Origin of the sequence: Burkholderia sp. AU16741 (assembly GCF_002223345.1) — a bacterium.
Lineage (GTDB): Bacteria > Pseudomonadota > Gammaproteobacteria > Burkholderiales > Burkholderiaceae > Burkholderia > Burkholderia sola.
In genome coordinates this window covers 56,320-113,021 of record NZ_NKEZ01000009.1, presented here as the reverse complement: position 1 = coordinate 113,021, position 56,702 = coordinate 56,320, and the positions used below count along the sequence as shown (strand labels likewise).

General features: G+C 66.8%; 49 protein-coding genes and 6 pseudogenes (1 of these 55 running past the window's edge). 34 read left to right on the top strand and 21 right to left on the bottom strand.

Annotated features, from left to right (window positions below):
- Positions 1-19 precede the first annotated feature (19 nt).
- Complete coding sequence (locus CFB89_RS27720) at positions 20-697, bottom strand: TetR family transcriptional regulator (protein ID WP_089470729.1); 678 nt, start codon at positions 695-697, stop codon at positions 20-22.
- Positions 698-745: 48 nt separating this feature from the next.
- Here CFB89_RS27720 and CFB89_RS27715 point away from each other — a divergent pair, with 48 nt between their 5' ends.
- Positions 746-1,411 carry an O-methyltransferase gene (locus tag CFB89_RS27715; protein WP_089470728.1) on the top strand — a complete coding sequence of 222 codons (666 nt, stop codon included), beginning with the start codon at positions 746-748 and terminating at the stop codon, positions 1,409-1,411.
- Between the two features lie 122 nt (positions 1,412-1,533).
- On the opposite strand, the gene CFB89_RS27710 is transcribed toward CFB89_RS27715, so the two are convergent.
- The 6 genes from CFB89_RS27710 to CFB89_RS27685 form a co-directional block, all read right to left on the bottom strand.
- The gene (locus tag CFB89_RS27710) at positions 1,534-2,052 is read right to left on the bottom strand and encodes a DUF3455 domain-containing protein (protein ID WP_089470727.1); all 519 of its coding nucleotides are present in this window, start codon (positions 2,050-2,052) and stop codon (positions 1,534-1,536) included.
- A 219-nt stretch (positions 2,053-2,271) separates the two neighbouring features.
- Positions 2,272-3,387 (bottom strand): alkene reductase, encoded by a 1,116-nt coding sequence (locus CFB89_RS27705; RefSeq protein ID WP_089470726.1) that lies wholly within the window; start codon positions 3,385-3,387, stop codon positions 2,272-2,274.
- A 62-nt stretch (positions 3,388-3,449) separates the two neighbouring features.
- Entirely contained in the window at positions 3,450-4,256 is an 807-nt protein-coding gene (dkgB, locus tag CFB89_RS27700) for a 2,5-didehydrogluconate reductase DkgB (protein ID WP_089470927.1), read from the bottom strand.
- Between the two features lie 148 nt (positions 4,257-4,404).
- A complete protein-coding gene (locus tag CFB89_RS27695) occupies positions 4,405-5,355 on the bottom strand; it encodes an LLM class oxidoreductase (protein ID WP_089470725.1) in 951 nt (316 codons plus the stop codon).
- 13 nt (positions 5,356-5,368) lie between these two features.
- A complete protein-coding gene (locus tag CFB89_RS27690; protein ID WP_089470724.1) occupies positions 5,369-5,692 on the bottom strand; it encodes an adenylate cyclase in 324 nt (107 codons plus the stop codon).
- Between the two features lie 28 nt (positions 5,693-5,720).
- Positions 5,721-6,923, bottom strand: a complete 1,203-nt coding sequence (locus CFB89_RS27685; protein WP_089470723.1) for an MFS transporter — start codon at positions 6,921-6,923, stop codon at positions 5,721-5,723.
- A gap of 101 nt (positions 6,924-7,024) precedes the next feature.
- On the opposite strand from CFB89_RS27685, the gene CFB89_RS27680 reads away from it, so the two are divergent.
- On the top strand, positions 7,025-7,966 hold the full coding sequence (locus CFB89_RS27680) for a LysR family transcriptional regulator (protein WP_089470722.1): 942 nt from the start codon (positions 7,025-7,027) through the stop codon (positions 7,964-7,966).
- A 70-nt stretch (positions 7,967-8,036) separates the two neighbouring features.
- Here the strand turns inward: CFB89_RS27680 and zwf are convergent, their stop codons facing one another.
- Positions 8,037-9,512 (bottom strand): glucose-6-phosphate dehydrogenase, encoded by a 1,476-nt coding sequence (gene zwf, locus CFB89_RS27675; protein ID WP_089470721.1) that lies wholly within the window; start codon positions 9,510-9,512, stop codon positions 8,037-8,039.
- Between the two features lie 202 nt (positions 9,513-9,714).
- Between zwf and CFB89_RS27670 the strand changes: the two genes are divergently transcribed.
- The 5 genes and pseudogenes from CFB89_RS27670 (at position 9,715) to CFB89_RS27650 (ending at position 14,910) form a co-directional block, all read left to right on the top strand.
- Entirely contained in the window at positions 9,715-10,293 is a 579-nt protein-coding gene (locus CFB89_RS27670) for a TetR/AcrR family transcriptional regulator (RefSeq protein WP_089470720.1), read from the top strand.
- A gap of 165 nt (positions 10,294-10,458) precedes the next feature.
- Positions 10,459-11,334: pseudogene (locus CFB89_RS27665) on the top strand (SDR family NAD(P)-dependent oxidoreductase).
- Between the two features lie 259 nt (positions 11,335-11,593).
- Positions 11,594-12,211, top strand: a complete 618-nt coding sequence (locus CFB89_RS27660; protein ID WP_089470719.1) for a glutathione S-transferase family protein — start codon at positions 11,594-11,596, stop codon at positions 12,209-12,211.
- A gap of 99 nt (positions 12,212-12,310) precedes the next feature.
- Positions 12,311-14,380 carry a pyridoxamine 5'-phosphate oxidase family protein gene (locus CFB89_RS27655; RefSeq protein WP_089470718.1) on the top strand — a complete coding sequence of 690 codons (2,070 nt, stop codon included), beginning with the start codon at positions 12,311-12,313 and terminating at the stop codon, positions 14,378-14,380.
- Between the two features lie 50 nt (positions 14,381-14,430).
- On the top strand, positions 14,431-14,910 hold the full coding sequence (locus CFB89_RS27650; protein WP_089470717.1) for a nuclear transport factor 2 family protein: 480 nt from the start codon (positions 14,431-14,433) through the stop codon (positions 14,908-14,910).
- Between the two features lie 95 nt (positions 14,911-15,005).
- On the opposite strand, the gene CFB89_RS27645 is transcribed toward CFB89_RS27650, so the two are convergent.
- Positions 15,006-15,911 carry a LysR family transcriptional regulator gene (locus CFB89_RS27645; protein ID WP_089470716.1) on the bottom strand — a complete coding sequence of 302 codons (906 nt, stop codon included), beginning with the start codon at positions 15,909-15,911 and terminating at the stop codon, positions 15,006-15,008.
- A 290-nt stretch (positions 15,912-16,201) separates the two neighbouring features.
- Entirely contained in the window at positions 16,202-17,239 is a 1,038-nt protein-coding gene (locus CFB89_RS27640; RefSeq protein WP_089470715.1) for an AraC family transcriptional regulator, read from the bottom strand.
- Between the two features lie 65 nt (positions 17,240-17,304).
- Between CFB89_RS27640 and CFB89_RS27635 the strand changes: the two genes are divergently transcribed.
- Positions 17,305-17,841 carry a carboxymuconolactone decarboxylase family protein gene (locus CFB89_RS27635; protein WP_089470714.1) on the top strand — a complete coding sequence of 179 codons (537 nt, stop codon included), beginning with the start codon at positions 17,305-17,307 and terminating at the stop codon, positions 17,839-17,841.
- Between the two features lie 35 nt (positions 17,842-17,876).
- A pseudogene (locus tag CFB89_RS27630) lies at positions 17,877-18,350 on the top strand (MFS transporter); the annotation flags it as partial.
- A 72-nt stretch (positions 18,351-18,422) separates the two neighbouring features.
- Here CFB89_RS27630 and CFB89_RS27625 read toward each other — a convergent pair.
- Positions 18,423-19,133, bottom strand: a complete 711-nt coding sequence (locus CFB89_RS27625) for an IclR family transcriptional regulator (protein ID WP_089470713.1) — start codon at positions 19,131-19,133, stop codon at positions 18,423-18,425.
- Between the two features lie 165 nt (positions 19,134-19,298).
- Here CFB89_RS27625 and CFB89_RS27620 point away from each other — a divergent pair, with 165 nt between their 5' ends.
- From CFB89_RS27620 to CFB89_RS27575, 10 genes are all read left to right on the top strand, one after another.
- Positions 19,299-19,997 carry a methyltransferase gene (locus CFB89_RS27620; RefSeq protein ID WP_089470712.1) on the top strand — a complete coding sequence of 233 codons (699 nt, stop codon included), beginning with the start codon at positions 19,299-19,301 and terminating at the stop codon, positions 19,995-19,997.
- Positions 19,997-20,944, top strand: coding sequence for an NAD(P)-dependent oxidoreductase (locus tag CFB89_RS27615; RefSeq protein ID WP_089470711.1), 948 nt, complete (start codon positions 19,997-19,999; stop codon positions 20,942-20,944). The genes CFB89_RS27620 and CFB89_RS27615 overlap by 1 nt, the downstream gene beginning before the upstream one ends.
- Before the next feature lie 21 nt (positions 20,945-20,965).
- A complete protein-coding gene (locus CFB89_RS27610) occupies positions 20,966-21,895 on the top strand; it encodes an SMP-30/gluconolactonase/LRE family protein (protein ID WP_089470710.1) in 930 nt (309 codons plus the stop codon).
- A gap of 86 nt (positions 21,896-21,981) precedes the next feature.
- Positions 21,982-23,361: an MFS transporter gene (locus CFB89_RS27605; RefSeq protein WP_089470709.1), complete on the top strand. Its 1,380-nt coding sequence runs from the start codon at positions 21,982-21,984 to the stop codon at positions 23,359-23,361.
- Between the two features lie 46 nt (positions 23,362-23,407).
- Entirely contained in the window at positions 23,408-24,559 is a 1,152-nt protein-coding gene (locus tag CFB89_RS27600) for a porin (RefSeq protein WP_089470708.1), read from the top strand.
- 11 nt (positions 24,560-24,570) lie between these two features.
- Positions 24,571-25,617 (top strand): amidohydrolase, encoded by a 1,047-nt coding sequence (locus CFB89_RS27595; protein ID WP_089470707.1) that lies wholly within the window; start codon positions 24,571-24,573, stop codon positions 25,615-25,617.
- Entirely contained in the window at positions 25,614-26,894 is a 1,281-nt protein-coding gene (locus CFB89_RS27590; protein ID WP_089470706.1) for an MFS transporter, read from the top strand. Before CFB89_RS27595 ends, CFB89_RS27590 begins: the two co-directional genes overlap by 4 nt.
- Entirely contained in the window at positions 26,891-28,129 is a 1,239-nt protein-coding gene (locus CFB89_RS27585; protein WP_089470705.1) for an MFS transporter, read from the top strand. Before CFB89_RS27590 ends, CFB89_RS27585 begins: the two co-directional genes overlap by 4 nt.
- A gap of 11 nt (positions 28,130-28,140) precedes the next feature.
- Positions 28,141-29,463, top strand: a complete 1,323-nt coding sequence (locus CFB89_RS27580) for an MFS transporter (protein WP_089470704.1) — start codon at positions 28,141-28,143, stop codon at positions 29,461-29,463.
- Between the two features lie 2 nt (positions 29,464-29,465).
- Positions 29,466-30,398: an amidohydrolase gene (locus CFB89_RS27575; RefSeq protein WP_089470703.1), complete on the top strand. Its 933-nt coding sequence runs from the start codon at positions 29,466-29,468 to the stop codon at positions 30,396-30,398.
- A gap of 48 nt (positions 30,399-30,446) precedes the next feature.
- On the opposite strand, the gene CFB89_RS27570 is transcribed toward CFB89_RS27575, so the two are convergent.
- Positions 30,447-31,367, bottom strand: coding sequence for a LysR family transcriptional regulator (locus tag CFB89_RS27570; RefSeq protein ID WP_089470926.1), 921 nt, complete (start codon positions 31,365-31,367; stop codon positions 30,447-30,449).
- Between the two features lie 109 nt (positions 31,368-31,476).
- Between CFB89_RS27570 and CFB89_RS27565 the strand changes: the two genes are divergently transcribed.
- From CFB89_RS27565 to CFB89_RS27550, 4 genes are all read left to right on the top strand, one after another.
- Positions 31,477-32,214 carry an SDR family oxidoreductase gene (locus tag CFB89_RS27565; RefSeq protein WP_089470702.1) on the top strand — a complete coding sequence of 246 codons (738 nt, stop codon included), beginning with the start codon at positions 31,477-31,479 and terminating at the stop codon, positions 32,212-32,214.
- A 56-nt stretch (positions 32,215-32,270) separates the two neighbouring features.
- On the top strand, positions 32,271-33,353 hold the full coding sequence (locus CFB89_RS27560; protein WP_089470701.1) for an alkene reductase: 1,083 nt from the start codon (positions 32,271-32,273) through the stop codon (positions 33,351-33,353).
- 159 nt (positions 33,354-33,512) lie between these two features.
- A complete protein-coding gene (locus tag CFB89_RS27555; RefSeq protein ID WP_089470700.1) occupies positions 33,513-34,349 on the top strand; it encodes an alpha/beta fold hydrolase in 837 nt (278 codons plus the stop codon).
- Between the two features lie 77 nt (positions 34,350-34,426).
- The gene (locus CFB89_RS27550; RefSeq protein WP_089470699.1) at positions 34,427-34,816 is read left to right on the top strand and encodes a limonene-1,2-epoxide hydrolase family protein; all 390 of its coding nucleotides are present in this window, start codon (positions 34,427-34,429) and stop codon (positions 34,814-34,816) included.
- A 42-nt stretch (positions 34,817-34,858) separates the two neighbouring features.
- Here the strand turns inward: CFB89_RS27550 and CFB89_RS27545 are convergent.
- Positions 34,859-35,188 (bottom strand): annotated as a pseudogene (locus tag CFB89_RS27545) (DUF3331 domain-containing protein); the annotation flags it as partial.
- A 464-nt stretch (positions 35,189-35,652) separates the two neighbouring features.
- Between CFB89_RS27545 and CFB89_RS27540 the strand changes: the two are divergent.
- Both CFB89_RS27540 and CFB89_RS27535 read left to right on the top strand, forming a co-directional pair.
- On the top strand, positions 35,653-36,843 hold the full coding sequence (locus tag CFB89_RS27540) for a M20 aminoacylase family protein (RefSeq protein WP_089470698.1): 1,191 nt from the start codon (positions 35,653-35,655) through the stop codon (positions 36,841-36,843).
- Between the two features lie 56 nt (positions 36,844-36,899).
- Positions 36,900-38,231 carry an MFS transporter gene (locus CFB89_RS27535; protein WP_089470697.1) on the top strand — a complete coding sequence of 444 codons (1,332 nt, stop codon included), beginning with the start codon at positions 36,900-36,902 and terminating at the stop codon, positions 38,229-38,231.
- Between the two features lie 46 nt (positions 38,232-38,277).
- On the opposite strand, the pseudogene CFB89_RS27530 reads toward CFB89_RS27535, so the two are convergent.
- Both CFB89_RS27530 and CFB89_RS27525 read right to left on the bottom strand, forming a co-directional pair.
- Positions 38,278-39,036: pseudogene (locus tag CFB89_RS27530) on the bottom strand (LysR family transcriptional regulator); the annotation flags it as partial.
- Between the two features lie 309 nt (positions 39,037-39,345).
- Positions 39,346-40,134 (bottom strand): IclR family transcriptional regulator, encoded by a 789-nt coding sequence (locus CFB89_RS27525; protein ID WP_179233545.1) that lies wholly within the window; start codon positions 40,132-40,134, stop codon positions 39,346-39,348.
- Between the two features lie 227 nt (positions 40,135-40,361).
- On the opposite strand from CFB89_RS27525, the pseudogene pcaF reads away from it, so the two are divergent.
- A pseudogene (pcaF, locus tag CFB89_RS27520) lies at positions 40,362-41,562 on the top strand (3-oxoadipyl-CoA thiolase).
- A gap of 152 nt (positions 41,563-41,714) precedes the next feature.
- Here the strand turns inward: pcaF and CFB89_RS27515 are convergent.
- Positions 41,715-41,867 (bottom strand): hypothetical protein, encoded by a 153-nt coding sequence (locus CFB89_RS27515; RefSeq protein WP_256979776.1) that lies wholly within the window; start codon positions 41,865-41,867, stop codon positions 41,715-41,717.
- Positions 41,868-42,397: 530 nt separating this feature from the next.
- Here CFB89_RS27515 and CFB89_RS27510 point away from each other — a divergent pair.
- Both CFB89_RS27510 and CFB89_RS27505 read left to right on the top strand, forming a co-directional pair.
- Positions 42,398-43,942 (top strand): PAS domain-containing methyl-accepting chemotaxis protein, encoded by a 1,545-nt coding sequence (locus tag CFB89_RS27510; protein WP_089470695.1) that lies wholly within the window; start codon positions 42,398-42,400, stop codon positions 43,940-43,942.
- A 405-nt stretch (positions 43,943-44,347) separates the two neighbouring features.
- Positions 44,348-45,892, top strand: a complete 1,545-nt coding sequence (locus CFB89_RS27505; RefSeq protein ID WP_089470925.1) for a PAS domain-containing methyl-accepting chemotaxis protein — start codon at positions 44,348-44,350, stop codon at positions 45,890-45,892.
- A 113-nt stretch (positions 45,893-46,005) separates the two neighbouring features.
- On the opposite strand, the gene gabD is transcribed toward CFB89_RS27505, so the two are convergent.
- Positions 46,006-47,475, bottom strand: a complete 1,470-nt coding sequence (gabD, locus tag CFB89_RS27500) for an NADP-dependent succinate-semialdehyde dehydrogenase (RefSeq protein ID WP_089470694.1) — start codon at positions 47,473-47,475, stop codon at positions 46,006-46,008.
- Between the two features lie 90 nt (positions 47,476-47,565).
- A complete protein-coding gene (locus CFB89_RS27495) occupies positions 47,566-48,849 on the bottom strand; it encodes a 4-aminobutyrate--2-oxoglutarate transaminase (RefSeq protein WP_089470924.1) in 1,284 nt (427 codons plus the stop codon).
- A 126-nt stretch (positions 48,850-48,975) separates the two neighbouring features.
- On the opposite strand from CFB89_RS27495, the gene CFB89_RS27490 reads away from it, so the two are divergent.
- The 4 genes and pseudogenes from CFB89_RS27490 (at position 48,976) to CFB89_RS27475 (ending at position 53,349) form a co-directional block, all read left to right on the top strand.
- Positions 48,976-50,484: a PLP-dependent aminotransferase family protein gene (locus tag CFB89_RS27490; RefSeq protein WP_089470693.1), complete on the top strand. Its 1,509-nt coding sequence runs from the start codon at positions 48,976-48,978 to the stop codon at positions 50,482-50,484.
- Positions 50,485-50,626: 142 nt separating this feature from the next.
- Positions 50,627-51,691: a selenide, water dikinase SelD gene (gene selD / locus CFB89_RS27485; RefSeq protein WP_089470923.1), complete on the top strand. Its 1,065-nt coding sequence runs from the start codon at positions 50,627-50,629 to the stop codon at positions 51,689-51,691.
- A gap of 81 nt (positions 51,692-51,772) precedes the next feature.
- A pseudogene (locus CFB89_RS27480) lies at positions 51,773-51,943 on the top strand (lysine transporter LysE); the annotation flags it as partial.
- A 326-nt stretch (positions 51,944-52,269) separates the two neighbouring features.
- On the top strand, positions 52,270-53,349 hold the full coding sequence (locus CFB89_RS27475; RefSeq protein WP_089470692.1) for a purine nucleoside permease: 1,080 nt from the start codon (positions 52,270-52,272) through the stop codon (positions 53,347-53,349).
- Positions 53,350-53,579: 230 nt separating this feature from the next.
- Here CFB89_RS27475 and CFB89_RS27470 read toward each other — a convergent pair whose 3' ends face one another.
- Positions 53,580-53,873: a DUF4148 domain-containing protein gene (locus CFB89_RS27470; RefSeq protein WP_089470691.1), complete on the bottom strand. Its 294-nt coding sequence runs from the start codon at positions 53,871-53,873 to the stop codon at positions 53,580-53,582.
- Positions 53,874-54,257: 384 nt separating this feature from the next.
- Complete coding sequence (locus tag CFB89_RS27465; RefSeq protein ID WP_089470690.1) at positions 54,258-54,944, bottom strand: response regulator transcription factor; 687 nt, start codon at positions 54,942-54,944, stop codon at positions 54,258-54,260.
- 328 nt (positions 54,945-55,272) lie between these two features.
- Here CFB89_RS27465 and CFB89_RS27460 point away from each other — a divergent pair, with 328 nt between their 5' ends.
- Both CFB89_RS27460 and CFB89_RS27455 read left to right on the top strand, forming a co-directional pair.
- Positions 55,273-55,590 (top strand): H-NS family nucleoid-associated regulatory protein, encoded by a 318-nt coding sequence (locus CFB89_RS27460; RefSeq protein WP_089470689.1) that lies wholly within the window; start codon positions 55,273-55,275, stop codon positions 55,588-55,590.
- 283 nt (positions 55,591-55,873) lie between these two features.
- Positions 55,874-56,581, top strand: coding sequence for a hypothetical protein (locus tag CFB89_RS27455; protein ID WP_144030167.1), 708 nt, complete (start codon positions 55,874-55,876; stop codon positions 56,579-56,581).
- A 16-nt stretch (positions 56,582-56,597) separates the two neighbouring features.
- Here CFB89_RS27455 and ceoR read toward each other — a convergent pair whose 3' ends face one another.
- Positions 56,598-56,702, bottom strand: the 3' end of a protein-coding gene (gene ceoR / locus CFB89_RS27450) for a putative multidrug efflux transcriptional regulator CeoR (protein ID WP_089470687.1). The gene runs 900 nt beyond the window's last position; the window shows 105 of its 1,005 coding nt (coding positions 901-1,005); its start codon lies off the right edge, out of view; its stop codon occupies positions 56,598-56,600.

Here is a 56,702-nt window from a genome sequence, read left to right as displayed (position 1 = left end):
GTACGGCACGGCGCGGCGCTCAATCGCGCGCGAGATGCGCGAGATACGCGCAGAACATGTCGGCCATCGCGTCCGAGTACGCGTCGATTTCCGCGGGCGTGCGCGCGGTTTCCGAGAACGCCTTGCCGCCCGTCGTGAGCGTCGTCAGGATCAGCTCGCACGCGAGCGCATGCGTGGCGTCGGGCACGTCGGGCAGCGCTTCGCGCATGAACGCGCGGAACGCCCGGGTGCCCTCGGCCTTCACTTCCCGCGCCTCGGGCGCGTCGCGATAGAGCGGGGCGGCATCGTCGAGGGCGATTCGCATCGGCGCTTCGTCGCATTCCGAGCGGATGAACGCATGCACGGCGGTGCGCAGCCGCTCGGGCGGCGCCTTCGTCGTGTCCTGCAGCATCCCGCACAGCATGTCGTGCGTCTGCCGCCACTCGTCGTGCTGGAGCCGGAACAGCACGGACGCCTTGTTCGGGAAGTACTGGTACAGCGAGCCGACGCTCACGCCGGCCCGCTCGGCGACGCGCGCCATCGTGAAGCGCTGCGCGCCTTCGCTCGCCAAAACCTGAATAGCCGCCTGGAGGACATCCTCGACGAGACGGGTCGAGCGTGCCTGTCGAGGCTGCTTGCGCGTGGCGATCGGGGCGTTTCGGCGGTCGGTCATGAGCGGTCTGCCAATGCGAATAGTAAAACCTGAATAGTTCGTCATATTCTAGTCGGGTGCAACGACGCACTCAACCCGATACCGGAGATTCGCATGACTACCCTGATGCTCGACCCGCTGGCTTCGCTGCTGGCGCGCCTGTTCGATGAAGCCGACGCGTCGTCCCCGGCGACGAGCCCCGCCTTCGCGAACGTGTCGCGCGACGAGCAAGCGCGACTGATGCGCAGCAAGACGGACTACGCCGATCTGTATGCGCGCCTGAAGGACTATCCGCTTCCCGTGTCGCGCGAGACGGGCACGCTGCTGTACATGCTCGCGCGCAGCGGCGGAGCCAGGACGATCGTCGAATTCGGCACGTCGTTCGGCATTTCGACGCTGCATCTCGCGGCCGCGCTGCGCGACAACGGCGGTGGCCGGCTGATCACGAGCGAGTTCGAGCCGTCGAAGGTCGCACGCGCGCAGGCCAACCTGGCAGCAGGCGGATTGGCCGATCTCGTGGAGATTCGCGAAGGCGATGCGCTGCGCACGCTGGCCGCCGATCTTCCGGATGCGGTCGACCTGCTGCTGCTCGACGGGGCGAAGGCGCTGTATCCGGAGATTCTCGCGCTGGTCGAGCCGCGGCTCAGGGCGGGCGCGTTCGTCGTGGCCGACAACGCGGAATACAGCCCCGACTACCTCGCTTACGTGCGCGCGCCGGAAAACGGCTATCTGTCGGTGCCGTTCGGCGGCGACGTCGAATTGTCGATGCGGCTGCGCTGACGAGACGGAACGAGGGTGCCGGCGATTTCACGCTTCCCTGCATCAAATATAGGAAAACTGATTGAATGGAAGCGTGGCGCAAGGCGACGGGATGGTGCCCGTCGTTTGCGGCGTCGTGCGCGTTACTTCAGGAACACGTAGCGCGCGAAGTACGGAAAGCGGCCGACCGCGTGCTCGGTCGTGCACGTCGTGGCCGGCGGCGTGCCGCCCGCCGTGTCGAGCCGCTGCACGAAGCGCACGCCGGCGAGCGTGCCGATTGCGGCCGGCGTCGCCGCGAGCAGCAGTTGCGGAATGCTGGCCGGGCTTGCGCTTGGCGCTTCCGCGCGCTTCTTGCCGGTAATGCGGCTGCCGTCGAGCGCTTCCCACGACGGCCCTGCGCCGTGCCGGACGACGAGCGTGCCGCCGGCATCGAACAGCAGCGCTTCGGGGTGCTGGAATGTCCACGCGAGCCGGTGTTCGGCATCGTATTCGCACGTGTAGACCTGCAAGCCGCTCGCGGTGGTCGACAGCACCGGCGTGGCCGGCTCGGGCGGCGCGAGACCGGCAGCGTCGTCGGCATGCGCGGGCGCGGTGAATGCCGCGAAGGAAAGACCGGCCGCAACGGCCAGCAGCATGTCGCGTGTCGGGGAGCGGCTTGGCATGGTGCGGCGTCCTTTCAGGTCAGGTGACGGTCGTGTGGAGTCGGTCCTGTCAACACTAGACGCCGATCGCGTGGGCCGCAACCCGGAAATGACAATCGCGGCGATAGTCGCCGCGATTGCCGAAGGGATAAGGCGCGATCAGCGGATCGCGGCCGGGTTGATGTTGACCTGCGTGGAGCCGACGTACGGCGGCTGGCCGGGCACGAACAGGAGAATCGTTCAGGCCGCGGCTTGCGCGAGCGTCGGGTAGTCGGTCAGGCCGTGTGCGCCGCCGCCGAACAGCGTGTTGCGATCGTGCGGCGCGAGCGCGGCGCCGGTTCGCAGCCGCTCGGGCAGGTCGGGGTTCGCGACGAACGGGCGGCCGAATGCGACGAGATCGGCCCAGCCGGCGGCGATCGCTTCGCGGGCGCGCTCGGCGGTGTACGCGCCGGCATAGATCAGCACGCCCGGGAACGCGGCGCGCAATTGCTGCTTGAAGGCGACCGGCATCAGCGGCGCGTCGTCCCAGTCGGCTTCGGCGATGTGCAGGTAGCCGACGCCGAGTTCGCCGAGCAGCTTCGCGGCGGCGAGGTAGGTCGTTTCCGGATCGTCGTCGACGCAGCCGTTCAGCGTGGTCAGCGGCGCGAGGCGGATGCCCACGCGCGATGCGTCGCCGGTCCCTTCGATCAGCGCCTGCGCGACTTCGCGCAGGAAGCGCAGACGGTTCTCGAGCGAGCCGCCGTATGCGTCGGTGCGCGTGTTCGCGTTCGAATCGATGAACTGGTTCACGAGGTAGCCGTTCGCGCCGTGCAGCTCGACGCCGTCGAAGCCGGCTTCGATCGCGTGACGCGCGGCGGCGCGATATTGATCGACGGTCTCGCGGATCTCGTCGATCGACAGCGCGCGCGGCTCAGACGCCTGCACGAAGCCCGGCGTGCTGCCGTCCTCGCCGGCGATGAACACGTTCACGCCCTTCGCCTGGAGCGGCGACGACGACACCGGTTGCGCGCCGCCGAGCAGGCTCGTGTGGCTCAGCCGGCCGACGTGCCACAGCTGCGCGAAGATGCGGCCGTGCGCGGCATGCACGGCGTCCGTCACCTTGCGCCAGCCGGCGACCTGTGACGGCGTGTGAATGCCGGGCGTCCATGCATAGCCCTTGCCGAGCGGCGCGATGTAGGTACCTTCGCTGACGATCAGGCCCGCACTCGCGCGCTGCGCGTAATACGCGGCCATCAGTTCGTTGGCTTCGTCGCCGGGCTGGCTCGCGCGCGAGCGCGTCATCGGCGGCATCACGATGCGGTTCGGCAGCGTCAGCGCGCCGAGTCGCAGCGGTTGGAAAAGCGGGTCCTGGGTCATGGTGGTGTCCTCTCAGTGTCCGCGGCCGGCTGGCCGCGGGCGGTCGATCAAGAAAGCGGCGTTCAGTCCCACTTCGGCGCGAGGCCGGCCGGGTCGACTTCGCGGCCGTTGCGTTCGAGCGCGGCGATCTGCGCCATGTCGTCGTCGGTCAGGCGCAGCGTCTGCGCGAGCAGGTTGCTTGCGAGGTTCTCGCGCTTGGTCGACGACGGGATCACCGAGTAGCCGAGTTGCAGCGCCCACGCGAGCGCGACCTGCGCCGGCGTCGCGTCGTGACGCTGCGCGATCGCGCCGATTACCGGGTCGCCGAGCACCTTGCCGTAGCCGAGCGTCATGTACGACGTCACGTGAATGCCTTCGGCGCTCAGGAACTCGACCAGCTTGCGGTTCTGCAGGTACGGGCTCAGTTCGATCTGGTTCGTCGCGATCGCGTCCTTGCCGACGGCCGCGATCGCTTCCTTCGTCAGTTCGATGTTGAAGTTCGAGATGCCGATCTGGCGCGTGAGGCCCTTCGCCTTCGCGTCCGCCAGCGCGGTCATGAACGCGTCGATCGACACGCCGTTGCCCGGCGCCGGCCAGTGAATCAGCGTCAGGTCGACGACGTCGGTGCGCAGCTTGCGCAGGCTTTCCTCGAGGCTGGCCGCCAGTTTTTCCGGCGCGTAGTTGTCGACCCAGATCTTCGTCGTGAGGAACAGGTCTTCGCGGCGCACGCCCGACGCGGCGATCGCTTCGCCGACTTCGGCTTCGTTGCCGTAGATCTGCGCGGTGTCGATCGCGCGGTAGCCGACTTCGAGGCCGTTGCGGACCGAGTCGATGACGACCTGGCCTTGCAGGCGGAACGTACCGAGGCCGAATGCGGGAATCTTGCTCATCATGTGCTCCTGAAAGAGGGGAAACGATTGCGGTATGGACGTCATTCTGGCGCGTGAGACTGATGAGATAAACGCCTTCATAAGCCAAAAATATTTGATTTAAAGTCAAATATTGGTTGCGCCGCGGGCGTCCGGACCGTGGTCGCCCTTATGCGACGCGCGTCTGCGGCGTCGTGTTCGGGTGGAACGCGGGCAGCACGTCCGCCGCGATTTCGGCCATCGTCTCGTCGAGCGGCCGGCGGTTGCGGCGGAAATGCAGGCCGATGTGCTGCACGCCCGCGTCGCGCATCGCCGCGAGTTCTTCCGTCAGCGCGAGGCGCCCCGCGCGGGCGCCGAAGCGGTGCCGCTGAAGCGGTTCGTGCGGATCTTCCGCGAGGTCGAGGTGGATGAAGCTCACGTACGGCTTGTCGCCGGCCACCGCGTGCCAGTTCGCGGCGCGCTGCAGGTGATCGGCCGGCGTGCCCGGATACGCGAGACAGCCGTCCATGTGCTCGCCGATCCACTCGGGCGTTTGCTGCGCGAGACCCGCGACGAGCAGCGGCACCGGCGAACGGGCGGCTGGCAGCACTTCCAGGCCGGGCGGCAGATGCTCGCGCGCGCCGTCGCGCAGCAGCGCGATCTGGTCGCGGAAGTTCGCGCCGCGCGTGGCGAAGTCGCGGCCGAACAGCGGATATTCGACCGGCCGGTCGCCGCTCGCGACGCCGAGCAGCAGGCGCCCGCCGCTCAGTTCCTGGATCGTCGCGGCCGATTTCAGCGTCAGCAGCGGCTCGCGCAGCGGCAGCACGACGGCCGCGGTGCCGAGCAGGATGTCGCGCGTGATCCCGGCGAGGTAGCCGAGATACGAGAACGTTTCGAACACCTGCGCGGCGTCGCCGAACGACGGGTCGTACACCGGCACGTCGCGCACCCAGAGCGCGCGAAAGCCGAGCGTGTCGGCCAGTTGCGCGAGCTCCGCGTGGATGTCGAGGCTGGGCACGCCGGGGTGGCGGCCGTCGTGCCGGCGTTTCGCGTTGCCGGACGGGGTCCAGTCGTTGTCGAGCGGCAGTTCGACGCCGATGCTGAAGCCGCCGGCGGCGAGCGAGTCGAGTGAAGTGGACATGGTCGGGCTCCGTTCAGACCGCGCGCAGGCTGCCGTCGAGCCGGTGGAAATCGAGCGACGGCGCGGTGAAGAACGAGCGCGACGTGCCCGCGGCGAAATCGTCGATATGCACGACGGTCGCGCGATCGGCTTCTTGCCACGAGATCGCGTAGGTGTCGCCGGCGATCGGCTGCCACGTGTATTCGACTTCGCCGGTGGCGCCCGCGTACGGGCCTTCGGTGATCGCGTAGCGCATGTGGAGGCCGTCTTCGTCGTACGCGTTGAGCGCGGTGAGGCCGTCGTAGCGGACTTCGAAAGTCTTGCCGGCGAACGGCGGACGTTGGGTCGATGCGTTCATGCTGAGGGCTCCTGCGAAAGGATGACGTTCAATGGGCGAGTTCGACGGGTTCGGCCGTGCGTTCCGGCAGGCCCTGACGGCTGTCGAGACGGCCGCTCAGCGCGGTGAGCGCAAACGCGCCGAGCGTGACGACGGCGGCGATCCACGGCGTGTGGCCCAGGCCGACGTTCGCGACGATCAGGCCGCCGAGCGACGACCCGCCCGCCACGCCGAGGTTGAAGGCGGCGATGTTGAAGCCCGATGCGACGTCGGTGGCGTCCGGCGCGAAGTGGCGCGCCTGCTTGACGACGTACACCTGCAGCCCCGGCACGTTGCCGAACGCCACGGCGCCCCACGCGAGCATCGTCAGCACCGCGAGCCATTTCACGTGGATCGTGAAGGTCAGCGCGAGCAGCACGATCGCGAGCAGCAGGAAGATCCGCTTGAGCGCCTTCACGGGGCCGACGGCGTCCGCGAGCTTGCCGCCCCACACGTTGCCGACCGCCACCGACACGCCGTAGCCGACGAGCACGAGGCTGACTTGCGACGGCGTGAAGCCGGCGATCTGTTCGAGCAGCGGCGCCATGTACGTGAACGCGATCAGCGAGCCGCCGTAACCGACCGCCGTCATCGCATAGACGAGCAGCAGGCGCGGCTGGGCGAGCACGCGCAACTGGCGGGCGAGCGGGGCGGGCGGCGTCTGCGGCAGCCCGCGCGACACGAAGGCAACCGCGCCGAGGAACGCGACGAGGCCGAACAGCGCGACGATCAGGAACGTCGCGCGCCAGCCGAAGTGCTGGCCGATGAAGGTGCCGAGCGGAATGCCGGCGACGAACGCGACGGTCATCCCGCTGAACATCGTCGCGATCGCGCTGGCGGCCTTGTCCTTCGGCACGAGCGTGGTCGCGATGATCGAGCCGACCGAGAAGAACACGCCGTGCGCGAGGCCGGTGAGCACGCGCGCGACGATCAGCGATTCGTAGCCCGGCGCCTGCCATGCGACGAGGTTGCCGACGGTGAAGAGCGCCATCAGCCCGGCGAGCAGCGCCTTGCGCGGCACGCGGCCGGTGAGCGCGGTGAGAAGCGGCGCGCCGATGGCTACGCTGAGCGCATACAGGCTGACGAGCAGGCCGGCGGACGGCAGGCTGACGCCGAGGTCGGCGCCGATCGTCGGGATCAGCCCGACGATCACGAATTCGGTGGTGCCGATGGCAAAGGCGCTGATGGTCAGCGCAAGCAACGCGAGTGGCATGACGGGATCCGGGTTTCAGTAGGAACGGATCGCAGTGTGCCGGCTTTACTTTTGCGGAAAAACTGGTCTATAAACCAAATTGTTTTGATTTCAAATCAACAATGAAGATCACCCTAGACGAACTCCAGGCCTTTGCCGCCGTGGTCGACACCGGTTCGATCACCGCCGCCGCCCAGCAGCTCGACCTCACCGTGTCGGCGACGAGCCGCACGCTCGCGCGGCTCGAGGAAAAGCTGAAGACCACGCTGCTGCGCCGGACCACGCGCCGGCTCGAACTGACGGAGGAAGGGCGCGCGTTCCTGCAGGACGCGCGCGCGATCATCGAATCGGTCGAGAACGCGGAAGAGCAGATGCTCGCGCGGCGCGAGATGCCGTCCGGGCGCCTGCGCGTCGACGCCGCGACGCCGTTCATGCTGCACGTGATCGTGCCGCTCGTGCGCGGCTACCGCGAGCGCTTTCCGAAGGTCGAGCTGGAGCTGAACAGCAACGAGGGCATCATCGACCTGCTGGAGCGGCGCACCGACGTCGCGATCCGGATCGGCCGGCTGAAGGATTCGACGCTGCACAGCCGGCGCATCGGCAACAGCCGGGTGCGCATCCTCGCCAGCCCCGACTACGTCGAAGCGCACGGGCAGCCGCGCAAGGTCGACGATCTGCCGAAGCACACGCTGCTCGGTTTCACGCAGCCCGAATCGTTGAACGTATGGCCGATCCTCGGCACGGACGGCGAGCCCTGCCGCATCGAGCCCGACGTCTGGTCGTCGAGCGGCGAGACGCTGCGGCAGCTCGCGCTGGCGGGCACGGGGGTCGTGTGCCTGTCGGATTTCGTGACCGCGCAGGATCGCGAGGCCGGGCGGCTCGTGCAGGTGCTCGCGCGCCAGACGCTCGACGTCCAGCAGCCGATTCACGCGGTGTACTACCGCAATACCGCGATCTCGTCGCGGATCGCGTCGTTCGTCGACTACCTGATCGAGGTGCTGGGCGGCGGCAGCGGCGGCGATGCGCCGGCGCGGCGCAAGGCCGCGTGGATGGAGCCGCAGTAGCGGCGCGGCGCAGGCGGCGCTGCCCTGCGGAATCCGGCGTGCCGCGCGGCGGCACGCCGTCGTGCGGCGATTACGCCTCTTCGGCCCACGACATCCCGTCGCGCGCGAGCAGCGCCGACGAAGCCGCGGGCCCGAACGTGCCGGCCGTGTACAGGCGCGGCCGGTCGCCGAGCTGCTTCCAGCCGTCGAGGATCGGCTCGACCCACGACCACGCGGCTTCGAGTTCGTCGCGGCGCATGAAGTGCGTGAGGCGGCCGCGGATCACGTCGATCAGCAGCCGTTCGTACGCTTCCGCGCGCCGTTCCGGAATCGCCTGCTGCAGGTCGAGGTTCAGGCTGACCGGCACCATGTTCATTCCGCTGCCCGGCTCCTTCGCGAGCATCTGCAGCTGGATCGACTCTTCCGGCTGGAGCTGGATCACGAGACGGTTGCCGTAATTGCGGGGGCCGGTCGGGATGATCGAGAACGGCATGTCCGCGAATTCGATCACGATTTCCGACTGGCGGCGCTGCAGCCGCTTGCCGGTGCGCAGGAAGAACGGCACGTTCGCCCAGCGCCAGTTGTTGATGTGCGCGCGCAGCGCGACGAAGGTTTCCGCGCGGCTGTCCGCCGGCACGTTGTCTTCCTCGAGATAGCCCTTCACCGGCTGGCCGTCGACCGCGCCGGCCGTGTACTGGCCGCGCACGGTGTCGCGCGCGACGTCCGACAGCGACATCGGCCGCAGCGAGCGCAGCACCTTCAGCTTTTCGTCGCGCACCGCGTCCGGGTCGAGCGACACGGGCGGCTCCATCGCGACGATGCACAGCAGCTGCAGCAGGTGGTTCTGCACCATGTCGCGCAGCGCGCCGGTATGGTCGTAGAAGCCCGCGCGGCTGCCGACGCCGACCGTTTCCGCGACCGTGATCTGCACGCTGCGGATATTCGGCGCCTGCCACAGCGGCCCGAAGATCGGGTTGCCGAAGCGCAGCACCATCAGGTTCTGCACGGTTTCCTTGCCGAGATAGTGGTCGATCCGGTAGATCTGCGATTCCTCGAAGTGCTTGCCGACCGCGTCGTTGATCGCCTTCGCGGACGCGAGATCGTGGCCCAGCGGCTTTTCGAGGACGACGCGCGAGTGCGCGTCGACGAGGTGCGCGGCCGACAGGTTGTCGCAGATCGTCGTGAACAGCTCCGGCGACGTCGACAGGTAGAACACGCGCACCGCGTCGCCACGCGCCGCTTCGGCGAGGCGCAGGTAGTCGTCCGGCACGTTGACGTCGATCAGCACGTACTTGAACAGGTCGAGGAAGCGGCTCCACGCGTCGGCGTCGAACGCCTTCTCGTCGATGAACGGGCGCGACTGCTCGTCCATGAACTTGCGATAGCCGTCGATGCCCCAGTCGCGGCGGCCGACGGCGATGATGCGCGTCTCGGGCGGAAGATTGCAGTGCAGGTGCGCCATGTATAGCGCGGGCAACAGCTTGCGGGCGGCGAGGTCGCCGCCGCCGCCGAAGATGATCATGTCGACGGGCCGGTCGGCCGCCGTCTGGGAAGGCTGATTCGTCATGGGAGGTTCGCGGTTTGAAACGGTGAACGTGAAACGAACGTCGAGGGCAATGCGGCGCCGGATGCGCGGGCGCCGGTACGGCAAAACGCAATAGTGCACCGTTTTGATGGATTGCGTATGCGTTCCCGCGGATGTAACAGGGCTTGCGTTCCCGGCGAGGGCTTGATTATGATTGAGTGCTCACTCATTAAAGGAATCGAACGTGGCCCGTCCGCGCAGTCCCGACAAGCACGAAGCCATCCTCGCCGCGGCCGCGCGCGCGCTCGCCGAGGACGGCGCGACCGCGACCACCGCGCGCATCGCACGGCTCGCCGGCGTGGCGGAAGGCACGGTGTTCACCTATTTCGAAACCAAGGATGCGTTGTTGAACGCGCTGTACGTGAGCCTGAAGGCCGACATGCGCGAAGCGATGATGACCGGGTTTCCGGAACGCGCGCCGGCCGAACAGGCGGTGCGGCATGCGTGGAACGGCTATGTGTCGTGGGGCGTCGCGAATCCGGACGGCCGGCGTGCGCTGCAGCAGCTCGGCGTGAGCGGTCGCATCGACGACGCGCATCGCGCGGCCGGCACCGAGGGCTTCGGCGCGATCCGCGCGTTGCTGCGCGAACAGGTCGCCGCGTCGGGCGGGCTGAACCGCGACGAAGCGCATGCGTTCTGCTCGGCGTTGTTTACGTCGATCGCGGAAACCGCGATGGAATCGATCGCGCGCGATCCTGCGCGGGCCGATGCCTACCGGGAAGCGGGGTTTCGCGCGATATGGGCCGTGTTGCAGACGGTGTGAGGGGAGCGGGGAAGTCATGGCGACGCGTGCGGTGGCTCGCATCTCCATGGCGCGCAGCGAGGTGTCAGGCAGGGCGATGCGGTCAGGAAGGATCGGTTCATCGTCCATATTAATGAGTGAGTAATCATTCATTTTCATCGTTTCACCATGGTCAAGGAGTGGAAAATGTCGAAAGTCTGGTTGGTAACGGGGGCCGCACGCGGCCTGGGGCGCGCGATTTCGGAAGCCGTGCTGGCGGCGGGCGACCGGCTGGTGGCCGGCGCGCGCGATCCGGCGCGGCTGGCCGATCTGGCCGAACGGTATGGCGACCGATTGCTGCCGGTCGCGCTCGACGTCACCGACGAAGCGGCGGCGGCGCAGGCCGTTTCGGCGGCCCGCGCCGCGTTCGGCCGCATCGACGTGCTGGTGAACAACGCGGGCTACGGCCATACGGCGCCGTTCGAGTAGATGGGCGCCGACGTGTTCCGCGACCAGATCGAAACGAACCTGTTCGGCGTGATCAACCTCACGCGCGCGGTGCTGCCGACGATGCGCGCGCAGCGCGCGGGGCACATCTTCCAGGTGTCGTCGGTCGGCGGGCGGACGTCGACGCCGGGGCTGTCCGCGTATCAGGCCGCGAAGTGGGCGGTCGGCGGGTTCAGCGACGTGCTCGCGAAGGAAGTCGCGCCGTTCGGCGTGCGCGTGTGCACGCTCGAGCCGGGCGGGATGCGGACCGAATGGGCCGCGCAGGCGAAGCGCGGCGTCGACGATCTGCTGCCCGACTATCAGCCGTCGGTCGGAAAGATCCTCGACCTGCTCGGCGCGTATGGCGGCCGCGAGATTGGCGATCCCGCACGGATCGCGGCGCTGATCGTCGATCTGTCGCGCCGCGACGACGTGCCGCTGCGCCTGCTGCTCGGCGGCGATGCGCTGTTCGTCTGCGAGCAGGCGGAACGGCAGCGCGCGGAAGAGGCGGCGCGGTGGCGGGACGCGACGCTGTCCACGCAGTTTCCGGACGCGACGCTGCCGGACGGGCTGGATGCGTTGAAGGCGTTCGAGTAAGGGCGGCCGTCGTCGCGGGCGGCGCGTCGAGCGCGCCGCTCGCGCAAGCCCGGTCGCGCGCCGGCGCGATCGACTTCATCAGCGGTCCGGCGCGCAACACGCCGCGTTGGTCCGCATCGCAACGCCGGCTTTCGCCCGACCATTCGCGAAACGAGAACGATCAATTCTCGTCAGCGGGGATTCTGCCGCAACCGTCGAGTTTCTAGACTTGCTCCAAGCGATGAGACCTGCTTGTCGCACCTTCCCAAAGGAAACAGTCATGAAGCTCTACGTTCACCCGCTTTCCGGTCATTCGCACCGCGCCCGCCTGCTCATCTCGCTGCTCGGCATCGAGCACGAACTGATCGAAGTCGACCTGGCCGCCGGCGCGCACAAGTCGCCTGAATTTCTGGCGCTGAACCGCTTCGGTCAAGTGCCGGTGCTGGTCGACGGGGAGACCGTGATCGCCGATTCGAATGCCATTCTCGTGTATCTCGCCCGCACGTCGGGCAACCGCGACTATCTCCCGCAATCGCCCGCGCAGGAAGCCGCCGTGCAGCGCTGGCTGTCCGTCGCGGCCGGCGAGATCGCATTCGGCCCGGCCGCCGCGCGGCTCATCACGGTCTTCGGGGCGAAGTTCAACGCCGACGAAGTGATCGCCCGTGCGCATCGCATCCTCGCGCTCATCGACGCCGAACTCGCGGGGCGCGACTTCATCGTCGGGCCGAAGCCGACCATCGCCGACGTCGCGTTGTATGGCTACGTTGCGCGCGCGCCCGAAGGCAATGTGGACCTGTCCGGCTATTCGAACGTCGCGGCGTGGCTGCGCCGCATCGAAGCGTTGCCGGGCTTCGTCGAGTTCGTGAAGATGCCGGTCGGGCTCGCGGCCGCTGCGTGACCGAGGTCGGCCCGTTGCCCGTGCGGTGACGGAGGGCGACGCCGACGCGTCAAGGCGCGCCGAATGCGTCATGTGCGGATTCCGTCGAGGAGACACATCGTGAGCACGGTATCGAATGAAGCGAACTCGCCGTGGCATCGGGGCGAACTCGAGCTGCAGGAAAAGACAGGCGTGATGCAGAAGATGGACAGCGTGGGACGACGCTTCGTCAGGAACCACATGCCCGACCAACATCGCGCGTTCTTCGCGCAGTTGCCTTTCGTCGTCGTCGGTGCGGTGGCCGACGACGGCGATGCGTGGGCGACGTTCGCATTCGGCCAGCCCGGCTTCATGCAGTCGCCGAACGACAAACGCCTGCGCATCGACACCGTGTTCGATCCGAACGATCCGGCTGCCGGCGGCACGCGCGACGGCGCGGCGATCGGCCTGCTCGGCATCGAACTGCATACGCGGCGTCGCAATCGCCTGAACGGCATGATCCGTCGCGGCGAGACGCGCGCATTCGATCTCGACGTCGTGCAGAGCTTCGGCAACTGCCCGCAATACATCCAGTTGCGCGATTTCGCGTTCGTTCGCGAACCCGATACGTTCTCCGCGATCGCACCGGAGGAAAGCGATCGTCTCGACGACCGCGCCCGCGCGATCATCGCGGCTGCCGACACGCTGTTCGTGGCGTCTTACGTCGGCGACGGCGCCGAGCGCCAGGTCGACGTTTCGCATCGCGGCGGCAAGGCGGGGTTCGTGCGCATCGGCGACGACGGCGTGCTGACGATCCCGGATTTTGCCGGCAACCTGTTTTTCGCGACGCTCGGCAACTTCCTGGTCAATCCGCGCGCGGGCATCGTGTTCGCCGACTTCGAAACCGGCGACGTGTTGCAGATGACCGGCGAAGCCGAAGTCGACCTCGATTCGCCGGAGATCGCCGCCTTTCAGGGCGCGGAGCGACTGTGGCGCTTCAAGCCGCGCCGCGTCGTTTATCGTGCCGGCGCATTGCCGTTGCGCTGGACGTTCCGGGCGGAAGGCTGGTCGCCCAACTCGCTGATGACAGGGAGCTGGGACGAGGCCGCGAGTCGCTTGAGCGCCGCCGAACTGGCACGGGCGTGGCGTCCGTTCAGGGTCGCGAAAATCACCGACGAGAGCACGCTGATTCGCTCGTTCCAGCTCGAACCCGAGGACGGCGCCGGATTGGTGCCGCACCTGGCGGGTCAGCACGTGCCGATTCGCGTGCACCTGTCGGAAGGCGGCGATCCGCTCATCCGCACCTATACGTTGTCGAGCGCGCCGTCGGACCGCGTGTATCGCATCAGCGTCAAGCGGGAAGGGCGCGTGTCGTCGCATCTGCATGACGGGGTGCGGGTCGGCGACCGCATCGACGTCCGGGCACCCGCCGGGCAATTCACGATCGATGCGCTCGAGCGCCGGCCTGCCGTGTTGCTGGCGGCCGGTGTCGGGGTGACGCCGATGCTGGCGATGTTGCGTCACATCGTCTACGAAGGCGCGCGCAAGCGCGGCACGCGCAAGACCTGGTTCTTTCACGCCGCACGCTCCGTGAAGGAGCGCGCGTTCGGCGACGAGATCGGCCAGCTCGCGTCGGCCGCGAACGGCGCGGTGAACGTGGTGCGCGTCCTGTCGGACGCGACCGGCGCGCGCGAAGGCGACGAGTTCGACGTCGCGGGCCGCATCGATGCGAACCTGCTGCGCGCCACGCTGCCGTTCGACGACTACGACTTCTATCTGTGCGGACCGTCGGGCTTCATGCAAGCGGTCTATGACGGGCTCCGCGACCTGAACGTGGCGGACCACCGAATCCACGCGGAGTCGTTCGGCCCTTCCGGGCTCAGGCGTCGAACCGATGCGGGCGCGAGTACCCCGCTGCGTGCGCCGGCGGATACGCCGACACCTGTCGCGTTCGTCAAGTCGGGCAAGGAAGCGCGCTGGCAACCGGGCAGCGGCTCGCTGCTGGACCTGGCCGAGGCGCGCGGCCTGACGCCCGAATACGGGTGCCGCGGAGGCAGTTGCGGCACCTGCCGCACCCGGATCGTCGAAGGTGCGGTGACGTATCCGGTCGCGCCGGAATTCAAGGTAGCGGACGACGAAGCGCTGATCTGCTGCGCGGTGCCCGCGCATCGCGAATCGGGCGGCGGCGACCGTCTGCTGCTCGACGTGTAATTCAGAACCCTCGTCGCCCGGCGACGATTCCCAACGAAAGGAGTTTGATCATGAAAGACGTCAACGTTGTTCGCCCGCCGCTTCCGCCGTTCTCGCTGGAGACGGCGATCGAAAAAGTGCGGCTCGCCGAAGACGGGTGGAACACGCGCAATCCGGAGCAGGTTTCGCTCGCGTACAGCGTCGACAGCGTGTGGCGCAACCGCGCCGAATTCGCGACCGGCCGTCCGGCGATCGTCGCGCTGCTCACACGCAAGTGGCAGCGCGAACTCGACTACCGGCTCATCAAGGAGTTGTGGGCATACGGCGGCAACCGGATCGCCGTGCGCTTCGCCTACGAGTGGCGCGACGACGCGCAGAACTGGTATCGGTCGTACGGCAACGAGAACTGGGAATTCGGTGACGATGGCCTCATGCATCACCGCCATGCGTGCATCAACGATCTGCCGATCGCCGAGGCCGACCGGAAGTTCTTCTGGCCGCTCGGGCGCAGGCCCGACGATCATCCCGGCCTGAGCGATCTCGGCCTGTAGGAGCGGCTTGCCTGCCTACCGAACGCGATGCCTGATACGCGTGCCGGTCGGGACGGTTCCGTCGCGCGCGCGCCGCGCCGACTCGCCGGTGCCTGCTATGCAGACCACATCGGCGCCTGGGCTCTCAGCTTTTCGACGCAGAGATCGATGAACGCGCGCGCTTTCCGGTTCGCGTGCCTGCCCTCGCGATGCACGACGTGAACCGGAAGCGGGGCAAGTTCGTGCTCGGCCAGCAGCACGCGCAGCGCGCCTTGCGCGAGTTCGTCGACCACCTGATAGGACAGCAGGCGCACGATCCCGAGACCGGCCGTTGCCGCGGCGATCGCGGAATCGTTCGTCGTGGTCAGCAGGCGTGGCTGGATAGGGACGGCGAGCGTCTTGTCCCGCGCGCGGAAGCGCCATTCGGGCGCCGGCGTGATGCCCGTCGCCTGAATCGTGACGTGAGCCGCGAGATCGTCCGGATGCCGCGGCGTGCCGTGCGCGTCCAGATAAGCGGGAGACGCGCACAGCACGCGGCGTACCTTGCCCACCGAGATCGCCTGCAGCGACGAGTTCGGCAGCTCGCCGATGCGCACGGCCACGTCGGCGCCTTCATCGACGAGATTCACGACACGGTCCAGAAACCAGCAGTTGAGATTGACGAAAGGATGCTGCTCCAGATACTCGAGCGCGATCGGCGTCACGTAGCTCTTGCCGAACAGCACGGGCGCCGTGACGGTGAGCTGGCCGCGTGGCGCATTGCCGGTGCCGGTGGCGGAAAGCTCGGCCGCGTCGATGTCCGCCAGAATGCGCCGGCAGTCTTCGTAAAACGACGCGCCCGCATCGGTGATGCGGACCACGCGCGTCGTCCGCGTCAACAGCCGCACGCCGAGATATTCCTCGAGTTCCGTCATCACGCGGCTGATCACCGACGGCGATACGTTCAGCTTGCGCGCCGCCGATGCGAATCCTTCCGTCTCGACCACCGTGACGAAGGTGGTCATGGCCTGGAGCCTGTCCATGTATGAAAGATATCCGGGTGAAGTGAACGTGGCCTTACGCGCATCGTGCGCATCCATGTCGCCGCATGGCGGCGGCCAGCATAGCAAAGTTTCGAACCCGTTCCGCCTGTGGGGCCGGTGCGGGGGACGATCGTTGTTCGTGCAGGCAACATGCATCGTCGACGGATGCGCGGTCGTGGGCCGGCCGCGATGCATGCGGCAACATCGCGAATCCGGTCCCCATGCAGGCGATCGCGCGAACGTCGGTCCCGGACGGAGTCGACGGGCGAACGCGGCGCAAGCATCGTGCGTCAGGATGAACGCACTTCCGGCTCCGCGATTCGCGACGATCGCATGCGCCACTTCGCCGGCGTCATGCCTACCTGCCGTTTGAACACCCGTTGGAACGCGGCTTCGGATCGATAGCCGACCGATTCGCCGATCTCGGCGACGGACATCGTCGTTTGCGCCAGCTTGCGCCCGGCCAGCGCCATGCGGATTTCCGTCAGGACGTCGCTTGCCGAGCGGCTGATCGCCTCGTCGAAGTGGCGTGCGAACGTCGCGCGCGACATGTGGCAGCGCTCGGCCAGCTGTGCCAGCGTCCAGGGTTTTTCGGGCTCGTCGAACATGGCTGCGAGCGCCGGTTGCAGCCGATGACGTTGTGCCAGTGCAAGCAGCCCGCGCGGCGCGTGGCCTGCCTCGGACGCACTGCGCAGGGTCAACGCGAACAGCGCGCCGGACAGATGATCCACGACCGCGGCACTGCCGGCGCGTTGCTCCAGTACTTCCTCGCGCATCAATTCGATGACCCGCGCGAGTCGCGTGGCTGCAAACGCGGCGTCGCGCGTCTGTCCATCGACCGCGGTTACGCTGCTCACGATCAGACGTCGCGGCAGATGGTCGCGCAGCAACTGCTGCGGGACGGCAGGCAGCACGAAGCGCCCGCACAGCACGTCGGTGTTCGCATCGGCGCTGCCGTTCGTCGCAACGGTCAGGCCGTTCCTGTGCCGCTCGCGCGCCGCGCGCGGCGCCTCGCCGCTGCCGTCGTGCAGGCGATGGGCGCTGCCGGACGGAAACACCACGATGTCGCCCGCCTTCATCCGGAGCGTCGGTTCGTCTTCTCCGCCCGTCTCGCACTCGACGACAGCCTCGCCGCGCAACAGGATGTGATAGGGGAGTTCCCACTCGCTCGACTTGGGATGGTCGATGCGCCACGGCGCGCCGAAGTGGCACCGCACGTCAAGCCGCCCGGTGACCGGCATCATCGACAGCAATCGGTCGAGCATTTCCATATGAGACGTTTGAGCATGAAGTTGCGGCAGTATGGCATTAAAGAAATCGTCGCGCATCCCTACACTGACTCCCATGCCATACGACATGGCTAACCGTTCAACCACGAAGCAAGGAGTCGATCATGTCCCGTCTCACCACCATTCGCCCTGAAGAGGCAACCGGCGCGGCCGCCGAAGTGTTCGCGAAGATCAAGAAGGCTGTCGGCAAGGTGCCCAACGCATACGCAACCGTCGGCACGCAAAGCCCCGAAGCGCTCGGCGCGGTGCTGGCGTTCGATGCCGCGGTCGCGGCGAGCACGCTCGGCAAGGCCGATATCGAAGTGATCAAGCTGGCGGTCAGCGAATACGCGGGGTGTGATTACTGCGTCGCCGCTCACACGCTGATGGGCAAACTGGCAGGCCTGACGAGCGATCAGATGAAGCAGGTGCGCGCGGGCGCGGCCACCGGCGACGCCGCGCGCGACGCGTTGGTCGCGTATGTCCGTACGCTCGTCGGCACGCGCGGCACGGTTCCCGTTGCGGCCGTCGATGCGGTGCGCGCGGCTGGCTATACGGAACGCCAGCTCATCGAGATCAATCTGGCCATCGCATCGATCACGTTCACGAACCTCGTCAATCGCGTGAACGATACGACGCTCGATTTTCCGGCCGTGGCGTAACGGCGCGGCGGATCGAGGCCGGCTTCCGACACTGCGTCGTTGCGCAATTCGCCGCGCACGTGTCGGACCGGGTCGGACGGCGCCCGGTGCTGATCGCCGGCTTGCTCGGTGCGGCGGTCGCCGGTTGTTCGTTGTTCACGTTGTCGCCGGGCAGCGATTATGCGCATCCGCAACTCGCGCTGATCGCGTGCCTGGCCTGCCACGGCATCATTCTCGGACCGATGGCCGAATTGTTTCCGACGCGGGTGCGCTTTACCGCCCTGTCGACCCGCTATCAGCTCGCATCGGTGCTCGGCGGGTCGATCGCCCCGATCGTCGGCACGCTGCTCGTCAGCTATGCGGGCTCGGCGATCTTCGTCGCGGGTTACGCGATGCTGATGGCGCTCCCCGCGTTCGTCGCGGTGATCGCGTCGCGCGAATCGCGCGGCGAGGACTTCGGGTCACGGTCGATGTCCGCCGGCCATGCGGTTGTGCGGACGACCGACCGGCCGCGCCCGACGCATGCATAAGGAACGACCGCACGCGTCATGCGGGCGACGAACGGCTCGCCGAGTTGAACCCTGCCTTCGCCGAAGCGGCAATCAGGTGCCGTAGACGTTCTCGCAGAGCGCGACACTCGCCCCCAGCTTCCGGGACAGATCGGCGGCCGCATCCAGTTGCGGTCGATCCAGCTCGCCCGACGCGTGCGCGACGCTGAGGCGGGAGGCAGGGCCGGAAAGCGTCAGCGCCGCCATGAACTTGTCGCCGGCGCCGAAAATCGGCACCGCGAACGCCGCCGTGTGCACGTCGCGTGCACCCGCGGTGAAGAGGGGCAGTGCGGGCGGCTTGTCGTAGATCGGTTCGCCAAGCCCCCAGAAACGGATCACCTGGCTGATGGCCGTGTCGTCGAGCGGCAGCATCGTCCCCGCGAGCCGCGTTTCACGCAAGCCTTCGGACGGTTCGACCCGAAACAGGCAAAGCCGCTGCCCGTTGTCGTGCACGTAGTAGGATGCGCTTTCTTTCGTCAGCGCGGCCAGCGCATGCAGCGCCGGTTCGACCACCGTGGACAGGTGGAACGACTGCTCGTACAGCTTGCCGAGGTACAGCACGCGATGTCCGAGCGAATAATTGCCGGACTGCGCGCGCACGACATAGCCCATTCGCTCCAGCGAGTTCATCAGCCGATAGACCGTCGTCTTGTGCATGCCGGACGCCTGCGACAGCGTCGCGAGCGATTGCGATTCGGCGCCGGGCTTGAAGCAGTCCAGCAGCGAAAGCGCCTTTTCCACGGCAACGACCCCGTCGTTTCCCATTCCTTCTCTCCCGTCGACATTTACCCGAAATTGTACAGAGTAAAACGCTGGTTTACCACGTAAAAGGGTAAACGCCAGTGCCATGACGCGCCTCGCTTGGCTATAGTGATTTCACCATGTACACCAGTGTTGTACAGCGTACAACACACAACCCGAGGTCGAATCATGAGCAAGACATCCGCCGGCACTTCTTCGATCAATCGCGACATCGAACGCGTTTCGCCGGAACTCGTTCAGGCGGCCGCGCGCTACCAGGCCGCGATCCTGGCCGACGTCGCGGGCCGCCGCGGCACGGTGCATGGCCGCGTGCGGCCGTTGTCGCCGAAGATGAAGGTCGCCGGCCCGGCGGTCACGGTCGAAGTTCGCGCCGGCGACAACCTGGCGATCCATGCGGCGCTCGCCGTCGCGAAGCCGGGCGACGTCGTCGTGGTCGACGGCAAGGGCGATATCTCGTGCGCGCTGCTCGGCGAAATCATGGCGGCGCAGGCAAAGGCGAGCGGCATCGCCGGCATCGTCATCGACGGCGCGGTTCGCGACGCGCACGAACTGGCCAACGGCGACTACCCGATCTTCGCGGCCGGCCTCAATCCGTGCGGCCCGACCAAAAGCGTCGCGGGGCGCGTGAATGCGCCGATCTCGCTGGGCGGCACGGCGGTCAATCCGGGCGACCTGGTGGTCGGCGACGCCGACGGCGTCGTCGTCATTGCGCGCACCGACGTCGCGCGCATCGTCGATCTCGCGCAGAAAAAGCTCGACTTCGAAACCGCGCGTATCGCGGCGATCCACAAGGGCGACCTTCGTCCGGGCTGGATCGAGAAGGAGCTGCGCGCAGCCGGCATGCTGGCCGAAGGCGAGGCACTGTGATGCAGATCGCTTCGCACAAGCCCGTGGTCCTCGTGACCGCCGCCGACCTGGCGCCGCAAGCGCTCGAGATGCTTGCGCAGTTCGACGTCGTGTTCGCCGGCAAGCAACCGACCGAGGACGACATCGTGGCGCTCTGCACCCGGCACAAGCCGGTCGCGATCATCGTCCGGTACGGCAAGGTCAACGCCCGCATCATGGACGCCGCCGAAAACCTGCAGGTAATTTCGAAGCACGGCAGCGGCATCGACGTGATCGATCAGGCCGCCGCCGCCGCGCGCGGCATCGCGGTGCGCGCCGCGGTCGGCGCGAATGCGGCCGCCGTCGCCGAGCACGCGTGGGCGCTGCTGCTCGCGTGTGCGAAGTCGGTTCCGCAGCTCGATATCCGCATGCGTGAAGGCCATTGGGACAAGTCGACGCACAAGTCCGTCGAACTCGACGGGCGCACGCTCGGCCTCGTCGGCCTCGGCGCGATCGGCCGGCGCGTGGCCGCGATCGGCGCCGCGTTCGGCATGAAGGTGCTCGCGTTCGATCCGTTCGCGAAGGAAGCGCCGGCCGGCGTGAAGCTCGTGCCGCTCGACACGCTGTACGCGGAATCGGACGTCGTGTCGCTGCATTGTCCGTTGACGGCCGACAACCGCCGCATGCTCGACCGCGACACGCTCGCGCGTTTCAAGCGCGGGGCGATTGTCGTCAATACCGCACGCGGCGGCCTGATCGACGAAGCCGCGCTTGCCGACGCGTTGGCGAGCGGCCACTTGCGCGCGGCCGGGCTCGACAGCTTCGACGTCGAGCCGATGACGGTGCCGCACCCGTTTCAGCAAATCCCCAACGTGATTCTGTCTCCGCATATCGGCGGCGTGAGCGATGCCGCGTACGTGAACATGGGCAAGGGCGCGGCCGCCAACGTTCTCGCGGTGCTGGACGAACGCGCGCACAGCGCGGCTTGAACCCCGAACATCGAGGTACGCATGTTTTATCTGACGAGTCCCGACGTGCGCGAAGCCGACGTGTTCACGCGCATGCCGGAGAAGTTTCGCAAGCCGGACGTTCGCACGGAATGGGCGCGCGCGAATCGCGGCGGCATGGTCACGGATTCCTTTCTCGAAGGGCCGGTGTGGGATCCGGACGGCTATCTGTTCGTGACCGACATTCCGCACGGGCGCATCTTCCGCATTTCGCCGTCGGGCGACTGGGATCTGGTCGTCGAATACGACGGCGAGCCCAACGGGATGAAGCGCTTCGACGCATCGCACCTGATCATCACCGACTACCGGAACGGCCTGATGCTGCTCGATATCGAGCGCGGTGAAATTCGCCCGTATCTCGAGCGCCGCAACACCGAGCGCTTCAAGGGCGTGAACGACCTGACGTTCGACTCGGCCGGCAACCTTTATTTCACCGATCAAGGGCAGACCGGGCTGCATGATCCGACGGGCCGCGTGTATCGGCTGTCGCCCGACGGCAAGCTCGACATGCTGCTCGGCACCTGCCCGAGCCCGAACGGGCTCGTCCTGTCGCGTGACGAGAAAGTGCTGTTCGTCGCGATGACGCGCGGCAATGCCGTGTGGCGCATGCCGCTGCAGGCCGACGGATCGGTCACCAAGGTCAGCCCGTTCTTCACGTCCCACGGACCGAGCGGCCCCGACGGCCTCACCGTCGATCTCGAAGGCCGCCTGTTCGTCGCGAATCCGGGGCTCGGCCGCGTGTGGGTGCTCAACCACTGCGCGGAGCCCGTCGAGATCCTGACCGGGCCGAAAGGAGCGTCGCTCACGAGCGTGTGCTTCGGCGGCCCGGACATGAAGACGCTCTTCATCACCGAATCGACGTCCGGTTCCGTGCTGAAAGCGGACATGAGTATTGCCGGCCCGCTGCCGAAGCAGGCCGCGAAGCAGGGCTGAGACCCAAGAGCCGGGAAGCCGCGCGTCGGCTTCTCGCCCGTATGCCGAAAGATCGCGCCGCCAGCCGCGCGACGAAGGAGACAAGCATGACCGTTTCGCACGCGCTGCATGCCGGCGACGACGCCCCGCGCGCCGACGCGCCATCCGCGGAGCGCCTCGCCGGCGACGATTACGCGGCCAGCGAGCGCACGCTCGCGAAGGCGTTCCGGCGCATTCTGCCGTTCATCTTCGTCTGCTACGTGATCAGCTATCTCGACAGGACCAACGTCGGTTTTGCCGCGCTCACGATGAACAAGGATCTCGGTCTCACGGCCGAGCAGTTCGGTTTCGGTGCCGGCCTGTTCTTCATCGGCTATTTCCTGTTCGAGATTCCGAGCAACCTGATCATGCAGAAGGTCGGGGCGCGTGTATGGATCGCGAGAATCATGATCACGTGGGGCGTGTTCTCGATGGCGACGGCGTTCGTCGTCGGACCGAAGAGCTTTGCGGCCGCGCGCTTTCTGCTCGGGCTCGCCGAGGCGGGATTTACGCCCGGCATCTACCTGTATTTCACGCACTGGTTTCCCGGCAAGTGGCGCGCGAAGGTGACGGCCGCCTTCCTCGTCGGCATCCCCGTCGCGAACATGATCGGCTCGCCGATTTCCGGTGCGCTACTCGAACTCGGCGGCCTGCACGGGCTGCGCAGCTGGCAGTGGCTGCTGCTGATCGAAGGCGTACCGGCGGTGATCCTCGGCATCGCGTGCCTGTTCGTGCTGGCCGACCGTCCCGAGAAAGCCGCGTGGCTCAGTGACGAAGAGAAGGCGTCGCTCGCGAAGCGCCTGGCGTTCGAGCAACGCGACATCGGCGCGAAGCACGGCAGCAAGCTGCGCGACGCGATGACGAACTGGCGCGTGTTCGTGCTCGCGTTCGTCAACTTCTGCGGGATCGTCGGCTCGCTCGGCGTCGGCTTGTGGATGCCGCAGATCATCAAGCAGTTCGGCGTCGAACACGCGGTGGTCGGCTGGCTGACGGCCATTCCGTATGCGATCGGCGCCGGTGCGATGCTCTGGTGGGCGCGTGTCGCCAATCGTGCGGCCAACCGCATTCCGTATGTCGCCGGTGCACTGGCACTCGCCGCGGCGGCGTTGTGTGCGAGCGCCTTCATTCATGCGCCGGCTTTCAAGCTGATCGCACTGTGCGTCACGGTGAGCGGGATCCTCGCGTTCCAGGCGACCTACTGGGCCATTCCGTCGGGATTCCTCACCGGCCGGGCCGCCGCGGGCGGACTCGCGCTGATCGTGTCGGTCGGCAATCTCGGCGGCTTCGTCGGGCCGTCGCTGATCGGCGCGCTCAAGCAATTCTCCGGCGGCTTCACAGCGCCGCTCATCGCCGTGTCGGGTGTGCTGCTGCTCGGCGCGCTGACCATCGCGTGGCTCGGCGATCCGGGCTCGGGCGCCGGCGAAGCGCCTATCGCCCGCGAGCCGTGAATTTTCCTTCGTCGGACCCACCCATAAAAAACAGTTTGGAGACTCCATGTTGTCGAATCAGGCCAGCCGGAATACCCGCCCGACCTCCCGCTTCGTGCTCGGCGCCCTCACCGTCGCGAGCGCGACCTCGTGGTGCGGCGCCGCCCATGCGGAAAGCAGCGTCACGCTGTACGGCATTGCCGACGTCGGTATCGAGCACATCAACAACGCGAGCACCGGCGGCGCGCAGACGCGCGAAGCGTCGGGCAATCTGTCCGGTTCGCGCTGGGGGCTGAAGGGCGTCGAGGATCTCGGCGGCGGCATGAAGGCCCTTTTCCAGCTGGAAAACGGCTTCAACATCAATGACGGCACGACCGCGCAGTCGACGAAAGGCCTCGGTTCGAATGCCGCCACGACGTCGCGGATTTTCGGCCGGCAGGCGTGGGTCGGGCTGGCGTACCGGGGCCAGCAACTGACGTTCGGCCGCCAGAACTCGCTCTTCTACGAACAGGCCGTGGCCTTCGACCCGATGGGCGCGTCGTCGCGATACTCGGTGCTGTCGGTCGATTACGCGGCCGCCGCGCGTATCGACAATTCGGCGAAGTACACCGGTGTGTTCGGCCCGCTGACGGCGCAGGCCATGTACAGCACCCGCTACGACACCGGGTACGGCGCCGAGGTGCCGGGCGCGCAACTCACCGGCCGCTTCTTCAGCGGGGCGCTGACTTTCGCGCAAGGGCCGCTCGCCGCGAGCGTGTCGTACGAGCAGCGCAACAGCAACACCGTCGCGACCAACACGGGCATCGAGCGTCGTGCGACGGCCGCCGCGTCGTATGCGATCGGACCGGTGAAGGGATTCGCCGGTTATCGCTATCTTCAGGCGTCGAACGCGTTCCTGCCGGCGAACCCGATCCGTGTCGCGAACGGTTCCGACGCCAGCGCGGCGAACCTGTACTGGGCCGGCGCGCAATACGCGGTGTCGCCGGCGTTCGTGGTCACGGCAACGGCCTATTACCAGGACGTGCATTCGACGAGTGCCGACCCGTGGCTTGCCGTGCTCAGTGCGGACTACCTGCTGTCGAAGCGCACCGACATCTATGCGACGGCGGGTTTCGCGCGCAACAAGGGCGGCTCCGCGCTCGGCGTGAACGGCTACGGCACGGTCGCACCCGATCACAACCAGACGGGCGTGGTGATCGGCATGCGCCAGAAGTTCTGACGGCGAGCGCGATGCAGACCGTTCATGCGCCCCATCTGCCCGTCCGGCCCGCGTGGCTCGCCTTGCGCGACGAGCCGGTGCTCGAACCCGAGCTTGCCATCGTCGATGCCCATCACCACCTGTGGGACCGCCAGACCGGACGCTATCTCGCGGACGAGTTCGGCGCGGACGTGCGCAGCGGGCATCGGGTCGTGTCGACGGTGTACGTGCAGTGTCGATCGATGTTGCGCGCAAGCGGCCCGGACGCATTCAAGCCGGTTGGCGAAGTGGAATTCGCGAATGGCATCGCCGCGATGTTCGACAGCGGCGCATACGGTCCCGCGCGGTGCTGCGAGGCCATCGTCGGCGGCGCCGATCTGTCGCTCGGCGCGGAACTCGAGGCGGTGCTCGACACGATGGCGCAGGTGTCCGGCGGGCGACTGCGCGGGATCCGCAATCCGCTCGCGTGGCATGCGAGCCCCGACGTGCGATCGAGCCCGGTGACGCCGCCGCGCGACCGGATGTCGGACCCGGCTTTCCGGCAGGGCGTGACGACGCTCGGCCGCTACGGGCTGTCGCTGGATGCGTGGGTCTATCACACGCAGCTCGACGACCTGTACGAACTCGCGCGCGCATGCGAGCACGTCACCGTCGTCATCGACCATTTCGGCGGTCCGCTCGGCGTGGGGCCGCATGCCGGCCGGCGCGCGGAAGTCCATGCGCAATGGAAACGGCCACTCGCGCGTCTCGCCGCGCTGCCGAACACGCGCATGAAGCTCGGCGGCGCGGGCATGACCGTGTTCGGTTTCGACTTCGCCGCGCGCGACCTGCCGCCGTCTTCGCAGGAGCTGGCCGCGGCATGGCGGCCGTATTTCGACACCTGCATCGAATGCTTTGGCGTCGATCGCTGCATGTTCGAAAGCAACTTCCCCGTCGACAAGGGGATGTTCGGCTATCGCGTGCTGTGGAATGCCTTCAAACGACTCGCGTCCGCGATGTCGGCCGATGAAAGGGCCGCGCTGTTCAGCCGGACGGCCGCATCGACGTATCGCATCGCGCTTCCCGGAGACAACCCATGAAGACGAATGCAATCGTGACGACGCAGGAGATGGAAGCCGCAGCCGCGGAAAAAGGGCTCACGCGCATGACCGGTATCGAATGGCGTTCGCTGTCGCTCGCCGGGCTCGGCTGGACGTTCGAGAGCTACGACTCGTTCCTGCTGTCGCTCCTGCTGCCGACGCTCGCGCTGCAGTTCGGGTTGAGCAAGGCGCAGCTCGGCATGTTCACGAGCGTCACGGCGGCCGGACAGATCGTCGGCGGCATTCTGTTCGGCTTCGTGTCGGACCGGATCGGACGCGTGCGCACCGCGCTGCTCTGCGTCGGCATCTACTCGCTGTTTTCCGGCCTGATCGCATTCGCGCCCGACGCGCACACGTTCGCCGCGTTGCGCTTTTTCGGCGCGCTCGGCATGGGCGGAACCTGGACCGCCGGCGCGGCGCTCGTCGCGGAAACCTGGCACCCGAGCCGGCGCGGCAAGGGCGGCGCGCTGATGCAGATGGGCTTGCCGATCGGCGCGATTCTCGCGATCGCAATCTCGGGCATCGTCGGCGCCGCGCATGGCGGGTTGGGTGGCGACAGCTGGCGTCTGCTGTTCCTGATCGGCGCGTCGCCGTTCTTCATTCTGTTCTGGGTCGCGCGCAAGACGCCGGAATCGCCGATCTGGCTCGAACGCCGGCACGCGAAGTCGCAGGCCCGCAAGCTCGACACCGCGAGTCGCGAGAAGCTGAACGTGCGCGGCCTGCTTACCGCGTTCTGCTTCATCTTCTTTCTGCAATACCTGTACTGGGGCGTATTCACGTGGACGCCGACGTTCCTCGTCACGGTGAAGCACCTCGACTTCGTGCATAGCCTGAAGTTCGTGCTGGCGCTGCAGTTCGGCGCGATCACCGGATTCCTGCTGTTCTCGGCATGGGTGGACCGCATCGGCCGGCGTCCGATGTTCCTGGCCTACCTGCTGGTCGGTGCGCTGGCCGTCGGCGTGTACATCGTGTCGGCGAATCCGTTGCTGCTGATGACCGCGATCTTCCTGACCGGCTTCAGCGTGAACGGCATCTTCGCGGGTGCCGGCCCGTTCCTCGCGGAGATCATCGGCAACACGGCATCGCGCGGCTTCTTCATGGGCCTCGCATACAACGGCGGCCGGCTCGGCGGCTTCATCGCGCCGTTGATCATCGGTGCGCTGGCGTCGACGTCGGGCGGCTTCGTGCTCGGGCTCGCGACGACGATCGTCGCGTTCGTCGCCGCGGCCGCGGTCGTGCTGTTCGCGCCCGAAACGCGCGGGAAGACGCTGTCATGAACGTGGCCACGCAAGCGGGGTGGGTGAGCCGGCTGTTTCCCGCGCTGACCGAGGCATCGCTGCGGCGCTATCTGAGCGGGCAGGTCGCGTCGGTGCTCGGCAGCTGGACGCAGAATGTCACGCTGAATCTGCTGATCTATCACCTGTCCGGCTCGGCGGCGATCCTCGCGCTGCTCAATTTCCTGCTGTACGGGCCGCAGTTGATCGTCGCGCCGGTGGCGGGCTCCCGCATCGGCTCGGCCAATGCGCGCCGCGTGACGCTATGCGTGCTGACGGCGTCGCTGCTGCTGACGGGCAGCCTCTTCACGCTGTCGCTGCTCGGCCTGCTCGGCGTGAAGCTGATCCTCGCGCATGCGCTGGCGATCGGCGTGTCGAGCGCGGTGGAAACGCCGGCGCGGCAGGTGCTGCTGCTGACGAGCCTGCAGGATGCGACGCACACCTCCAACGCGGTCGCGATGAACACGATGGTCTACAACGTCGGACGCATGGTCGGCCCGACCATCGCCGGATTCGTCTATCCGACGCTCGGGCCCCGCACGTCGTTTGCGATCTATGCGCTCGCGCTGTGCTTCATGGCGGCATGCGTGCGGTCGATCCGGGTTGAGTCGGTGGACCGCCCGTCGCGCGCGGAAAGCGGCCTGCGCGACGCGGTCGGCTATGTGCTGTCCGATGCGTTCTCGGCCCGCTATCTGCCGATTCTCGCGTGCATCGGCCTGTTCGCCGGCAGCTACCAGACGCTCGTGCCGCTGCTCGCGGACCAGGGCTTTCACGACGCGGCGCGCTTTACCGGCGTGTTCTTCGCGTGCGCCGGCGCCGGTTCGTTGAGCGCGGCGGTGCTGTTGTCGTCGGCGTTCGGGCCGCGCGCGTCGCGCCGGTTCATCGCGTATGCGCCGTGGACGGCGGTCGGCGCACTGGCCGTGCTGGCCGCGACGACCGATGCGGCGGGATCGATTCCCGCGTTCTATGCGCTCGGCTTCAGCCTCACGTTCGCGGCCACGTCGACGAACGCGACGATTCAGCGGCAGTGTCCGGAACACGTGCGCGGCGGGCTCGTCGGGATGTACGGCATGGCCTACAACGGCACGATGCCGTTCGGTTATCTGCTCGTCGGCAGCGCATCGGAGGCGCTCGGCGTGCGACACACCTTCGCCGCCATGGCCACCGTGCTCGCGTGCGGCGTCGTGGCGATCATCGCGTGGCAACGGTTTACAGGAACGCGCTCAGGCGCACAATAAACGGAGACAACATGCAAACCGCTTTCATGGACGCGTCCGCGATCGAGCGCCGGACCATACGAAAGGTCGTCTGGCGACTCATTCCCTTTTTGATGATCTGCTACCTGCTTGCCTTCATCGACCGGGGCAACGTGGGGATGGCGTCGCTGCAGATGAACCACGACCTCGGGATGTCGGCGCAGGTGTTCGGTTTCGGCAGCAGCCTGTTCTTCATTTCATACTTCTTCTTCGAAGTGCCGAGCAACCTCGCGCTGCAGAAATACGGCGCGCGGATCTGGATCGCGCGGATCATGATCACGTGGGGCATCGTGTCGGCGGCGACCGCGCTCGTGCATAACGCGACGACGTTCTACGTGCTGCGTTTCCTGCTGGGCGCGGCCGAGGCCGGCTTCTTCCCGGGCGTGCTGCTTTATCTGTCGTACTGGATTCCGACGCAGTACCGTGCGCGGATCGTCGCGACGTTCATGGTCGCGATTCCGGCCGCGAGCTTCATCGGCTCGCCGGTCTCCGCGCTGCTGTTGCAGATGGACGGTGTCTGGGGCCTGCGTGGATGGCACTGGCTGTTCATCCTCGAAGGCATTCCGACCGTGCTGCTCGGCGTCGCCTGCCTGTTCATACTGCCGAACAAGCCGGAGAACGCGAGGTGGCTCGACGACGACGAGCGCGCATGGCTCTCGGCCACGCTGGCCGCCGGCCACAAGACACGCAAGAAGGTGCCGTCGCTGCCGCTCGCGCAACTGTTCCGCAACCGCTACGTGCTGTGCCTCGCGCTCGTCGACACGTGCGCTTCCGCGGCAGGCAGCACGCTGTCGGTGTGGCAGCCGCAGCTGCTGAAGTCGTTCGGCCTGACCGTCATGGAGACCGGCCTGCTGAATTCGGTGCCGTACGCAGTGGCCTCCGTCCTGATGGTGTACTGGGGCCGTCGCTCGGACCGCGTCGGCGAACGGCGCTGGCACACGGTCGTGCCGATGCTGCTGATCGGCGTGGGCCTGTTCGCGACGTCGCTGAGCGGATCGCTGCTGCCGACGGTCTGCATGCTCTGCGCGGTGCTGGTCGGCGCGTATTCGTTCAAGGGCCCGTTCTGGGCGCTCGCCACCGACATGCTGTCCAACAGCACCGTGGCGGCCGGGCTCGCGACGGTCAATGCGATCGCGAACCTGCTCGGCGGCGGGCTGATGGTGAACGTGTACGGGTGGGTGAAGGCGGCGACGGGCAGCTACGCGCTCGCGTTGATGCCGCTCGCGATCCTCACGCTCGTGAGCGTCGCGACGCTGCTGCTGCTCACGCGCAATCATGCGGCCGGCAAGCTGGTCGGCAAGACGGGGACGATCTGATCATGGCGCGCATCGCGAGACGCGAATTCCTCAGGATCGCCGGCGCGACGCTGGCTTCGGCTGCATTGCCGAGGCTGGCCGCTGCCGACGAAACGTGGTCGAGCGGCACCGAGCGGCCGGTGTTCCAATTGCCCGAAGGGGCGATCGACTGTCACATGCACATCTACGACGACCGGTTTCCGGTCGCGCCGGGCACGACGCTGCGCCCGCCGAATGCGACCGTCGCGCAATACCGGCGCGTGCAGGCGCGGATCGGCGTGAAGCGCAACGTGGTCGTGACGCCGTCGACGTACGGGACGGACAATCGCTGCACGCTGGCGGCGCTTGCGCAGTTCGGCGACGACGCGCGCGGCGTGGCCGTCGTCGACGGCACCGTGAGCGACGACGAACTTCGGGCGCTCGATCGCGGCGGCATCCGTGCGATCCGGTTCAACCTGAGCTATCCGGGCGCGACGACGCTCGACATGCTGGCGCCGCTCGCCGCGCGTATCGCGAACCTCGGCTGGCATATCGAACTGGTGGTGCAGGGCGCGCGGCTGCCGGAACTCGAGCGTCATCTTGCGGTGCTGCCTTGTCCGCTCGTCATCGACCATATCGCGCATGTGCCGCAGCCCGGCGGGCTGTCGTCGGCCGCGTTTCGCACCGCGCAACGCCTCGTCGAAAAGGGCCATACGTGGATCACGTTGTCGGGGCCGTACGTCGACAGCAAGACGGGGGCGCCCGCCTACGACGACGTCGCGCCGGTCGCGAAGGCGCTGATCGACATGGCGCCGGAACGCATGCTGTGGGGCACCGACTGGCCGCACCCGACGCAGAAGACGGACAAGCCGGACGACGCAAGCCTGCTGGACGTGATCGCCGGGTGGATCGGGCGTCCGGACTGGCAGCAGCGGATATTCGTCACGAACCCGGCGAAGCTGTACGGATTTGCATAGCGCAATGCGGTGGGCCGGCATCGGTGCGCCCCGACAGCGGGTACGTCGTCAATGGCCTGCCGCATACGAAGCAAAGACTTTCTTCAGGTATGCCAGGAATACTTTGACGGCCGGGCTACTCCGGCGGCTCTCGGGCCAGAGCGCGGTGATAGTGGAGCGCGGTTCGACGAACTCGGTGAGGACCGGCACGAGCTCCCCGCGCCGAACGTACGATGCAGCGACATACGTCGGTGAAATGCCCACGCCTCCACCTGCCGCCATGACGGCAGCTACCGCATCGCTGGTATCGACAACGATGCCCGCATCCGGCGTGAGGCTGAGCGACGCTTCGCCCGTGGCAAAGGTCCAGCGAAGAACTTGCCCCGAACTTTGAAAGCGAAAGTTCACGCAATCGTGATCCACGAGGTCGTCGGGATGTCTTGGCACACCGCGTTTGGCAAGGTAGTCCGGAGACGCGTAGGCGCCGATGTAGTGAGGGGAAAGCGCTCGCGAGACCAAACGAGAGCCCGCGAGGTCCCCCACGCGAACAGCCACGTCGATACCTTCACCGACGAGGTCGACGAAATGATCGCCCAGGCGCAGGTCGAGCGACAGTTTTGGAAAGCGCTGACGAAACGCGGGTAGGGCGGGCGCGATCAGATGGACCCCGATCGGGAGCGGCGCGGTCACTTTCAGGATGCCCGCAGGCTCGGATCGCGCCGAGGCAGCAGCCTGTTCGATCGCTTCCATTTCCGACAGCAGGCGCAGCGTGCGTTCATGCAGGTCGCGCCCCTCGTAAGTCAGCGTCAATGACCGTGTCGTGCGGTTGAACAGTTTGATCTCGAAGTGACGCTCCAGGCGCTGGATACTTTTGCTCACAGCGGAAAGCGTTACGCCAAGCGCGCGCGCTGCAGCCGAATAGCTTCCTAACGATGCCGCGCGGCTAAATGCGATGAGACCGGTGAGGCGGTCCAGGCTGATTTGTTCCATGGCGGAAATATAGAAGCGAATGCGGCGCTGATTATCAATGTCCGCTGCCAAGTATAGAGTGCTCTGCACGGCGCCGTCTTGAGTTGCGCCGGCTGACAGGGCCCACTTCATGAACTCCGATTTCGATTCGCATTCACTCGAGAGCAAGTCCGTCCTCATCTTCGGCGGAACGTCCGGAATCGGCCTTTCCGCGGCCAAACAGGCCAAGGCCGCCGGTGCAAGCGTCACGGTTGTCGGGTTCAACCCGGAGGGCGCCGAACAGGTCGCGATCGAGAATGGATTCGCGGGTTGGCGAAGCGCCGACGTGACCAAGCCGGAGACCATCGTCGCGGCATTGGCGGACATCGCTCACGTCGACCATCTCGTTCTCCTCGCGGGAACCTTCGTGGCAGGCAAGGTACTCGAGGCGGACGTCGACTATCTACGGCGGGCGTTCGACGAGCGCGTTTGGGCAGCCGTCCATACCTTGCGCGCATTGGGTGACCGTCTGGCGGCCGATGCCTCCGTCACGTTCATTTCCGGCGTGTTGGCCGATCGACCCAACGCCTATGGCACAGCCATTCTTGCGTCCGCGTCGGCCGCGATGGAGGCGCTGGCCAGGGGGCTGGTTCTCGAACTTGCGCCTCGCCGTGTCAACACCGTTTCGCCCGGCACCACCGATACACCGTTGCTGGCTCGCACGCTCGGTGAAGGTCGTGACGCGTACGTCAACGCATTGAAGGACAAATTGCCGCTGCACCGTTTGGGAACCGCCGAAGAAGTGGGCGCTGCCGTGGTGTTCCTCATGAGCAATGGATCCATGAACGGCGAGACGATTCATGTCGACGGCGGCGCTCGCCTTGTCTGAGTCCGATAAAGAGTTGCCGGCATTTCCACGTTGGCAAAAACGAGAAGGAGGTTCGGGTGCCTACGCTGTTCGATCCGTTGCGACTCGGTGCGATTGAAGCGCCCAACCGTATCTTCATGGCGCCGATGACGCGTGCGCGGGGAACGCGCGAACACGTACCGACCGCGATGATGGCGGACTATTACAGTCAGCGTGCGTCCGCGGGGCTCATCATCTCGGAGGCGATCGGCATCTCCCGGCAGGGCCTGGGATGGCCTTACGCCACCGGGCTGTGGGCAACTGCGCAAATTGCCGGCTGGCGTACGGTGACCGATGCCGTGCACGAAGCGGGTGGTCGCATCATCGCTCAGCTTTGGCATATGGGGCGAGTCGTGCATCCGAGCTTTCTGAATGGCGCACCGCCTGTCTCCTCGTCCGGGACGACGGCGCCCGGCCATGCTCACACCTACTCGGGCAAGCAGCCCTACACGCAGGCACGCGCACTCGAGACAAACGAAATTCCCGCGGTTGTCGAGCAGTTCGCCGCCGCAGCGCGGAATGCGCTGCAGGCCGGCTTCGACGGCGTACAGCTGCATGCGTCGAACGGTTATCTGATCGATCAATTCCTGCGAGACAGTGCCAACTTCCGCAGCGACGCGTATGGCGGATCGATCTCGAATCGGCTCAGGCTTCTCATCGAGGCAACCCGGGCTGTCGCGGATGTAGCGGGTCCCGGCCGTACCAGCGTTCGTCTGTCTCCCAACGGCGAAACCCAGGGCGTGCGTGACAGCGATCCCTTGCCGTTGTTTGTCGCGGCCGCCGAGGCGCTATCCGCGGTAGGGATCGGATTCCTGGAACTGCGTGAGCCTCCGCTGAACGGCAGTTTCGGCGTCGGCTACCTCGATCCGCTCGCTGCGAAAATTCGACCGGCTTTCAAAGGACCGTTGGTGCTCAACTCGGATTTCGACGCCATTCGCGCTCAGGCGGAACTCGATGCGGGCGTTGGCGACGCCGTTACGTTCGGGCGCCCGTTCATCTCCAATCCGGATTTCCCCCGGCGTCTGGCCGAAGCGATTCCGCTCGCGTCGGACGACCCGGCAACGTGGTTCACGCAAGACGCGGAGGGCTACATCGATTACCCGTTCGCGGCGTCGACGTAACTCTGCCTTCCTGAAGCGGGCTCAAGATCGGGCGGCACCCGTGTACGTCCCTTTCGCCTGCCGGCCGCATTCGGGCGACAACCACCCGAGATCGCGCTTGCCACGACGACTTCCGCAGCAACCGTTACTTCCCTGCAACCGTACGAAAGGAACACGATCATGTCATTCATTACCACGCGAGACGGCGTCGACATTTTCTACAAGGACTGGGGGCCCAGGGATGCTCAGCCGATCGTGTTCCATCACGGCTGGCCACTCTCCGCGGATGACTGGGATGCCCAGATGCTCTTCTTCCTGTCGAACGGGTATCGCGTCATTGCGCACGACCGGCGCGGACACGGGCGCTCGTCGCAGGTCGCCGAAGGTCACGACATGGATCATTACGCAGCGGACGTGTTTGCGCTCGTCGAGACGCTGGACGTCAGGAATGCCGTGCATATCGGCCATTCCACCGGTGGCGGCGAAGTCGCGCGCTATGTTGCAAGGCACGGCGGGCCGGCGGGGCGTGTCGCCAAGGCAATTCTTGTGAGCGCCGTGACGCCGCTGATGCTGAAGACGCCATCGAATCCCGAAGGCCTGCCGCAGGATGTCTTCGACGGGCTACGCAAGGGGCTCGCCGAAAATCGCGCGCAGTTCTTCGTAGACGTGCCCGCGGGTCCGTTCTACGGGTTCAACCGTCCGGATGCGACCGTTCATCCGGGCGTTATCCAGAACTGGTGGCGCCAGGGAATGATGGGTAGCGCGAAGGCCCACTACGACGGTATCGAGGCGTTTTCGGAAACGGACCAGACCGAAGATCTCCAGTTGATCGACGTGCCGACGCTGGTGCTTCACGGCGAAGACGACCAGATCGTCCCGTACAAAGACGCGGCGCTCAAGACAATCAAGCTGTTGAAGAACGGCACGCTGAAGACGTTCCCGGGCTTCTCTCATGGGATGTTGACCGTCAACGCAGGTGTCTTGAACCCTGAATTGCTGGCATTCGTTCAAGGCTAAGACCGGCGGTACATGGAGACCCTGCCTGTGCGCCATGTACCGCGCCTGCTTTCCACCCCCTAATCCGTGGAGCCGAGATGACTACCGATGTTTTGACTGTGGCGCTTCGCTTCTTTTCGCTTTGGACGGAGAACCGCATCGACGACGCACTGTCGATGCTCTCCGATGATGTCCTCTACGATAACGTTCCGTTCCCCGACATCGTTGGACGGGACAATGTCCGCAAATTCCATGGCGACTTCGGGATCGGTACGACGTTCAAGGCCGACTGGACGGTGACCCATATCGCCGCAGCGGGAAACGTCGTTCTCAATGAGCGGATCGACGTCTTTCAACACGCATCAGGCGGAAAAATCACGCTTCCCGTGATGGGCACACTCACCATCGTCGATGATCGAATCACGGTTTGGCGAGACTACTTCGATCCCGCGGACTTCGATCGGCAGTTGAGCGCAATCAAGCAGTAGTCTTGAACTGCGGCCGCGGATCATGCAATCCATTGCCGACGCGAGGATCATCTCGGCGCTATTCCCCGGCCGTTTCGAGCCACGCCACTGCGGCTTGTAGACATCGTCGCCAACTTGCACGAGTTCGCCACTCAATGCACAGCGCCCCTTGCGCCGTGATTTCGCGTTGACCCAGCGCTGCTCGTCATAGCGACAGCGTGTCGAGTCGCTCCACGACACGAGGACCGTCGACCCATTCAGACGCTCGACGGCGACGATGGCCCTGGCGACTTCGTCAATACCGTTCGCCCGGACGCCGGTTCCGTTCGGCTCTCGCGCTGCGCTCACGTTGCCGCGCCCCTGCTCCGGTACACGGGTTCCACCGTCGAGCATGGACGCAAGCGCCGCGATCATCTGTTCCCAGGGACTGAGGTCGTTCATGCCATGCATCTTCGAAAATGGTGTGAGAGATGCGTCCCCTCAACTAGCGGCCGGGATATGGCCGCTTTTCAGTGATGCGCGCGGTATGCCACCCAGTCGATCGGCGAATGACAGGTATTGTTTCGCTTAAGGACGTTCACGACAGCGTGGAGGATACGACGTCTATTTTTTATTGAAAATTGGCGTAGGACTCCGATGTGTCATTCCACGAGGGAACAGGTCAGGGATGAGCGCTTGCGCGTTGGGCCGAAGTTCCTGACGAAGGGGGTTACCCGGCGCATCCGTATTAACCCTGATTAAAAACCCTTATCACGGTGAAATATTCCGCATCTTATTGAACCGATATCGGCTGGATATAGTGGCTCGCTTTCCCGCACGCGCCATCGGCGTGCGCAGATAAACGCAGGAGCCCCTTGATGACCACCGATATCCGATTCACCGAAGTCGAGGATCTGATGCCCGCCGCCGACGGGCTGCGCGAGATCCGTCACCACATCCACCACCACCCCGAACTCGCGTACGAAGAGCACGACACGGCCGCGCTCGTCGCGGACAAGCTCGAGCAATGGGGCTGGCAGGTGACGCGCGGGGTCGGCAAGACGGGCGTGGTCGGCACGCTGCGAGTGGGCGACGGCGCGCGCAGCATCGGCATTCGCGCGGACATGGACGCGCTGCCGATCGTCGAGGCGACCGGCCTGCCGTATGCGAGCGGCACGCACGGCAAGATGCACGCGTGCGGCCACGACGGCCACACGACGATGCTGCTCGGCGCCGCGCAGCATCTCGCGAAGACGCGCAACTTCTCGGGCACCGTGCACCTGTATTTCCAGCCCGCGGAAGAGCACGGCGTCGACAGCGGCGCGAAGAAGATGATCGACGACGGCCTGTTCGAGCGCTTCCCGTGCGATGCGGTGTTCGGCATGCACAACCATCCGGGCGCGGCGCCGGGCGTGTTCCTCACGCGGCGCGGCCCGTTCATGTCTGCCGGCGACAAGGCGATCATCACGATCGAAGGCGTCGGCGGCCACGCGGCGCGGCCGCATCTGACGGTCGATCCGGTCGTCGTCGCCGCGAGCATCGTGATGGCGCTGCAGACGATCGTCGCGCGCAACGTCGACCCGTCGCAGCCGGCCGTCGTCACGGTCGGCTCGATGCACGCGGGCACCGCGAACAACGTGATTCCGAACGGCGCGCGCCTCGAACTCAGCGTACGTTCGTTCAGTCCCGAAGTGCGCGCGCTGCTCAAGCGCCGCATCACCGAACTGGCGCAAACGCAAGCCGCGAGCTACGGCGCGAGCGCGAACGTCGAGTACATCGAGGGCTATCCGGTCGTCGTCAATACGGATGCCGAAACGGATTTCGCCGCGCAGGTCGCGCGCGAACTCGTCGGCGATGCGCACGTGGTCGAGCAGACCGATCTGCTGATGGGCAGCGAGGATTTCGCGTTCATGCTGCAGCAGCGGCCGGGCTCGTTCGTGCGGCTCGGCAACGGCGAAGGCGAGGACGGCTGCATGGTGCACAACCCGAAATACGACTTCAACGATCGCAACCTGCCGATCGGCGCGGCGTTCTGGACGCGCCTCGTCGAGCGTTACCTCGGGCGGTGATCGCGGCGGCGGCGCGCGGCCGGCGCTTCCGGCCGCATTGACAGGAGAGGATAGCGATGCAGAAAGATCATCTCGCGCTGCACCCGGCGCCGGCGGGCGCCGCCGAAGCCGGCGCTGCCGGTGCGCCGGCCGTCACGCGGCGCGGCGCGATCGCGGCGGCCGTGATCGGCAACTGGCTGGAATTCTTCGACTTCACCGTGTACGGCTTCTTCGCGGTGCTGATCGGCAAGCTGTTCTTCCCGTCGAGCGACCCGACCACGTCGCTGCTGCTGTCGGTCGCGACCTTCGCCGCCGGTTTCTTCACGCGGCCGCTGGGCAGCGTCGTGCTCGGCGTCTATGCGGACCGCAAGGGGCGCAAGGCCGCGCTGAACCTGACGATCATGCTGATGGCGCTCGGCACCGGCCTGATCGCGATCGCTCCGACCTATGCGCAGGTCGGCGTGGCCGCGCCGTTGCTCGTCGTGTTCGCGCGCTTGCTGCAGGGCTTCTCGCAGGGCGGCGAATTCGGCGCGGCGACGTCGACGCTGCTCGAACAGGGCGGCACGTCGCGCCGCGCGTTCCGTGCGAGCTGGCAGCTCGCGACGCAGGGCGGCGCCGCGCTGATGGGCTCGGGCTTCGCGGCGCTGCTGTCGAACACGATGACGACGGATGCGCTGGAGGGCTGGGGCTGGCGGCTGCCGTTTCTCGTCGGCGTGCTGATCGCGCCGGTCGGGATGGTCCTGCGCCGCCGGCTCGCGGACGACGCGCCCGGCGACCGCCATCACGGCATCGAGCGCGGCGTGCTGCGCGAGCTGTTCTCGAAGCACACGCGCACGGTGCTGCTGCTGATGCTCACGGTGATGGGCGGCACGGTGTCGACCTACATCCTGACGTTCTACATGCCGACCTACGCGATCCATACGCTCGGCCTGCCGATGAAGCTGTCGATGTTCGTCGGCGTCGCGTCGGGCTGCGTGATGCTGGTCACGTGCCCGCTGTTCGGCTGGCTGTCGGACAGGCTCGGCAGCCGCCGCCTGCCGATCTTCGTCGGCCGCGGCGTGCTGGTCGTGCTGCTGTTTCCGGCGTTCTGGCTGATGAATCATCATCCGACGCTGTCGGTGATCTTGCCGCTGACGGCGCTGATGCTGCTGTTCTATTCGCTCGGTTCGGCCTCGGAAATGGCGTTGATGTGCGAGTCGCTGCCGCGCCACGTGCGGGCGACGGGCATTTCGATCGCGTATGCGCTCGCGGTGACGATCTTCGGCGGCACCGCGCAGCTGATCGCGACCTGGCTCGTGAAGACGACCGGCAGCAAGCTCGCGCCGGCCGGCTACGTGGCCGCGTGCGTAGTGCTGTCGCTGATCGCGGTCGCGATGCTGCGCGAGACGGCGCGGGAATCGCTGGACTGACCCGGCGCGCGATGCGCGGCGCGAGCGGCGACGCGGCCGTGTGCGCTTACCGCCCGCGCACCACTCTCAGGTACGACGCGAGCATCGTCGCGAGTTCCTGCGCGGCCGGCGTCAGCGGCACGGCCGCGCGCTGCGGCAGGCAAATGTCCTGCGATTCCGCAAGCTCGCGCACGGGCACTTTCACGAGCGCGCCGGCGAACGGCCCGTGCCGCGTGAGGGCTTCGGTTTCGAGCGCGAGGGAATCGGTCTGCGTGACGATCCGCAGCGTCTCGAACATCCCTTCGACGGTCGCGAGAATCGTCGGCGGCGGCTGGCCGTGCGCGTCGAAGTACGCAAGCAGCCGGTTGACGACCGGATCGGCGCTCAGGTTCGGCGAGCGCGTCGACACCCATCCGTAACCGGCCAGCTCCACGAGCGATTGCGCGTGCATTGCCGGATGCCCGTTGCAGACGACCACCGGCGCCGACGTGCGCAGCGGCGTGACCGCGAGATCGGTCGTGTCGGTCTGCTTCGCGACCAGCGCGATCGCGAAATCGACCGCGCTTTCGCGCAGCCAGCCGATCATCATCCGCGACGTGCCGGTGCGCAGGTGCACGTCGACCTTGTCGAAGCGCGCGCGGCACGCGGTCAGTACAGGCGCGAACGCGTCGATCAGCGGCTCGGTCACGAGGCCGAGCGTGACGGTGCCTTCGTACGCGCCGCTCAACTGACGGATTTCCCGCTCGACCTGCTCGCATTCGCCGAGGATCGAACCGGAACGCGCGAGCAGCCGCTGGCCGACCGCCGTCGGCACGATCCCGCGATCCGCTTCGTGACGGCCGGCGCGCCGCTCGGCCGTGTGGCGGGCCCGGTGCCGGTGCGCCACGGGATGCTGCGGGGCGCGTGAGCGACGCGGCGAGCCCCTGTCCGAACGGCGCCCCGCAATTTTCGTTCTCGTCAAATTGACCGGGCGTGGCCGCACCCCTAAATTGGTCGATGCGGAGCGCACCCCGCGTTCCGTGAGAAGGACGTTTCAAGCAGAGTCAGAGTTGAGCGGGCGGCGAATGCCGCCCGTCTTTTTATCCGCGCGATCCGCGAATGACCGTCGGGCCGATCCCGCGAGCGAAGTCACCGCTCACCCGCGCCGCGCCACCAGTTCCGAGACCGTCTGCGCGGCCTGCTGCAGCGGCCCGAGAAACTCCTTCACCATCTGCTTCGCGGTATGCCGCTGCGCGTTGCCGCTGATGTTCATCGCGGCGATGATCTGCCCGCGCCGATTGCGGATCGGCGCCGACAGCGACATCAGCCCCACTTCGAGTTCCTGGTCGACCACGGCCCAGCCCTGCTGGCGCGCCTGCGCGATCGCCGCCTTCAGTTCGCCGAGGTCGGTGATCGTGCGCGGCGTATGTGCGCGGATGCCGCTCTGTGCGAGCGTTTCGTCGAGCGCCGCGTCGTCGAGCGCGGACAGCAGCACGCGGCCCATCGACGTGCAGTACGCGGGCAGCCGGCTGCCGATCGACAGGTTGATCGTCATGATCTTGCGGGTCGGCACGCGCAGCACGTAGACGATCTCGGTGCGGTCGAGCACCGCGGCCGAGCAGCTTTCGTGGATCTGCGCGGACAGCTGCTCCATCACCGGATCGGCGAGATTCCAGAACGGCATCGACGTCAGATACGCGAAGCCGAGCTCGAGAATCTTCGGCGTGAGCCGGAACAGCCGGCCGTCGGCCTCGACGTAGCCGAGCGTCTGCAGCGTGAGCAGGATCCGGCGTGCGCCCGCGCGCGTGAGGCCGGTGGCCGACGCGACCTCGGTGAGCGTCTGCTCCGGGCGCGTCGCGTCGAACGCGCGGATCACCGCGAGGCCGCGCGCGAACGACTGCACATAGGAGTCGCCGGGTTTCGTTTGAATATCGTCGGTTGTCATGAGCGCCTGGAATGTCGTGCAGCCGAGAAGATAGCGCATGGGGCCCGACACGCCAACCGCCCGGCGGACCGCGCGCTTGACAGGTCGTCCCTGCACTCCCTATGATGCGTTGAACGTTCGATACACGATCTTATGTTCGTATATAGAACATTTAAGCGCATCCCGGCGGGCAATGCAAGGGGCGCGCCCTGTTCATTTCCCAGCCTTCCAAGGGACCGGAGACACTGATGACCGAAGCTTTTCTGTGTGATGCGATCCGTACGCCGATCGGGCGTTACGGCGGTGCACTGTCCGGCGTGCGCGCCGACGATCTGGGCGCGGTGCCGCTCAAGGCGCTCGTCGAGCGCAACCGCGACGTCGACTGGACGGCGATCGACGACGTGATCTACGGCTGCGCGAATCAGGCCGGCGAGGACAACCGCAACGTCGCGCGCATGTCGGCGCTGCTCGCGGGTTTGCCGGAAAGCGTGCCGGGTTCGACGATCAACCGCCTGTGCGGGTCGGGAATGGATGCGGTCGGCGTGGCCGCGCGCGCGATCAAGTCGGGCGAGGCCGCGCTGATGGTCGCGGGCGGCGTCGAGAGCATGACGCGCGCGCCGTTCGTGATGGGCAAGGCCGCGAGCGCGTTCGCGCGCCAGGCCGACATCTACGACACGACGATCGGCTGGCGCTTCGTCAATCCGCTGATGAAACAACTGCACGGTGTCGATTCGATGCCGGAAACCGCCGAGAACGTCGCGGTCGATTACCACATCAGCCGCGCGGATCAGGACCTGTTCGCGCTGCGCAGCCAGCAGAAGGCCGCGCGCGCAGCAGGACGGCACGCTCGCCGAAGAAATCGTGCCGGTCACGATTGCGCAGAAGAAGGGCGACCCGCTGGTCGTGTCGCGCGACGAGCATCCGCGCGAGACGTCGCTCGAGACGCTCGCGAAGCTGAAGGGCGTCGTGCGCCCGGACGGCTCGGTCACGGCCGGCAATGCATCGGGTGTGAACGACGGCGCCGCCGCGCTGCTGCTCGCGAACGAGGCCACCGCGAAGCGCTTCGGCCTGACGCCGCGCGCCCGCGTGCTGGGCATCGCGACGGCCGGCGTCGCGCCGCGCGTGATGGGCATCGGCCCCGCGCCGGCCACGCAGAAGCTGCTCGCGCGGCTCGGGATGACGATCGACCAGTTCGACGTGATCGAGCTGAACGAAGCGTTCGCGTCGCAAGGTCTCGCGGTGCTGCGCATGCTCGGCGTCGCCGACGACGATCCGCGCGTGAACCCGAACGGCGGTGCGATCGCGCTTGGCCATCCGCTCGGCGCATCGGGTGCGCGCCTCGTGACCACCGCGATGTACCAGTTGCATCGCACGAACGGCCGCTTTGCGCTGTGCACGATGTGCATCGGCGTCGGCCAGGGCATCGCGATCGCGATCGAACGCGTGTGAGCGGTGTGATGCGGTGAAGCGGCCGGATACGCGCCGCTTCACCGCTGCGCTGTTTTCGCCACGAAGGGCGGCACGAGATGTCTCGTGCCGCCCTTCGTCGTTCACCGGCTTGCGACGGTTGCCGGAGCGCGCCGTCATCCGCGTGCCGGCCGTCAGGCCGTCGGCCCTTCCAGATGAATATCCTCGGGCTCGAGCGCGTAAAGCTCGGGATCGGGCGACGGGCTGACCGTGAAGCCGAGCCGCAGGTAGAAGTCGATCGTGCGCCGCGACGGCGTGGCCGATACGTACAGCCGCTCTGCGCCCATCGCGCGCGCCAGCGGGCGGGCCGACAGCGCGTCGCGTTCGGCGGCGGTGCGGCATGCCTTTGGGCGGCACCATGCGATAGCCGTCCGATTCGCGTTCTTCCGGAAACGGCATCGAGCCGCCATTGCGAAAGAATGCAGCCTGATCGCCTTCATGGCTGTCTTGCGCAACCGTCGCCGTATTCCGGGACAGCCGATTCAGTTCGTGCCATGTCTTTTTCATCGGATTCGAATTCCGGTGGAACGGAGCAGGATAAGCCGATCGTTTCGCCGCACGCAACGGCCGCTGGCATTACCAATGTCGTGTTGTGCTTCGTGACGGACAGATAACGTGCGCGGGGATTATCGCCGGATTATTTGATCTAAATCATGGCAATGACCGGAGTGCCCGTTTTATTCGTTTTGAAATTAAGGTTTGCCGGTGAATTGCCGACAGCAAGGACGAGAGGGTCGTAAAGCGAACAACCGTTTTTCGGCTACTGAGCGCGAATTCAGCGCGGCGCGGACGACAGATCCGCCTTTCGGAGCCTTGCATGCGCAACAACCAGCCCGTTACCCAACAGGAATTCGATTTTCCCGACGACGTCACGCTGATGTCGACGACCGATGCCGACAGCATCATCACCTACGCAAACACGACGTTCGCGCAGGTGAGCGGCTTCTCGACCGAGGAGCTCGTCGGCCAGCCGCACAACGTGGTGCGTCACCCGGACATGCCGAAGGAGGCGTTCGCCGACATGTGGGCGACGCTCAAGGGCGGCGAGCCGTGGACCGCGCTCGTGAAGAACCGCCGCAAGAACGGCGACCACTACTGGGTGCGTGCGAACGCGATTCCGGTGATGCGCGACGGCGCGCCGCACGGCTACATGTCGGTGCGCACGAAGGCGCCGCACGACGAGAGCAAAGCCGCGGACGCGCTGTATCGCGCGTTCCGCGACGGCAAGGCCGGCCAGCGCCGGTTCCACAAGGGGCTCGTCATTCGCACCGGGCTGCTGCGGATCGCTTCGCTGCCGCAGACGATGTCGGTGCGTGCACGCGTTCATTCGGCGCTGTGCGTGCTGGCGCCGGCGGTCGTCGGTGCGGGCTGGGCTTGCGGGCTCAGCGGCGGCGAGCTCGCGGCGTTTGCCGGCGTGACGGCCGGCGTGGCGGCCGCGGCCGGCTGGTGGCTCGACGCGCAGATCGTGCAACCGCTGAAGCGGCTGCACGAGCAGGCGCTGCACGTCGCGACCGGCGAGAGCCGGCGCGGCGTGCGGATGGACCGCGTCGACGAGATCGGCATGACGCTGCGCACGATCAACCAGCTCGGGCTGATGTTCCGCTGGCTCGTCGACGACGTCAGCGAGCAGGTTCACAACGTGCAGCGCGCGAGCAACGAGATCGCGCAGGGCAACAGCGACCTGAGCGCGCGTACCGAACAGGCCGCGTCGAGCGTGCAGCAGACGGCCGCGTCGATGGCCGAGATGACGGCGACCGTATCGAGCAATGCGGAAACGGCGCTGCAGGCGAACCAGTTGTCGGTGTCCGCGAGCGAGGCGGCCGGGCGCGGTGGGCAGGCGGTGAGCGAAGTCGTCACGACGATGAGCGAGATCACCGACAGCTCGCGCAGGATCGCCGACATCATCGGCGTGATCGACGGCATCGCGTTCCAGACCAACATCCTCGCGTTGAACGCGGCCGTCGAGGCGGCGCGCGCGGGCGAACAGGGGCGCGGCTTCGCGGTGGTGGCCGGCGAAGTGCGGGCGCTCGCGCAGCGCAGCGCGAACGCGGCGAAGGAAATCAAGACGCTGATCGGCGCGAGCGTCGAACGCGTCGAGTCGGGCGTGCGGATCGTCGATGGCGCGGGCAAGACGATGGAGGAGATCGTCACGCAGGTGAAGCGCGTGTCGGATCTGATCGCGGAGATCAGCTCGTCGACGGCCGAACAGAGCACGGGCGTCGCGCAAGTGGACCAGGCGGTCGTGCATCTGGACAACATCACGCAGCAGAACGCGGCGCTCGTCGAGCAGAGCACGGCGGCGTCGGAAAGCCTGAAGCAGCAGGCGACGCGGCTCGTGGATGCGGTGAACGTGTTCAGGTGAAGGTTGCAGCGTGCGCGACGGGCGGATTCGATCAACGACTCCGGAACGTCGCGCACGGCACATGTTCAGATTGTCGAATTCAATCGAATGACGTCAAACACGTCGTATCGGCGACATTGGCGTTGCGTGTTCAATCGGGCCGAACGCATTACGTCGAATGGTCGGACGAATGGGCGTCAGGTTGTCGTACGGGCATGCATTCCGGTTTATCCATAAACAAAGCATTCGGCAAAAGCGCGATGATGCCTATTTAATGCATATTTACCCGGGTGGGGCATAAGGTTTTCGCCGAATTTGCCGACAGTGCAGGAGCCTGACTCACACGCATGCGATTCGATCGCCATGCGCGGCGTCTCGAATCAATCGACGAGCGGACGCAAGATCCGCCACCCGGAGTTCCACACCATGCGCAACAACCAGCCTGTCACGCAACGCGAATTCGAATTTGCCGATGATGCGACGCTGATGTCGACGACCGACGTCGACAGCCACATCACGTACGCGAACGCGGCGTTCATCCAGGTCAGCGGCTTTTCTCCCGAGGAGATCGAAGGCCAGCCGCACAACGTGGTGCGGCATCCGGACATGCCGAAGGAAGCGTTCGCCGACATGTGGGCGACGCTCAAGGGCGGCGAGCCGTGGACCGCGCTCGTGAAGAATCGCCGCAAGAACGGTGATCACTACTGGGTGCGTGCGAACGCGATTCCGGTGATGCGCAACGGGCAGCCGAAGGGCTACATGTCGGTGCGCACGAAGGCGACGCGCGACGAGATCGCGGCCGCCGAGGCGCTGTATCGCGATTTCCGCGAAGGCAAGGCCGGCAGCCGCCGGTTCCACAAGGGATTGATCGTCCGCACGGGCGCGATGCGCGTCGCGTCGCTGTTCCAGACGATGTCGGTGCGGGTCCGGCTGGTGTCGACGCTGTGCGTGCTCGCGCCGGCCGTCATCGGCGCCGGCTGGGCGGCCGGGTTGACCGGCGGCGGGCTCGCGGCGTTCGCCGGTGCGGCGGTCGGCGTGACGGCGGCCGCCGGGCTGTGGCTCGACGCGCAGATCGTGCGGCCCCTTGGGCAGCTGCGCGACGAGGCGTTGCGCGTGGCGACCGGCGAGAGCCGCAGCGGCGTGCGGATGAACCGCGTCGACGAGATCGGCATGACGCTGCGCACGATCAACCAGCTCGGGCTGATGTTCCGCTGGCTCGTCGACGACGTCAGCGAGCAGGTGCTGAACGTGCAGCGCGCGAGCAACGAGATCGCGCAGGGCAACAGCGACCTGAGCGCGCGCACCGAGCAGGCGTCGACGAGCGTGCAGCAGACGGCCGCGTCGATGGCCGAGATGACGGCGACCGTGTCGAGCAATGCGGAAACGGCGCTGCAGGCGAATCAGTTGTCGGTGTCCGCGAGCGAGGCGGCCGGGCGCGGCGGGCAGGCGGTGAGCGAAGTCGTCGCGACGATGAACGACATCACCGACAGCTCGCGCAAGATCGCGGACATCATCGGCGTGATCGACGGCATCGCGTTCCAGACCAATATCCTCGCGCTGAACGCGGCTGTCGAGGCGGCGCGCGCGGGCGATCAAGGGCGCGGCTTCGCGGTGGTGGCCGGCGAAGTGCGGGCGCTCGCGCAGCGCAGCGCGAACGCGGCGAAGGAAATCAAGACGCTGATCGGCGCGAGCGTCGAGCGGGTCGAGTCGGGCGCGCGGATCGTCGATGGCGCGGGCAAGACGATGGAAGAGATCGTCACGCAGGTGAAGCGTGTGTCGGATCTGATCGCGGAGATCAGCTCGTCGACGGCCGAGCAGAGCACGGGCGTCGCGCAAGTGGACCAGGCGGTCGTGCATCTGGACAACATCACGCAACAGAACGCGGCGCTCGTCGAGCAGAGCACGGCGGCGTCGGAGAGCCTGAAGCAGCAGGCGACGCGGTTGGTGGAGGCGGTGAACGTGTTCCGCTGATCGCGGCAGGGGAAGGTGACGCGGACGCGACGGAGAGGGTGCCGGCCCGCGTCGGGCCGCCCGGTTCCGGCCGGGCGGCCACGGCCTGTCGCCGAGGCGGCAGGCCCCGACCGTCAGACGGCCAGGCAGAGGTACTTGATCACGACGTAGTCGTCGATGCCGTAGTGCGAGCCTTCGCGGCCGAGGCCCGACTGCTTGACGCCGCCGAACGGCGCGACTTCGTTCGAGATCAGGCCCGTGTTCACGCCGACCATCCCGTATTCGAGCGCTTCGGCCACCTTCCACACGCGGCCGATGTCGCGGCTGTAGAAGTACGCGGCGAGGCCGAACTCGGTGTCGTTCGCGAGGCGGATCACCTCGTCGTCGCTGCCGAACTTGAACAGCGGCGCGAGCGGCCCGAACGTCTCTTCCTTCGCGACCTTCATCGCCGGCGTGACGCCCGTCAGCACGGTCGGCTCGAAGAAGCCGTGGCCGAGCGCATGGCGCTTGCCGCCCGTCACGACGGTCGCGCCCTTCGCGAGCGCGTCCTCGAGGTGCGCCTCGACCTTCAGCACGGCCGCCTCGTTGATCAGCGGGCCCTGCGTGACGCCCGGCTCCGTGCCGCGGCCGACCTTCAACTGGCCGACGGCCGCCGCGAGCTTCTGCGCGAACTGGTCGTACACGGCTTCGTGCACGTAGAAGCGGTTCGTGCACACGCACGTCTGGCCGCTGTTGCGGTACTTCGACGCGATCGCGCCCTGCACGGCCGCATCGAGATCGGCATCGTCGAACACGATGAACGGCGCGTTGCCGCCAAGCTCCAGCGACACCTTCTTGACCGTCGCCGCGCATTGCGACATCAGCAGACGGCCGACCGGCGTCGAGCCGGTGAACGACAGCTTGCGCACGATCGGGTTCGACGTCAGTTCGCCGCCGATCGCCTTCGGGTCGCCCGTGACGACGCTGAACACGCCGGCCGGCACGCCCGCGCGCTCGGCCAGCACGGCCATCGCGAGCGCCGAGAACGGCGTCGCTTCGGCCGGCTTCACGACGATCGGGCAGCCCGCGGCGAGCGCCGGGCCGACCTTGCGGGTAATCATCGCCGCCGGGAAGTTCCACGGCGTGATCGCCGCGCACACGCCGATCGCTTCCTTCGTCACGACGATGCGCTTGTCGCTCGCCGGCGTCGGGATCGTGTCGCCGTACACGCGCTTGCCTTCTTCCGCGAACCACTCGAGGAACGACGCCGCGTAGCCGATCTCGCCCTTCGCCTCGGCCAGCGACTTGCCCTGCTCGGTCGTCAGGATCAGCGCGAGATCGTCGGCGTTCTCCATCATCAGGTCGTGCCACTTGCGCAGGATCGCCGCGCGTTCCTTCGCGGTCTTCTTGCGCCACGCCGGCCATGCGGCGTTCGCGGCTTCGATCGCGTGACGCGTCTCGGCCGTGCCCATTGCCGGCACGGTGCCGAGCAGGCCGCCGGTCGCCGGGTTGCGGACGTCGAACGTTTCGCCGTTCGACGCGCGTTGCCATTCGCCGTCTATGTACGCCTGCTCGCGGAACAGCGACGGATCTTTCAGTGCCAGGGTTTCCTGAACGGTGCTCATATGAATCGCCTGCTTTGAAAAGGACGGAAGAAAACGGCCGCCGCCGTCTTCACGACGGCGGCGGCGCATTCAGTGGAAGGGAACGGGCACTCAGGCCGGCACGCCGACCGTTTCCTTCAGCACTTCCTCGAGGATCACGAGCGCTTCGTCGAACACGGCTTGCGGGATCGTCAGCGGGAACAGGAAGCGCACGACGTTCGAGTACACGCCGCACACGAGCAGCAGCAGGCCGCGCTCGAGCGCACGCGTCTGCACGCGCTTCGTGAATTCGGCATCCGGCTCGCCCGAACCCGGCTTCAGGAATTCGACCGCGATCATCGCGCCCGGGCCGCGCACGTCGGCGATCTGCGGCACGTCGGCCTGCAGCGCGTTCAGCTTTGCCTTCAGCACGTCGCCGAGCTGCGTCGCGCGCTCGCACAGCTTTTCTTCGTCGATGATCTCGAGCACCGCGTGCGCCGATGCGACGGCCAGCGGGTTGCCCGCGTAGGTGCCGCCGAGGCCGCCGGGCGCCGCCGCGTCCATCAGGTCCGCACGGCCGACGACGCCCGACAGCGGCATGCCGCCCGCGAGGCTCTTCGCCATCGTGATCAGGTCGGCCAGCACGTCGTAGTGCTGCATCGCGAACAGCTTGCCGGTGCGCGCGAAGCCCGTCTGGACTTCGTCGGCGATCAGCAGGATGCCGTGCTCGTTACAGATCTTGCGCAGCGCGCGCACGAATTCGGCCGGCGCCGCGTAGAAGCCGCCTTCGCCCTGGACCGGTTCGAAGATGATCGCGGCGACGCGCTTCGGATCGATGTCGGCCTTGAACAGCATCTCGATCGCCTTGATCGAGTCGGCCGTCGTCACGCCGTGCACCGCGTTCGGGTACGGCGCGTGGAACACGTCGCCCGGGAACGGGCCGAAGTTCAGCTTGTACGGCGCGACCTTGCCGGTCAGCGCCATGCCCATCATCGTGCGGCCGTGGAAGCCGCCCGAGAATGCGATCACGCCCGGACGGCCGGTTGCCGCGCGCGCGATCTTGATCGCGTTTTCGACGGCTTCCGCGCCGGTCGTGAAGAACGCCGTCTTTTTCGGGAAGTCGCCCGGCGCGCGCGCGTTGATCTTCTCGGCCAGCTCGACGTACGACGCGTACGGGACGATCTGGTAAGCGGTGTGCGTGAAGTGGTTCAGCTGATCGGCGATCGCCTTGACGATCTTCGGGTGGCGGTGACCCGTGTTCAGCACCGCGATACCGGCGGCGAAATCGATGAAGCGGCGGCCTTCGACGTCCCACAGCTCCGCGTTCTCGGCGCGGGCTGCGTAGAAATCGCACATCACGCCGACGCCGCGCGGGGTGGCGGCGTTCTTGCGGGCCTGCAGGTCGGCATTCTTCACGGTCATCTCCTTGATGTTCTGTCCGGTGGGATAAAAAACGGCCGCGTTGGCAGCCCATGGAGGCGACTATAATCACATTTGGCTCTGGCAATCAGAGCCATTTCAATAAATATTCAGGAGCCAATCATGCGCGCGAGCGTGTTGTCGGACTGGCTGGCGCAGCGCCTCGTGCGCGGCGGCGAACAGCCGATCTACCGGCAGCTGCACCGGCTGCTGCAACAGGCAATCCTGTCGCGCGAACTGCCGGCCGGTACGCGCGTGCCGTCGTCGCGGCTGCTGGCCGCCGAGCTCGGGATCGCGCGCAACACGGTCACGCAGGTTTACGAACAGCTTGCGCTCGAAGGCTACGTGAACTCGGCGACGGGCCGCGGCACGTTCGTCGCCGACAGCGCGCCGGACGAGATCGTCGGCGCACCGCCCGACGCGGCGGCCGGCCCGGCCGTCGCGACGCCGTCCGCGCGGCGGCTGTCCGCGCGCGGCACGCGGCTCGTCGAAGGCGCCGGCGTGTCGAAGCGGCAGGGCGGCGCGTTCATGCCGGGCGTGCCCGATGTGTCGCGCTTTCCGGCGCGCGTGTGGACGCGGCTGCACAACAAGTACTGGCGGCGCTTGCGCCCGGACCTGCTGACCTACGCGCCCGGCGGCGGCCTCGCGCTGCTGCGCGAGGCGCTGGCCGACTACCTGCGCACGTCGCGCTCGGTGCGCTGCACGCCCGAGCAGATCGTGATCACGACCGGCATCCACCAGTCGATCGACCTCGCGGTGCGCCTGCTGACCGACCCGGGCGACGCGATCTGGACCGAGGATCCGTGCTACTGGGGCGTGCGCAGCGTGCTGAACGTGTCGGGGCTCACCACGCGGCCGATTCCGGTCGACGACGAAGGCATCGCGCCGTCGGCCGCCGATCTGGCCGAGCCGCCGAAGCTGATGCTCGTCACGCCGTCGCACCAGTATCCGCTCGGGATGGTGATGAGCCTCGCGCGGCGGCGGATGCTGCTCGAATACGCGCGCCAGCACGGCTGCTGGATCATCGAGGACGACTACGACAGCGAATTCCGCTACGGCAGCCGGCCGCTCGCGTCGCTGCAGGGCCTCGACACGGCCGGGCAGGTGATCTACGTCGGCAGTTTCGGCAAGACGCTGTTCCCGGGGCTGCGGGTCGGCTACCTGGTCGCGCCGGAGCCGCTCGCGGAAAGCTTCGCGACCGCGAGCGCCGAGCTGTATCGCGAAGGGCAGTTGCTGCAGCAGGCGGTGCTCGCCGAATTCATCGCGGAAGGGCATTTCGTGTCGCATATCCGCAAGATGCGCACGCTGTACGGGCAGCGCCGCGAGGTGCTGCTCGACGCGGTCGCGCGGCGCTACGGCGATACGCTGCACGCGCTCGGCAGCGACGCGGGGCTGCACCTGGTCACGCGATTGCCCGATGGCGTCGACGATCGCGCGCTCGCGCAGGCCGCGCTGGAGCGCAACATCGTCGTGCGGCCGCTGTCCGGGTATTACGCGGATCGCTCGCGCGCCGCATCGGGCTTGCTGCTCGGCTATGCGTGCGTGCCGGAAGACGAGATCGGGACCGCGTTCGCGACCCTCGCCGAGGCGATCGACGAGCGGGCGTTCGGCGGGGCCGTCGCGCTGGCTTGACGCGCGAGCACTGCAATATCGGCTGGTTGCGATTCCGTCAAAGGCCGGTCGAAGCGCGATTCTTGCCGCAACGTGCGGCGCATCGGGCGCGCTCGCGCCGAATTGTCGATAATAGAAGGTTGTTATTTACCGGATGCCGACGATGACCGAAGCCACCCAAGCCCAGCCTGCCGTTCCGCGCCTCACGAGCCTGTCGCACGGGGGCGGCTGCGGCTGCAAGATCGCGCCGGGCGTGCTGTCCGAACTGCTCAAGCGCGCGACGCCGCCCGCGCTGTTCCCCGATCTGCTGGTCGGCACCGAGACGTCCGACGACGCGGCCGTCTACCGGCTCAACGACGAGCAGGCGATCGTCGCCACCACCGATTTCTTCATGCCGATCGTCGACGATCCGTTCGACTTCGGCCGTATCGCAGCCACCAATGCGCTGTCCGACGTCTATGCGATGGGCGGCAAGCCGATCCTCGCGCTCGCGCTGGTCGGCATGCCGATCAACGTGCTGCCGCACGAGACGATCGCGGCCGTGCTGCGCGGCGGCGAATCGGTGTGCGCGGAGGCCGGCATTCCGGTCGCGGGCGGCCATTCGATCGATTCCGTCGAGCCGATCTACGGGCTCGCGGCGATCGGCGTCGTGCATCCATCGCGCGTGAAGCGCAACGCGGCCGCGCGCGCGGGCGACGTGCTCGTGCTCGGCAAGCCGCTCGGCGTCGGCGTGCTGTCGGCCGCGCTGAAGAAGAACCAGCTCGATGCCGACGGGTACGCGCAGATGGTTGCGACCACCACCCAGCTCAACCGGCCGGGCGCCGAACTCGCCGCGCTGCCGGGCGTGCACGCGCTGACCGACGTCACGGGCTTCGGGCTGCTCGGCCATACGCTCGAACTGGCGCGCGGCGCCAATCTCACCGCGCGCGTGCACTACGCGTCGCTGCCGTGGCTCGCGGGCGTCGAGACGTTCGTTGCGGACGGCGTGTTCACCGGCGCGTCGGGTCGCAACTGGGCCGCGTACGGCGCCGACGTGCGGCTCGCCGACGGGCTGCCGCCCGTCGCGCAGGCGTTGCTGACCGATCCGCAGACGTCGGGCGGGCTGCTGGTCGCGTGTGCACCCGAGGCCGTCGATGACGTGCTCGCCTGCTTCCGCGCCGACGGTTTCGACCGCGCGGCCGTGATCGGCGAGATGGTGGACGGGCCGTCGCGCGTCGACGTCGCCTGATTTCGGATACACACGCCCGATCGTTTCGACGTCGCTGGAATCGGTGTCTTCCATCGACGATATCGATGCCATCGACGACTGATGAACGACTTCCTGTTCGGGCTGATGATCGCGCTGTCGGTCGGGCCCGTCGCACTGATGATCGCGAACTACGGCATGCGCGCCGGCACGGCGACCGGCGTGCGCGCGGCGATCGGCGTGGCCGCTGCCGACGGTTGCTATGCGGTCGTCGCGTTTACGATCGGTGCGATCGGCACTTCGTGAAATCGCCGGGTGGCTCGCGGCGAGCCATGTGGTCGCCGCACTCGTCGTGCTCGGTTACGGCGTCGCGGGCCTGATGCGCGTGTAGTGCGGGGAGAAGCGGCCGACGTCGCTCGTTGCGACGAACCCGATAGCATTCCTGATGTTTGCAACGCCGCGACGAACACGCGTTTTCCATCACGCAACATGCACCCGTTCGCGCGAAACACGGCCAGCCGTTTCGTAGTCGGGTTCCGCATCGCGCACGCCCGTTCTATACTCGTCGCGCAGTCTCCGACAGCCGTTCTCACTCAACATCATCGAAACAAGGAACGCCGATGCTGACTCGCTCCATCCTTTCCGCCGCCGCCTTCTCGCTCGCCGCCTGTGCGACCGCGCCGTCGATCGCGCAGGACAACCAGGGCAACGATGCAGGCAACGCCGCATTCGCCGAGACCGGCTCGCATGGCCGCCCGGTCAAGGTCATGATCATCACGATGTTCGGCCCGGAAGGCCACGCGTGGCTCGACCGGCTCGGCCCGTGGCGCGACATCACCGTGCCGGGCCTGTCGCCCGACTATCCGGCCGTCCACTGCAACAAGCAGGACGTATGCGTGGTGACGACCGGCATGGGCTATGCGAATGCATCGGCGACGATCATGGCTCTCACGTTCTCGCAGCGCTTCGATCTGCGCCGCACGTATTTCCTGGTCTCGGGCATCGCGGGCGTCGATCCTGCACAGGGCACGGTCGGCTCGGCCGCGTGGTCGAAATACCTCGTCGATTTCAGTCTGCAGTGGGAGCTCGATGCACGCGAGATTCCGGCCGGGTGGAACACCGGCTTTCTCGGTATCAACACGAAGAGCCCGAACGACAAGCCGCCGCTCGACTATCGCACCGAAGTGTTCCAGCTCAACCCGCAGTTGACCGATGCCGCGTATGCGTTGTCGCGCAACGTCGTGCTCGCCGACAGCGCACAGGCGCAGGCCGCGCGCGCGAAGTTCACGTACGCGCCGGCGAACCGGCCGCCGACGGTGATTCAGTGCGACACGTCATCGGGCAACACGTGGTTCTCGGGCACGCTGATCGGCGAGCGCGCGCGCCAGTGGACCAAGATCCTGACGGACGGCAAGGGCACCTACTGCATGACCGCGCAGGAAGACAACGCGACGTTCGAAGCGCTCAAGCGCGCGGCGAGCGTGAAGCGCGTCGACCTGGCGCGCGTCGCCGTGCTGCGCACGGGGTCCGACTTCGACCGGCCGTATGCAGGGCAGACGAGCGCCGACAACCTGCTGAACTATGCGGATCAAGGCGGCTTCGCACCGGCGACCGAAAACCTGTACCGCGCGGGCAATCCGCTGGTGCAGGACATCGTCACGCACTGGGGCGAATGGCGTGATGGGGTGCCGCGTCGCTGATCGCCGCAGGACGGTATCGGCGACGCGTCGGCGCGAGCCTCAATGCGATTGCGGCCCGGAACGGAACGGTGTCCACACCGGCGTGGTGTCGTCCCATTGATCGAGCGACGAAGGAAGTTGATCGTTCATCATGTGCTCCTGTAACTCTGTAACTAACTGAGTCGGCAACTCGTCGATAAATGCGTTCGAGACGCCGCGCACGGGGCAACCCGCTGCGCGGCGTCGCGCGTTTACCGACCCCCGCCGGCGAGCTGGTTGCCTTCCGGGATCGGGCGATACGGGCCTTGTGCGAGTTCGAGCCCCTGCGGATACGAGGTCGCCTTGCGCAGATACGCGAGCGTGCCGTCCTTGCGCGCTTGCTCGACTTCCGCGCTCACTTCGGCGCGCGTACGCGGGCCGTTGTGCTGCGCGTACCACGACGTGTTGGCGTAGCCGCCGGCGGGCGCGGTGCCCGAATCGGCGAAAGCGGGAGCGGACACGGCGAGCGTGAGGGCAAGGACCGAGAGAAGATGGCGGCGGTTCATGGCGTAACTCCTAGAGATGTCGGAGCTGGCGCCCGAGCGCTGACTCCGGTCCCGCCAGGCGGGATCTGTTCGATGCGCAACGAGGTGCGCGACAGGGTTTACTCTAGGTATCCGTTCCGTCGCGATAAATGCGGCAGACGCGAATTGAATTGTCGCTGTACTGGAACAATTGGAATCCGCACACGCAGTGAGGACATGCGCGCAGCCTTGCCTGGCGCGGCTGACAGCGGGATACGGCGGGTCGGACGGCGCGCGCCGCGGCGATCGGTGCGAGTGCAGCAATAGTCCTTTGCGCACGATGGCAGGATGCCGCGGCGCGTGCCGGGCGTCGCGCGTCGTGCCGACGGGCACGGCCGGCTACGCCGTCCGACGGTGGAGGGCGGGTCAGATCGCTTCGAGCCGGTAGCCCAGCGTATAGACCGCGCTGAGGCGTACGCCGTTCGACGGCTGCAGCGCGAGCTTCATGCGCAGCCGGTAGATATGCGTGTCGAGGCTGCGCGACACGCCTGCCATGTCGCGCCCCCAGAGCGACCGAATCAGCGTATCGCGCGGCATGATGCGCCCGGGATTGCGAAACAGCAGCACGGCGAGATCGAACTCGCGCGGCGTCAGCTTGACCGGCACGCCGTTCAACATCGCGGTGCGCGTCGTCGTGTCGATCGCGTAGCTGCCGAGATTGAGCACGTTGTGCCGGCTGTTGCCGCCGTGATAGGCGCGCCTGAGCAATGCATTGCTCCGTGCCAGCAATTCGAACCGGTTGATCGGCTTCACCATGTAGTCGTCCGCCCCCGCGTTCATCGCGGAGAAGATCTCGTCCTCGCGCATGCGGTTGGTCAGAAAAAGGATGGGCAGGCGGCCGCCGATGCGTTCGCGTGTCCACTGAAGCACCTCGAATCCGGACATGCCGGGCACCAGCCAGTCGAGAATCAGCAGGTCGACCACCGAACTCTCAAGGTGGCGAATGGCCTGGTTGCCGTTACTCACCGCATGCACGCGATAGCCGGCCATTTCCAGGATCGAGGCGATCAATTCGACATAGGCGGGATCATCCTCGAGATAGAGGACGTTCATATGCGTACTCCTTCGATGTTGACCGGAGCGATCGGGCCGTGTCGTGCATCCAGGCGGGAATGGATGATTCGACGCGGCGCGCGACGATCGGCAGCACCTAATTTGCCGCGATATGCGCGTCGATGCGTTGGAAAAATTGTCAACGATTTTGAACGTTGGAAATGCGCGAATGTAGAGCAATGACTCAATTTTCGATGGATAGATGAAGGGAGTTCGAGGCCGGTTTTTGTTGACAAACGTTGTCAATGTGCGCGAACCACGCGATTACGCTTGATCGTGTCGGCAGCCGGTCGACGCAACGACGGGAACGAACGATTCGGGAGTGGGCATGTTGATTTACAAGTCCTATGTGGAAAAAAAGGCACTCCTCGAGACGCAACTGGAGCGGGAGCGTCTCGCCATAGCGGCGACGGTCCTGCTCGAGGTACGGCGTTGCGTCGAGGAGTTCGGTTTCACACCGAACGAGATTTTTCCCGGCGACGGCGGCACACACGCAAGAAAGCGTCGCGCGAAATACTTCAATCCGGACACCGGGCAAACGTGGTCAGGCGTGGGCCGCGAGCCGACGTGGTTGCGGGGGCAGGATCGAAGCCGGTTCGCGATCGATGCACCGGCGAGCGATTCGAATCAATCTGAGCATTCCTGACGATGTGATGCGCGGCGAACGCGTGCATGGGTACGGGCGACGTGACGACGCGGACGCTTCGCGAGCGTCCGCCTCCGTGGTACGCCGGCCATCCGCGGTGCAACCCGCAGTGCATCCGCTTGCTGACGCGATCGCCCCGATGAACTCGCGCGGGGCGGCATGCTGTTCCAAATGGTACCGGTTCCATTTGGCGATATTACATTTTCATTGTGACATTTAGTGGAACGGACCAATCTCATGCCGACAGCGGGGTGCGAGATGGGTCGGCAACGGGGAAATTCGCATGAACGATGCAATGGACGATCGCCACCGCGTGGGGCTGTGGCTCGAGCCCGTGTGCATGGGTATCGGCGTGACGCACGACACGCTCGAGATGTGTATTTCATCGCTGAGCGTGATTTTCGGCTACCGGAACGAGACGTTCGGCATCGAGTCGCTGGCCGATGCGATCGCCGCATGGGCGCCCGCGCTCATCGTGCTGGAATCGGCCGGCGGGGCGGAGCATGAGGTGGCGTGTGCGCTTCAGGCGCTGCAATTGCCGCTTGCCATCGTCAAGCCGCATCAGGCGCGGGAGTGGCTCCCGGATTCGGCGACGCTACCGCTCGACGGAAAAGGGGCGCGAGCGCGCCTCCTAGCGGCGCTCGCCGATGCGCTGGACCGGCATCCGTCGGGCGGGCGCCTCGTCGAGCCGCTGTCCGATCCGCAGCTGGCGCACGTGCAGGCGCTGGTTCAGCGGCGACGTCAACTGGCGCGCATGCACATCGCGGAATATCAACTGCTGACGTTGTGTCATGCGAGCGTGCGCACGGGCATCGTGCAGACGATCGCATTCCTGAAACACCAGATCGCGGTGATCGATCGCCATTGCGCGCGGCATGTGGACACGCAGCGCGTCGCGTTCGCGCGGCTGCTGGCGCACGAGGTGCGGCCCGGCCGCGTTGCGCGTCACGCGCAGGTCGGTGCGTTCATCCGCAACTGGCGGGCGAAGTGACGCGGCGACGCCCCATTCAGGCGACCCACTCGTTGATGACCGGCGTATCGAGCACCGGCGCGCGTTCGGCTTCCTCGAACGTGCGCTTGCTGCACGTCGCATCGAGGCTGCCCTTGCCGCT

Excerpts from the sequence above, each read along its gene's own strand:
- CFB89_RS27465 (WP_089470690.1), bottom strand. The coding sequence starts at position 54,944 with ATGAACGTCCTCTATCTCGAGGATGATCCCGCCTATGTCGAATTGATC.
- CFB89_RS27605 (WP_089470709.1), top strand. The coding sequence starts at position 21,982 with ATGACCGTTTCGCACGCGCTGCATGCCGGCGACGACGCCCCGCGCGCC.
- CFB89_RS27470 (WP_089470691.1), bottom strand. The coding sequence starts at position 53,873 with ATGAACCGCCGCCATCTTCTCTCGGTCCTTGCCCTCACGCTCGCCGTG.
- CFB89_RS27600 (WP_089470708.1), top strand. The coding sequence starts at position 23,408 with ATGTTGTCGAATCAGGCCAGCCGGAATACCCGCCCGACCTCCCGCTTC.
- CFB89_RS27685 (WP_089470723.1), bottom strand. The coding sequence starts at position 6,923 with ATGCCACTCGCGTTGCTTGCGCTGACCATCAGCGCCTTTGCCATCGGC.
- CFB89_RS27580 (WP_089470704.1), top strand. The coding sequence starts at position 28,141 with ATGCAAACCGCTTTCATGGACGCGTCCGCGATCGAGCGCCGGACCATA.
- CFB89_RS27585 (WP_089470705.1), top strand. The coding sequence starts at position 26,891 with ATGAACGTGGCCACGCAAGCGGGGTGGGTGAGCCGGCTGTTTCCCGCG.
- CFB89_RS27515 (WP_256979776.1), bottom strand. The coding sequence starts at position 41,867 with ATGGGCGCAGAGCGGCTGTACGTATCGGCCACGCCGTCGCGGCGCACG.
- CFB89_RS27590 (WP_089470706.1), top strand. The coding sequence starts at position 25,614 with ATGAAGACGAATGCAATCGTGACGACGCAGGAGATGGAAGCCGCAGCC.
- CFB89_RS27550 (WP_089470699.1), top strand. The coding sequence starts at position 34,427 with ATGACTACCGATGTTTTGACTGTGGCGCTTCGCTTCTTTTCGCTTTGG.
- CFB89_RS27505 (WP_089470925.1), top strand. The coding sequence starts at position 44,348 with ATGCGCAACAACCAGCCTGTCACGCAACGCGAATTCGAATTTGCCGAT.
- CFB89_RS27710 (WP_089470727.1), bottom strand. The coding sequence starts at position 2,052 with ATGCCAAGCCGCTCCCCGACACGCGACATGCTGCTGGCCGTTGCGGCC.
- CFB89_RS27455 (WP_144030167.1), top strand. The coding sequence starts at position 55,874 with ATGAACGATGCAATGGACGATCGCCACCGCGTGGGGCTGTGGCTCGAG.
- CFB89_RS27475 (WP_089470692.1), top strand. The coding sequence starts at position 52,270 with ATGCTGACTCGCTCCATCCTTTCCGCCGCCGCCTTCTCGCTCGCCGCC.
- selD (WP_089470923.1), top strand. The coding sequence starts at position 50,627 with ATGACCGAAGCCACCCAAGCCCAGCCTGCCGTTCCGCGCCTCACGAGC.
- CFB89_RS27640 (WP_089470715.1), bottom strand. The coding sequence starts at position 17,239 with ATGCGCGACGATTTCTTTAATGCCATACTGCCGCAACTTCATGCTCAA.
- CFB89_RS27535 (WP_089470697.1), top strand. The coding sequence starts at position 36,900 with ATGCAGAAAGATCATCTCGCGCTGCACCCGGCGCCGGCGGGCGCCGCC.
- CFB89_RS27460 (WP_089470689.1), top strand. The coding sequence starts at position 55,273 with ATGTTGATTTACAAGTCCTATGTGGAAAAAAAGGCACTCCTCGAGACG.
- CFB89_RS27565 (WP_089470702.1), top strand. The coding sequence starts at position 31,477 with ATGAACTCCGATTTCGATTCGCATTCACTCGAGAGCAAGTCCGTCCTC.
- CFB89_RS27680 (WP_089470722.1), top strand. The coding sequence starts at position 7,025 with ATGAAGATCACCCTAGACGAACTCCAGGCCTTTGCCGCCGTGGTCGAC.
- CFB89_RS27615 (WP_089470711.1), top strand. The coding sequence starts at position 19,997 with ATGCAGATCGCTTCGCACAAGCCCGTGGTCCTCGTGACCGCCGCCGAC.
- gabD (WP_089470694.1), bottom strand. The coding sequence starts at position 47,475 with ATGAGCACCGTTCAGGAAACCCTGGCACTGAAAGATCCGTCGCTGTTC.
- CFB89_RS27620 (WP_089470712.1), top strand. The coding sequence starts at position 19,299 with ATGAGCAAGACATCCGCCGGCACTTCTTCGATCAATCGCGACATCGAA.
- CFB89_RS27540 (WP_089470698.1), top strand. The coding sequence starts at position 35,653 with ATGACCACCGATATCCGATTCACCGAAGTCGAGGATCTGATGCCCGCC.
- CFB89_RS27610 (WP_089470710.1), top strand. The coding sequence starts at position 20,966 with ATGTTTTATCTGACGAGTCCCGACGTGCGCGAAGCCGACGTGTTCACG.
- dkgB (WP_089470927.1), bottom strand. The coding sequence starts at position 4,256 with ATGAGCAAGATTCCCGCATTCGGCCTCGGTACGTTCCGCCTGCAAGGC.
- CFB89_RS27570 (WP_089470926.1), bottom strand. The coding sequence starts at position 31,367 with ATGGAACAAATCAGCCTGGACCGCCTCACCGGTCTCATCGCATTTAGC.
- CFB89_RS27705 (WP_089470726.1), bottom strand. The coding sequence starts at position 3,387 with ATGACCCAGGACCCGCTTTTCCAACCGCTGCGACTCGGCGCGCTGACG.
- CFB89_RS27660 (WP_089470719.1), top strand. The coding sequence starts at position 11,594 with ATGAAGCTCTACGTTCACCCGCTTTCCGGTCATTCGCACCGCGCCCGC.
- CFB89_RS27510 (WP_089470695.1), top strand. The coding sequence starts at position 42,398 with ATGCGCAACAACCAGCCCGTTACCCAACAGGAATTCGATTTTCCCGAC.
- CFB89_RS27555 (WP_089470700.1), top strand. The coding sequence starts at position 33,513 with ATGTCATTCATTACCACGCGAGACGGCGTCGACATTTTCTACAAGGAC.
- CFB89_RS27690 (WP_089470724.1), bottom strand. The coding sequence starts at position 5,692 with ATGAACGCATCGACCCAACGTCCGCCGTTCGCCGGCAAGACTTTCGAA.
- CFB89_RS27525 (WP_179233545.1), bottom strand. The coding sequence starts at position 40,134 with ATGACAACCGACGATATTCAAACGAAACCCGGCGACTCCTATGTGCAG.
- CFB89_RS27575 (WP_089470703.1), top strand. The coding sequence starts at position 29,466 with ATGGCGCGCATCGCGAGACGCGAATTCCTCAGGATCGCCGGCGCGACG.
- zwf (WP_089470721.1), bottom strand. The coding sequence starts at position 9,512 with ATGACGAATCAGCCTTCCCAGACGGCGGCCGACCGGCCCGTCGACATG.
- CFB89_RS27490 (WP_089470693.1), top strand. The coding sequence starts at position 48,976 with ATGCGCGCGAGCGTGTTGTCGGACTGGCTGGCGCAGCGCCTCGTGCGC.
- CFB89_RS27650 (WP_089470717.1), top strand. The coding sequence starts at position 14,431 with ATGAAAGACGTCAACGTTGTTCGCCCGCCGCTTCCGCCGTTCTCGCTG.
- CFB89_RS27695 (WP_089470725.1), bottom strand. The coding sequence starts at position 5,355 with ATGTCCACTTCACTCGACTCGCTCGCCGCCGGCGGCTTCAGCATCGGC.
- CFB89_RS27645 (WP_089470716.1), bottom strand. The coding sequence starts at position 15,911 with ATGGACAGGCTCCAGGCCATGACCACCTTCGTCACGGTGGTCGAGACG.
- CFB89_RS27595 (WP_089470707.1), top strand. The coding sequence starts at position 24,571 with ATGCAGACCGTTCATGCGCCCCATCTGCCCGTCCGGCCCGCGTGGCTC.
- CFB89_RS27625 (WP_089470713.1), bottom strand. The coding sequence starts at position 19,133 with ATGGGAAACGACGGGGTCGTTGCCGTGGAAAAGGCGCTTTCGCTGCTG.
- CFB89_RS27720 (WP_089470729.1), bottom strand. The coding sequence starts at position 697 with ATGACGAACTATTCAGGTTTTACTATTCGCATTGGCAGACCGCTCATG.
- CFB89_RS27715 (WP_089470728.1), top strand. The coding sequence starts at position 746 with ATGACTACCCTGATGCTCGACCCGCTGGCTTCGCTGCTGGCGCGCCTG.
- CFB89_RS27635 (WP_089470714.1), top strand. The coding sequence starts at position 17,305 with ATGTCCCGTCTCACCACCATTCGCCCTGAAGAGGCAACCGGCGCGGCC.